This is a genomic window from Arthrobacter sp. PM3 (assembly GCF_003352915.1).
Taxonomy (GTDB): domain Bacteria; phylum Actinomycetota; class Actinomycetes; order Actinomycetales; family Micrococcaceae; genus Arthrobacter.
In genome coordinates, this window is sequence record NZ_CP022314.1 from 1,921,012 (window position 1) to 1,977,654 (window position 56,643).

Genomic DNA, 56,643 nt, shown 5'->3' on the forward strand with positions numbered 1-56,643 from the left:
CCAGTACCCCCGCATCCAGCTGGCCCTGGACGCGGGGGTGTACTTCTGCGATCCGCATTCACCCTGGCAGCGGGGTACGAACGAGAACACCAACCGGCTGCTGCGCCACTGGTTCGAGAAAGGCACCGACCTCTCGGTCTTCACCGCCGAGGACCTCGACACCATCGCCGACAAACTCAACAACCGGCCACGGCCCACCCTGAACCTCGAGACCCCAAAACAACGCATGCGCCAACTCATCGCCGCCGCAGCATGACATAAACCCGGCCCGTTGCAACGACCAGTTGACTTTGAGCCGCCGTGATGGGCTGTAGGTGACCCCGCGTTGCTTTTCGGGACCGGGTTCAGAGACGGATTCGGGCACGCGGACGTCGATCGCGCTGCCCACGCCGCCCATGTTCCGCACCTCGGCCGGGCGCGGGTTGGGGGTCGGGGGTCCGGGTGGCTCCGGGGTCGTCGGGGTCGCCTGGGTCCGTCGGGTGGGAGGGGCCAGGCGTGTTGTGGGGAAACCAGGGGCTCGCGGGGCCGGGTGTGGTGCGGTGAAGCCAGGGTCGCCGCGGGACATGCTCTCCGGGCCCGGCCAAGACTGGACATAGTGCTCAAATGTCCACCGGCCGAGCCGAAGACTGAGCATGTCCTCAAGAGACCGGAGTGAGGAATGAGCATGCTCTCCGGGTGTGGGCACCGCGGAGCATGTCCTTGCGTGCGCGGGCCCGGGAATGAGCAAGCTCACCAGCTGAGCCGAAGAATGAGCATGTCCTCAAGGGGCGGGAGTGAGGAATGGGCATGTCCTCCGGGAGTGGGCGCCGGACGCATGTCCACGGGGGCTCGGGGTGAACTGGTGCCACAAATGAGCATGTCCCGCAGCCGGCAGCCCCGAAACAGGCCCGGCGGCAGCACGACGGTCAGCTACCGCCCGTTGACACCCGGAACGGGCCGTAGCTGACCTCGTGTTGCCTGTTAAACGTGCCTCTTAGACGGCTTCAAGCACGCTGACGTAGTTGGCGATGCCGACGCCGCCCATGTTCTGCACGGCGGCACGGCGCGGTCCGGCCAGTTGCATGTCGCCCGCCGTCCCGGTGAGCTGCATCGCGGCGATCACATGCTGGGAGACGCCAGTGGCGCCGACCGGGTGCCCCTTGGCCTTGAGGCCGCCCGAGACGTTGACGGGAAGCTTGCCGTCCTTGAAAACCCAGCCTTCCGCCAGCGCGCGGGCCCCCTGGCCGCGTTCGGTCAGTCCCATGGCCTCGTACATCAGCAGTTCGGCGATGGTGAAGCAGTCATGGACCTCCGCGAAGTCCAGGTCCTCGACCCCGACGCCGGCCATCGCCAGGGCCCGCTGCCAGGACGTCCGGGTGGCGGCGAACTCGGTGGGGTCCCGGCGGTCGGCCGGGAAGAAATCGTTGGCCTGGCCGAACCCGGCCAGGCGCACCGGCGCAGTGGCGCCGCCGGTCGGGGCGACGCTGAGTACGACGGCGGCGGCGCCGTCGGACACGGGGGAGCAGTCGGTGCGGCGCAGCGGATCGGCGACCACGGGGTTCTTGTCCGAGACGGTGCGGCAGAACTCTTCGCCGAGGTCCTTGCGGAGCTGGGCATACGGGTTGTCGACTCCGTTGCGGTGGTTCTTGGCCGCGATGGTGCCCAGGACGTCGCCGAGGGTATCGGCGCCGTAACGCTTGCCGTAGTGCTTGGCCACTTCGGCGAACAGCCCGGTGAAGCCCGTGGTGGAGGCCTTGCCGGCCATGTCGTAGTCCGCGCCCAGCAGGGCAGCCCCGACGACGTCGGCCCCGGCCTGGGTCATCTTTTCGGCGCCGATGACCAGGACGGTCTTCGCGGTGCCGGCCAGCAAGGACTTGGTGCCCTGCTGGAATGCGGCGGAGCCGGACGCGCAGGCGTTCTCGACCCGGGTGGAGGGCACGTTGGCCAGCTGGTCCGAGACCTGCAGCGCCAGCGAGGACGGGAAGGCCAGGGGCATCATGCCGGAGTTGAACTGGCCGAGGTAGATTTCGTCGATTTGGCCGGGTTCGATCCCCGCGTTGCCGATCGCCTCGGTGGCGACCTGCACGATCAGGGACTCGAGGGTCTCCTCCGTGAGCTTGCCGAAGCGGGTGTGGCCCCAGCCGGTGAGCAGGACGTCCTTGCCAAACTGGTCTTTCAGGCTCATGCTGTGGCTCCTTCCAGGGTGGTGACCGTTGCGAGGGAGGGATCGACGACGAACTCCGCCTCCGTTTTCCCGCGGATCTCGTCGACGGTGACCCCCGGGGCGAGGCGGGTCAGCATGAGCTGCCGGACGCCGCCTGCTGCCGGGTCGTTCTTTACGAGGTCGAACACGGCGAGGTCGCTGATAATCCGGTCCACGCAGCTCAGGCCGGTCAGGGGCAGGGTGCATTCCTTGACAATCTTGGCACTGCCGTCCTTGGCGTTGTGCTCGGTGAGGACCACGACGCGCGGAGTGCCGGCCACCAGGTCCATGGCACCGCCCATGCCCTTGACCATCTTGCCGGGAATGGTCCAGTTGGCGAGATCGCCGGCGCCGGAAACCTGCATGGCGCCCAGGATGGCGACCTTCACGTGGCCGCCGCGGATCATGCCGAAGGACGTGGCGGAGTCGAAGATGCTGCCGCCGGGCAGGACGGTGACGGTCTGCTTGCCGGCGTTGATGAGGTCGGCATCCTCATCGCCTTCATAGGGGAACGGGCCCATGCCCAGCAGGCCGTTTTCGCTCTGCAGGACGACGCGGACGCCGTCGGGCAGGTTGTTGGCGACCAGCGTGGGGATGCCGATGCCAAGGTTGACGTAGTCGCCGTCGTTCAGTTCCTCGGCCGCGATCGCGGCCATTTCATCCCGGGTCCAAGCCATGGTGGGTCTCCTCGAAAAGTCTTTGTGTGCGGGGCGGGTGTGGTTCAGGCGGGTACGACGGCGGCGGCCGCCTCCGGCCGGGGGCGGACGGTGCGCTGTTCGATGTCCTTGAGCCGGTCGCTGGCCTGGACGAGGCGCTGGACGAACACGCCGGGAGTGACGATGTGGTTGGGGTCCAGCTGGCCGGGCTCCACGATCACTTCGGCTTCGGCGACGGTCACCACGCCGGCCGTGGCCACCACGGGGTTGAAGTTCTGCGCGGTGTAGCGGTAGATCAGGTTGCCGTCGGTGTCGGCCGTGTGGGCGTGCACCAGGGCGACGTCGGCCTTGATGGCGCGCTCCAGGACGAACGTTTCGCCGTCGAACTCGGCCAGCGGCTTGCCTTCGGCGACTAGGGTCCCCACCCCGGTCTTCGTGTAGAACGCCGGGATGCCGGCGCCGCCGGCGCGCAGGCGCTCGGCCAGGGTGCCCTGCGGGGTGAACTCGACCTCCAGTTGGCCGGCAAGGTATTGCTCCGCGAAGAGCTTGTTTTCGCCGACGTAGGACGCGATGACCTTGCGGACCTGGCCGCCTTCAATCAGGATGCCGAGGCCTTTGCCGTCCACGCCCATGTTGTTGGAGACGACCGTCAGGCCCTTCACGCCGGAGTCCCTCACCGCCTCGATCAGGTCTGCGGGGATCCCGCTGAGGCCGAAACCGCCGACGGCGAGCGTCATGCCGTCCTGCAGGACGTCCTGCAGCGCGGCGGCCGCCCCCGATTTCACCTTTGACATTGCATCTCCTCATTGAGCTTCGGGCCGCAATCCACTTTGTGGACTGCCTGTCTGAAGAAGGAGCTTATGGTGTGGTGCGGACCACTGTCAACGCGGAAAAGATCGTCAAATTTCCCCATTTTTACAGTGTGGACGCTAGGCTGAAGAGTGTCCACAATATGGATGAAAGACCGCCGATCTGAGGGGAAAATATGAACACCACTCCCGTCCAGGGCGCCCAGGTGGTCAGCCGGGCAGCTGCCCTGCTGCGCCTGGTCGGGCGGAAGCCGGAGGGCTGCCCGCTCGTGGAACTCGTTCGCGACTCGGGGCTGACGCGCCCCACGGTGCACCGCCTCCTGAGCTCCCTGGCGGCCGAGGGGCTCCTGGACCAGGAGCCTGGCAGCGGCAACTGGGTACTTGGCCCGGAGATCCTGCTGCTGGGCTCGGTGGCCTCGGCACGGTTCCCGCTGGAGGACATTGCGAGGCCAAGCCTCCGCCGCCTCGCCGAGGAGACCGGCGAGAGCGCCTTCTTCTCCATCCGCCGCGGGAACGAAACGGTGTGCCTGCTCCGGGAAGAAGGGAGCTTTCCGGTCCGGTCCTTTGTGCTGCACGAAGGAGTGCGGTTTCCCCTCGGCGTGGCGTCCGCCGGCACGGCCATCATGGCGTTTCTTCCGGCGGAGGAACAGGAGGAGCTGTTCGCGGACTGGGCCGCCCACGCGGGCGGTTTTGCGGCCGCGCACACGGAAGCGCGCGTGCGGGAGAATCTCGAGGAAACCCGGCGCGCGGGCTATGCAGTCAACCCCGGGCTGGTCCTGGAGGGCAGCTGGGGGATGGGTGCGGCGGTCTTCGACCAGCGCGGGCGTCCTGCGTGGGCGCTCTCCCTGACCGGCATCGAGCCGCGGTTCCGCGAGGATCGGCGCCCCCGGCTGGGGCGGCTGCTGATGGACGAGGCCCACCGCATCTCGACCCAGCTGCAGGGCGCCGGCTAGGCACAGGCGCCGGCGTGCCGGCACTTTGGCGGCCGTGCCGGCACTCTGGCGGCGTGCTGGCACTCTGGCGGCGTGCTGGCACGGGCGTGCCACAACGCGCCGGGGCGGATTCCGCCCCGCCAGGAGTTCGGGCCGCCCTCGACAAATCAGGGGCCGCGGAGCACGATGGAAACTGCATCCGGAGCCTTCAAAGAACGCCTTCCGGGCTGCTGAACCTCACACCGATCGCATCGCTAATGCCGGCCGGCGGACGTGCCCCCCGGCCGGCGCCGGCCGGCGCCGTGGTCGACGTCGGCCGTCAGAGAAGCACCATGACGGTCCCCGGCCGTATATCCGGGTTTACCCAAAGGAGTGAGTCGTATGGCTCCTCACCCCGCAATTCACTCGACGCTGCGCCCTGTGCACATCGTCCTGGCCGCCGTGATGGCGTTGCTGCTGCCCATGGCTGTCAGCGGCGCCGCCGTGGCGGACGGCGGCAAGTCGTCAAGGACGTGGACCGTCCAGGTCGGGTCCGAATCAGACGACCAGGCGATCCAGGGCATGGCCTTCCTGCCCGAGCACGTCTACATCAACGCCGGCGACAAAGTGACCTGGCGGGCCAACTCCGCCGAGATCCACACGGTCACGTTCCTCGCGGCCGGCCAATCGCTGGACTCCACGCAGCCGTTCAACCCCACGAACCCGCAACAACTCTTCAAGCAGGGCGGCGCCGTATATGACGGGCACTCTTATTTCAACTCCGGGGTCATGTCCAACGTGGCCAACAGCGGCTTCAAGGAGGCCAGGAAATACACGCTGACATTCCCGCACACGGGTGAATTCACGTACTACTGCCTCGTGCACGGAATGGCCATGATGGCCATGGTCCACGTCCGCGCCGCCGGAACCCACTATCCCTACACGCAGTCGCAGTATGACCGCCAGGGACAGAAGCAGGAACGGGCCATTCTGCGCGACGGACATAAGTCCTGGGACGCGGCCCGCGACCAGGCCGACAACCACACGGTCATCGCCGGCACGGACAACGGAACCTCGATGGTCATGCGGTTTGTGCACCAGGAGATCAAGATCAAGACCGGTGAAAGCGTGACATTCATCAACAACGGCATGGGTGCTCCGCATACGGTCACCTTCGGCAAAGAGCCGGCCGACATTTTCGCGCCGCTCGGCAATCCTGCCGCCTACGCCGGCGGGGACCTCAGCTCCGGGCTGATGCCTCCGGGCAGCCGTTACACCGTGACCTTCACGAAGGCCGGTGAGTTCGACTACATCTGCGCCCTGCACGACTTCATGGGCATGGTGGGAACGGTCGAAGTCCGCGACTAGCCGGCCGGCGCCGCATCAGCCCACAGCGGTGCGGGCTACTTCCACCAGGTGTCGAAAATCGTGACCGGAACCGTGCGCTTGTGGCGGGTCCTGAGGTACATCCCCTCGATCCGTTCAGCCACGGCCTCCGGCACGTCACGGCCCTCGAGGTAGTCGTCGATCTGGTCGTAGCCGACGCCGAGTTCGTCCTCGTCGGTCCGGCCGGGCTGGCCGTCCAGCAGATCGGCCGTGGGAACCTTTTCCCAGATGCGGGCCGGGGCGCCCAGCTCGGCGAGCAGGGCCCTGTTTTGGCGCTTATTCAGCCCGAACAAGGGCAGGATGTCCGCGCCGCCGTCACCGTACTTGGTGAAGAACCCGGTGACCGATTCGGCTCCGTGGTCGGTGCCGATGACAAGGTAGTTGTGTTCGCCGGCCAGGGCGTACTGGGCGATCATCCGGGTGCGGGCCTTGGTGTTGCCCTTGTGGAAATCGGAGATCCCGTTCCCGACGGTTTTCTCGAATTCGTCCTCGAAACCGTCCACGGCGGCCGAAATGTTGAACGTCCATTCGGTCTTGGCCCGGATGAAGTCCAGGGCCGCCTGGGCATCGTCCTCGTCGTGCTGGACGCCGTAGGGGAGCCGGACGGCCACGAAGTTCGCGTCGACGCCCTCGGCCTCGAGTTCCTCCACGGCCAGCTGGGCCAGCCGCCCGGCCAGGGACGAGTCAAGTCCGCCCGAGATGCCCAGCACAAAGCCCTTGGTGCGGGTGGCCGTCAGGTATTCCTTCAGGAACGTCACGCGCTTGCGCACCTCCCCGGCAGGGTCGATCCGGGGCTGCACGCCCATTTCCTCGATGATCTTCGCCTGGAGTTCACGCATGCTTCACAGCCTAGCCAGCGGTGTCAACCGCGCTCAACTATTGCGGCGCGGACTGCGGTGCCGGGCCGGTGGATCCGCGCACTTTCAGATGGGTGGGCATGACGGACCGGCTGCGGCGCCCTCCGCCGGCCAGCGGGTTGACCCGGCCCAGCAGCATGGACACGGCCACCCGGCCGGCCTGTTCGATCGGGGACGCCATGGTGGTCAGGGGCGGGTTGCAGAAATCGGCCCCGAAGATGTCGTCGCAGCCGACGATGCTGATGTCCTCAGGGACGCGGATCCCGCGTTCGCGCAGCCGCTGGAGCATGCCGATGGCGATGAGGTCGTTGAAGGCAATGCAGGCGCTGACCCGGCTGTGCACGGCGGCATCGGCGGCGGCCGCACCGGACTGGGTGGTCGGGGCGAAGGGGCCGATCCGGTAGACGTCCACCCCGCGGGCCTCAGCCGCCTCGGACAGGGCGGTCCACCGCCGTTCGCCGGACTGCGAGCTCGCGGGACCGGCCACATAGGCCACCCGGGTGTGTCCCAGCGAGATCAGGTGGTCCAGCGCCTGGCTGGTGGCGGACGGGGTGTCGATGATGACCGCCGGCACCCCGGCAACATCCCGGTTCACCGCCACGATCGGGATCGTCGCCGCCGCAGCCTGCAGGAGCTCGTCGCTGAGCCGGGACGCGGCTACGATGATGCCGTCGGCGCCCTTGCGCAGCTGCTCCATCGCGCTGGCTTCCACTTCGTCGGACTCCTCCGTGTCCACCAGCAGCTGGGTGTAGCCGGCCGCCTTGAGCTGGAGCTGGGTGCCGCGGATGAGGTCGAAATAGAAGGGGTTGGTGATGTCCGGCACCAGGACCCCGACTGCGCCGGTGCGGCCGGAGCTTAGTGCCTTGGCCTGGCTGTTGGGGGTGTAGTTGAGCCTGGCTGCCGCTTCCTCGATGCGCGTGCGGGTCCGGACATTCACCCGGTCGGGTGTTGAGAGCGCCCGGGAGACCGTTGAGGCCGCGACACCGCATAGCGCGGCAATGTCATGGATGGTGGCCGGCCGCTCGGCCTGGTCCGGTCGCATGGACACGGGGCTCCTCTCTGAGCAATGGTCGCGGTGCAATGGTCGCGGGTAAATGTCGCGGCGCAGATGTCACGGTGCAAATTTCACGCTGCCGGGTGTCGGCGTGAACAAAGAGTGACACAAATGCAACAGTTTGGCAATCGGTTGTCAATCGATGGCAGCCCGGCTAGACTCGCAGCAGGACCACCACTGTGAACTGACTCACGCCGCCCCCGGCGGCGGGATACCTGAAGCGGGAGCTTGCCTTGACAACAGCGTCAGCACCAACCACCTTTACCCTGTCCGGCTTCGGCGACGAAGTCGACCCGAGCCCCGAGGTGCAGGCGGCCGTGCTGTTGGCCGTCGGTGCCCGGCACATTGAGGTGCGAAGCGCCTGGGGGACCAACATCTCCGAGCTCTCAGCCGGTCAGCTGGCAGGCCTCAAAGAGATTCTGGCCGCCAAGGGCCTTGCGGTTTCCGCCATCGCCAGCCCCATCGGCAAGGTTGACGTGTCCCTCCCTGTCGAGCATGAAGAGCAGCGCCTGCGCCGCATTATCGACGCCGCCAACGTGCTCGGGACCAAATACATCCGCATCTTCTCCTTCTACCGGGCCGAAGGCCGGAGCCAGGAGGCGATCCGCGGCGACGTCATGACCCGCATGGCGGCGCTCACGGCACTCGCCGCGGAAGCCGGCGTCGTGCTCCTGCACGAAAACGAAAAGGGCATCTACGGCGATACGCCCGAGCGCGTGCTGGACATCATGAAGACCGTCGATTCCCCGTCCCTGCGGATTGCCTGGGACAACGCGAACTTCGTCCAGGTCGGGGTGAGGCCCTATACGGACGGCTATGCCATGCTGCGGCCCTACCTGGAGTACTTCCAGGTCAAGGATGCGCTGGCGGCCAGCGGCGAAGTGGTTCCCGCCGGGCAGGGCGACGGCGAATTGGACGAAACCATCGCCGCCCTGAAAGCCGACGGCTTCAACGGCTTCGCATCCCTGGAGCCGCACCTGGCCAGCGCCCATGAGCTGGGCGGGTTCTCCGGCCCGGCGGCGTTCGGCGCCGCGGCCCGCGCCTTCGCCGGGCTCGCGGCGAAGCACCGGATCGAACTCATCTAGCGCGAATCCGCCACCACCAAGGGAAGTAGGGAGCTCGGATGCCAAAGGCGGCAATCATCGGCTGCGGCGACGTGTCGGTCGTTCACTTTGAGGCACTTGACGGGATGGACGACGCCGATTTGGTGGCAGTCTGCGACACCGATCCGGGCCGCCGCGCCGCGGCGCAGGCGGCCCACGGCGTCCCCGCGTTCGAGGACTACCGGGACATGCTGGCGACGGCGGCCCCGGACGTCGTGCACATCACCACCCCGCACCACGAACACGCGGCGATGGCCATCGAATGCCTGCGCCGCGGCGTCCACGTGGTGCTCGAAAAACCCCTGGCGCACACCCTGGCCGAGGGGGAGCGGCTGCTGGCAGCGGCCGCTGCAAGCACGGCGCGGATTGGCGTGTGCTTCCAAAACCGCTACAACGCGCCGGTGCAGGCAACGCGCCGGCTGCTGGATTCGGGCGACCTGGGCCGCGTGCTGGGCGCCTCGGCCACAGTCATGTGGCACCGGGACGCCGACTACTACCTCAGCCGGCCCTGGCGCGGAAGCTGGGGCGGTGGCGGCGGCGGCCTCATGATGAACCAGGCCATCCACACGGTCGACCTGCTGCAATGGCTGCTCGGCGACGTCGTGGAGCTCTCCGGCAGCGCCTCGGCCCGCGCCCTGGCCGGCACCATCGAGGTCGAGGACACGGCGGAGTTCGCCGCCGTCCACAACAGCGGCGCGCGCAGCGTCTTCTACGCCACCCTCGCCAACACGCTCAACGCCCCCGTGACGGTGGACATCAGCACCGAGAAGGCAACCCTGAGCCTGCGCGGGGACCTCACGGTCACGTACGACGACGGGCGCAGCGACGTGGTGCGTGAACGTGCCGCGGGCTCGGGCGGGCGTTCCTACTGGGGTGTCTCGCACGCCCTGCTGATCGCCGATTTCTACGAAAGCCTGGCGCAGCCGGGCCCGTTCTGGATCGATGCCGCCGAAGCGGCGAAGTCGCTGCGGATCGTCAAGGAACTGTACCGGCAGTCCTACCCCGGCTCCGAGGCGAAAGTGTCCTGAACCCCGGTTGAAAACAGCCGGAAACGGCTAAAAACTGCCGCGCGGGCGGCACCGTCACGCCGTCGTAAATCCGCGGCCAAAAACGGACCAGGCAATAATCCAGAAAGTTTATGACAACCGGTTGCCAGATGTGGCAACCCAACGTACGCTGATCCCACAAGCGGCATTGTGGCCCAGGCCACAATGCCGCTGCCAACGTCCGCTGGATCGGACCTTCGTCAACCGATAGGAGCCAACAATGAAGTTTGGTCCCAAGGCGGCAGCAGCCGCCCTCATCCTCAGCGCGTCCCTCGCGCTCACCGCCTGCGGAGGCGGCGCCGGCGCCGGTGCCGCCGCAGGCTCCGCCGCCACCGCCCTGACGCTGGGCACCATCCAGGACGTCCGGTCCTGGGACCCGGCCCAGGCGCACGTGGGCCACCTGCTCCAGCCATACCAGGCCGTCTATGACACCCTGATCCTGCGGGAGCCGGACGGAAAGCTCAGCCCCATGCTGGCGACGGACTGGAAGTACAACGCCGGCAACACCAAGCTGACCCTGGACCTGCGCACGGATGTGACCTTCAGTGACGGCGCCAAGTTCGACGCTGCGGCCGCCAAAGCCAACATCGACCACTTCAAGACCGCCAACGGCCCGCAGATGGCCCAGCTTGCCTCCGTCAAGGACGTAACCGTGGTGGACGCCGACACCATTGACATCAACCTCACCACCCCGGACCCGGCCCTGGAGTACTTCCTCAGCCAGGCCGCCGGCCTCATGGGCAGCCCCAAGGCGCTGGGCACCGACGGCATCAAGACCGAGCCGGTCGGCTCCGGACCCTACGTGATGGACAAGGCAGCCTCCGTCAAGGACTCGCAGACGGTCTTCACGGCCCGCAAGGACTACTGGAACAAGGACCTGCAGAAGTACCAGAAGCTGACCTTCAAGATCCTGACGGACATCACGGCCCGCACCAATGCCCTGGTCTCCGGCCAGGTCGACGCCACCATCCTGGACCCGAAGACGGGCAAACAGGCCGAGGGCGCCAAGATGCAGCTGGCCGCCAACGAGGTCGACTGGCAGGGCCTGATCCTCATGGACCGCGACGGCACGAAGAACCCGGCGCTGCAGAACGTCAAGGTCCGCCAGGCCATCAACTACGCCTTCGACCGCAAGACCATCCTGGACCAGGTCATGCTGGGTCAGGGCACCCCGACCTCCCAGCCGTTCGGCAAGGCCAGCGGAGCATGGACCCCGGACCTGGAGAACTACTACAGCTACGATCCGGGCAAGGCCAAGCAGCTCCTCAAGGAGGCCGGCTACGAGAACGGTGTCACCCTGGAAATCCCGGGGATCCCCGACTTCCAGACCCAGATTTCCGTGGTCCAGCAGCAGCTGGCTGACGTGGGCATCACCCTCAAGGTCGGCGCCGCGCTGACCAACACCTTCACCTCCGATGTTGCCGCCCGGAAGTACACCACCATGTACTTCTCCCTCTTCCAGGGCCAGCCGACGGTTGCCATCAACCAGATCATCTCCACCAAGGCGCTCTACAACCCGTTCAAAAACGCGGCGCCGGAGCTGGACGCCAAGATCGACGCCGTACGCAACGGCGGTGCCGACGCCGGCAAGCTCGCCCAGGAGGTCAACAAATACGTCGTGGAGCAGGCATGGTTCGCCCCGCTGTTCCGCGTCAACCAGATGTACTACCACAACGCCAAGGTGAACGTGACCCCGCAGACCCAGCAGGCCGTTCCGTCCATCTACAACTACTCACCGGCCAAGTAGGACACCATGATCAGGTTCATTGCGAAAAGGCTGGGCAGCGGGCTGGTGGTGCTGCTGGTGGTCTCCGCGCTCACCTTCTTCCTGCTGTACATGTCCAGCGGCAGCATCGCCAGGAACATCCTGGGCGACCAGGCCACCGCTGAACAGGTGGCGATGAAAGAACACGAGCTGGGGCTGGACCAGCCCCTGCTGACCCGCTACTTCGCCTGGGTGGCTGATGCCCTCAGCGGAAACCTGGGGGCGTCCTGGTTCAGCTCGGAGCCGGTGGCCAACTCCCTGGCCAGCCGGATCCCGGTGACCATGACCATGGTTTTCGCCGCAATGATCCTGATCGCCATCTGTGCCGCACTCATCGGCGTTGCCGCGGCCGTGAAGCGCGGCTGGGTGGACAGGGTGGTCCAGGTCGGGGCGATCATCGGCGACTCCGTCCCGGGGTTCGTGATCGGCGTCGTCCTGGTGACCATCCTGGCCATCCAGCTGGGCCTCTTCCCGGCCACCAGCACCATTTCCCCGGAATCCGGGGCAGACGCGTGGGTCTACTCCATGTCGCTCCCGGTGATCGCCCTGCTGATCAACGGCGTCACCGGGGGCGCGCAGCAGATCCGCAGCGCCGTCATCAAGCAGCTCGAACGCGACTACGTCCGCACGCTGCGCAGCCGCGGGATCGGTGAGCGCGAGATCCTCTTCAGGCACGTCCTGCGCAGCGCGGCGCCCGCCGGCCTGACCGTGCTGAGCCTGCAGCTGATCGGCATGCTCGGCGGCGTGGTGATCATCGAGCAGATCTTCGCCCTCCCCGGCATGGGTCCGCTCGCGGTCACCGCCACCGGCCAGTCGGATCTTCCCGTGGTGATGGGCGTCGTGATGTACACGGTGGTCGTCGTGATCGTGGTGAACCTGCTGGTGGACATTCTCAATGGCTGGCTCAACCCGAAGGTACGTGTGTCATGAGCGATTCTGTAGAAACCGCGGCCGTCGCCGGCCCCGCGGCCCCGGTCACCGGCCAGTCCGGCACGGTGGTCCGTTCCAATGTCCTCAAGCGCCTGGCCAGGAACCCCCTCGGCGTCGTGGCCATCACGATCCTGGCGGTGATCTCGCTCCTGGCCATCCTGGCCCCGGTGCTGGCCCCCTTTGACCAGAACTACGCGAACATCGCCAAGACCCTCGCCGCTCCGGACTCCGTGAACATCCTGGGCACCGACAGCGCCGGGCGCGACGTCTGGAGCAGGCTCCTGTACGGCGCGCAGCTGACGCTGCTGTCCGCGCTGCTCTGCGCCGGGGTGGCCATCGTGATCGGCCTGCCGGCCGGGCTGATCGCCGGCTACTACGCCGGACGATTCGAAGCTGTCTCCAACTGGGCGGTCAGCATCCTCATGAGCCTCCCCGGGCTGATCGTGCTGCTCACCATCCGTGCGGTCTTCGGCCCCTCGGTCTGGATCTCCATGATCGCCTTCGGCATCCTCATCAGCCCCTCCTACTTCCGGCTGACCCGCACCGCCGTCCAGTCGGTGCGCAACGAACTTTACGTTGACGCCGCCCGCGTCTCCGGGCTGTCGGACCTGAGCATCATCGCCCGGCACATCTTCTCCGTGGTCCGGGCCCCCATCATCATCCAGACCGCGGCGATCGCCGGGGTGGCCATCGCCATCCAGTCCGGCCTGGAGTTCCTCGGCCTGGGCGACCCCACCAAGGCAACCTGGGGTGTCATGCTCTCCGAGGGTTTCAAGAACGTCTACCTGAACCCGACCCTGCTCTTCTGGCCGGCGCTGGCCATGGCGCTGACCATCGGCGGCCTGGTCCTGCTGGGCAACGCCATCCGCGACGCCCTCGAAGACGGGGAAAAGATCAAACACCGCAAGAAGGCAATCTCAGTGCAACGCACGACGCCGGCGCCCGGCACCGCGCGCACAGTACGTGCCGCTGGCGGGAGGCCGGCGGCCGCCGTCGACCCCGGAACCGAGCACCACCTGGTCAAGGTGACCCACCTCGGCGTCGGCTATCCGCAGGCGGACGGCTCCATCAAGAAAGTGGTCGACGACGTCTCCTTCCACGTGGACCGCGGCGAGATCCTGGGCATCGTGGGCGAGTCCGGCTCCGGCAAATCCCAGACCGCCTTCTCCATCCTGGGGCTGCTGCCGGACAACGCCCGGATCGTCGCCGGTTCCATCCAGTTCGACGGCAACTACACGGTCGCGCCGGGCGAGGACCGCGTCAGCCAGGAACGGCTGGCCAAGCTGCGCGGCAAGCGGATCTCCTACATTCCGCAGGAACCCATGAGCAACCTGGACCCGGCCTTCACCATCGGGTACCAGCTGGTGACGCCCATGGTCCGCGTCCTCGGGATCTCCAAAGCCGAGGCCACCAAAAGGGCCCTGAAACTGCTCACGGACGTCGGAATCGTCAACCCGGACCGGACCTTCAACGCCTACCCGCACGAGGTCTCCGGCGGCATGGCCCAGCGCGTGCTGATCGCCGGCGCCATCAGCTGCGAACCGGACCTGGTGATCGCCGACGAGCCCACCACGGCCCTGGACGTGACCGTGCAGGCGGACGTGCTGGACCTGCTGCGCGAACTCCAGCAGCGCCTGAACATCGGCGTCATCCTGGTGACCCACAACTTCGGTGTGGTGGCGGACCTCTGCGACCGGGTGGCCGTCATGCAGAACGGCCGCCTCGTGGAGGAAGGACTCGTGCGCGAGATCCTCCGCAACCCGCGGGAACCCTATACACAAACGCTTCTGGCTTCCATGCTCGAAGGCAAAGAACCCATGTCCATGCTTGTTTCCCGGCAGAAGGAGCCAGCCGCATGAGCCCCGCCGACACCGCACCGCTGCTCACCGTCGACCAGCTCGTGGTCGAGTACCCCGGCAAGAAGTTCCGGGCAAATCCCTTCCGCGCCCTGACGGACATCAACATCAGCATCGGCCGGGGCGAAACCCTGGGACTGGTGGGGGAGTCCGGCTCCGGCAAGACCACCCTGGGCCGCGCCATCCTGGGCCTGGCCCCCGTAACCGCCGGCAGGATCAGCTTCGACGGCAAGGACATCAGCCACGCCAGCCGCAAGGACCGGCGCGTCCTCAGCCGGGACCTGCAGGTGGTCTTCCAGGACCCGTACACCTCCCTGAACCCGGCCCTGGAGATCGGCGACATCCTCGCCGAGCCCCTCGGCGTGCAGGGCATGGACGCCGCAGCGGCCAGGAGGCGGGTGAAGGAACTGCTGGACCAGGTGGGCCTGCCCGCCGACGCCATCAACCGCCTCCCGCGCGAGTTCAGCGGCGGGCAGCGCCAGCGCGTCGCGATCGCCCGCGCCCTGGCGCTCTCGCCGAAGCTGATCGTCTGCGACGAACCCGTCAGCGCCCTGGACCTCTCAACCCAGGCCCGGGTCCTGGACCTCTTCCTGCAAATCCAGAAGGACACCGGGGTGTCCTACCTCTTCGTCTCGCACGACCTCGACGTCGTCCGGCACATCAGCCACCGCGTCGCCGTGATGTACCACGGCGAGATCGTCGAACAAGGGCCGGCCGGCGTCGTCACCACCGACCCCGACCACCCCTATACCCAGCGGCTGCTGCTGGCGTCCCCGGTCCCCGACCCTGACCGGCAGGAACAGCGCCGGGCGGACCGGCACCGGCTGCTGGAAATCCAGCGGCAGCAGCATGAGCAGGCCGGCGCCCTGACCTAGGCAGCGCACCCACAAGACCACCACCATGCAGGAGGACAATAACAATGGCAAAAATCGGCGTACAGGCGATGATGCTCAAAGACAGCTTCGCCGGACTTGGGGCCTTTGAAACGCTCCGCAAGGTCAACGCGATCGGCTACAACGCCGTCGAGATCTCCCAGATCCCGATGACACCGGACAACGTAGCAGAGCTGAACCGCTCCCGCAGCGAGCTCGGCATGGACATAGCCGCGCTGTCCGTGGCCATGGAAACACCGAAGGGCTTCCCTGGCGATTCGCTCCAGGAAAACTTCGACAAGGTCGTTGACGATGCCAAGAGCCTGGACTCGACGCTGCTGCGGATCGGCATGCTGCCGTTCGCGGCCATGAAGTCGATCGACGCCGTCATCGACTTCGCCAAGCAGGCCAACGACTACGCCGAACGCCTGCAGGAACACGGCATCGGACTGTACTACCACAACCACCACATCGAGTTCGCGAAGTTCGACGGCAAATACATGCTGGACATCATCGCCGAGAACTCCCCGGCCATGGGCATGGAACTGGACGTGCACTGGGTGCAGCGCGGCGGCCAGGACCCGGTCCGCACCATCGAAAAGTACGCCGGCCGCACCGCCATGGTGCACCTGAAGGACTACCGGATCGGCCAGCTGCCCGAAGAATCCTTCGGGCTCCTGGAAACGGGCGATTTCCGCGGCTTCATGGACCACTTCAAGAACGTGGTCCAGTTCGCCGAAGTGGGCGAAGGCAACCTCGACTTCCCGTCCATCATCCCCGCAGCCCGGGCCGCCGGCGCCCGGTACCTGTTGGTTGAGCAGGACGAACTCTACGGCCGCACGGTCTGGGACGCCCTGCAGACCTCCTACGACAACCTCGTGGCCATGGGCCACGCCGACCTCTTCTAGACCACACCCAATGACTATGGAGAATCACCACATGAGCAACAAAGTACGCCTAGGCATCATCGGCCTCGGCCAGCAGGGCGGCATGTATGCCAAGTTCATCGCCGAGGGCGCAGTCCCGAACATGGTGATCGGGGGCATCTGCGACACGGACCCCGCCAAGAAGGAACTGGCAGCTTCCCAGTACCCGGACGCGCCGTTCTACGAGGACTACCTCGCCATGCTCGAAAGCGGCGACGTCGATGCGATCGTCACCTGCGTGCCGCACTTCCTCCACCCGGAGATGGGCATCGAAACGCTGAAGCGCGGCATCCACGCCCTCGTGGAGAAGCCGGCCGGCGTCTACACGAAGCAGGTCAAGGAGCTGAACGACTTCGCGGCCACCAGGCCCGAGCTCTCCTTTGGCATCATGTTCAACCAGCGCAACAACCCGCTGTACAAGAAGCTCAAGGAGATCGTCGACAACGGCGAGATCGGCGCCATCCGCCGCACCAACTGGATCATCACCAACTGGTGGCGTCCGCAGGGTTACTACAACTCCAGTGAATGGCGGGCCACGTGGGGCGGCGAGGGCGGCGGCGTCCTGGTCAACCAGGCACCGCACCAGCTGGACCTGTGGCAGTGGATCTGCGGCGTTCCGCAGTCCGTCTACTCCAAGGTGGCCTACGGCTTCCGCCGCGACATCGCCGTCGAAGACGAGGTCACCGCCGTCGTCGATTATGGCAACGGCGCCACCGGCGTCTTTGTCACCGCCACGCACGACATCGTGGGAACGGACCGTTTCGAAATCCTGGGCGACCAGGGCAAGATCGTCGTCGAAAACTCCAAGACCGCCACCGTGACCCGGCTGAAGAAGCCCGAGCGCGAGCTCAGCGACGGCATGGGCATGGACGACGTCCGGAAGCTCTTCATGGGCGAGCTGAACCCGGAGGAGTACTACACCACCGAGGTCATCGAGTTCGAATCGGCCTGGGGCGCACAGCACGCAGGGGTCCTGGAGAACTTCGCGGCCAACATCCTGGACGGCACGCCGCTGCTGGCGCCGGGCTCGGACGGCATCAACGGCGTCCGGCTGGCCAACGCCATCCACCTCTCCAGCTGGACGGGCCGGGAAGTGGGCCTGGACTTCGATCCCGACGAGTTCCTTAGCCAGCTGAACAAACGGATCGCGGGGGAGGGCAAGTTCCCCGAGCGCTCCTAGTCCAGCCAACTGGCAGCAGGGGCCGTTCCGGACGCACACAGAACGGCCCCTGCTGCGAGCCAGTTGGGATGTTTCCTCGTTAGGATGGGGCCGTGACTGAACCCGCGAAGCCAGACGTTGCCGCACCAGCCGGACCCGCCGCAGCGCCGGCGAGGAAGCCTGCCCGGGAAGGGAAGTCCGGCGCCACGATCTACGACATCGCCCGGGCTGCCGGGGTGAACCCGTCCACGGTGTCGCGGGCGCTCAGCAAGCCGGGCCGGGTCAGCGCCAAGACGCAAAAACTCATCGAGGACGCGGCGGCCGAGCTCAACTACCAGGTGAACCCGTTCGCGCGGGCATTGCCCACGGGACGGACCAGTACCTTCGGCCTCATCGTCGCCGACATCACCAACCCCACGTTCTTCGACATCATCCGCGGGGCAGGCGCCACCGCCACGGCCCGGGACTACACCCTGGTCCTCGCCGACTCGGCCGAGTCCGCCGTCACCGAGCTGACCACCGCCCGACGGATGATGCCCACCGTCGATGGGCTGATCCTCGCCAGCCCGCGCATGGACGACGACGACATCCGAGCGCTCGCCCGCGACAAGCCCGTGGTGGTCATCAACCGCGAGGTCGACGGCGTCCCGTGCGTGGTGCCCGACGTCAACAAAGGCATCAGCGAGGCCGTCCGCAGCCTCGCCGCGAACGGGCACAGGAAAGTCGCCTACGTGGCAGGGCCGGCACAGTCCTGGATGTCCGCCCGGCGCTGGGAGGGCGTCCGGGCGGCGTGTGAATGGTCCCGGCTCGAGGCCGTGCGGCTGGAGTCCACCAAACCCACGGTCGACGGCGGCCGGCAGGCCGCCCGTGCGGTGCGGGCCAGCGGCGCCACCGCCGTCCTGACGTACAACGATCTCCTCGCCATCGGCCTGATGCAGGAGCTGCAGGCCGCCGGCGTGGTGGTCCCGGACCAGCTCAGCATTGTCGGCTTTGACGACATCTTCGGGGCGGATTTCACCACCCCGCCGCTGACCACCGTGCGATCCCCCCTGGGCGAATGCGGTTCCGGCGCGGCCGGACTCCTGCTGGACAGCCTGGCCGGCGGGGGCGGGGCGGCGGCCGGGACGCTGAGCGTGGAAACCGAACTCGTGCTGCGCGGTTCCAGCGGGCGGCTCCTGCCGTCGGCGTAGGAGCACCGAGGCAAACGCGCCGGGTTGGCAATATTTGGCAACCGGTTGACAAAATGGTTGCCGCAGCTGGACCATTGAGCTATGTCACAGTCGATTGCAGCCTCTCCGGACCGGCTCCTGCCCGCCGACCCAGGCACGCGGAGCATTGCCCGCAGCCTGCTCGCCCAGGTACAGGACCTGCCGATCATTTCCCCGCACGGCCACGTCGATGCCGCCGTGCTCGAGCAGAACACCCCCTTCCCCGACCCGGCAGCGCTGCTGGTCAGCCCGGACCACTACGTCACCCGCCTGATCCACGCCAGCGGCGTCCCGCTGGAACACCTGCGCCCGCAGGCCGGCGCTCAGGCGCACGGGTCCGCGGCGGCGCCGGAATCCCGGGCTGTGTGGCGGGCATTCTGCGAGGCGTGGCCGCTCTTCGACGGCACCGCCTCGGGCTACTGGCTCCGCGACCAGTTTCACAGCGTTTTCGGCCTGGAGCAGGAGATCAGCGGCGCCACCGCCGACGCCTCCTACGACGCCATCTCGGCCCGGCTCCAGGAAGCGGATTTCCGACCCCGCCAGCTGTTCAAGGACTTCAACATCGAGGTGCTGGCCACCACCGACGACCCGCTGGATGACCTGGCCGCCCACAAGGCCCTGGCCGCGGACCCCACGTTCCACGGCCGCGTCCTGCCGACGTTCCGGCCCGACGCCTACCTCAACCCGGCCAACCCGGCCTGGGGCGGCAACGTCGAACGGCTCATCGCGGCAGCGGGCGACGGCGGCAGCGGCTTTGCCGGCTACCTCACTGCGCTCGAGAACCGGCGTCGCTACTTTGTGGACCACGGCGCTGTGTCGGCCGACCACGGCGTCCGCACCCCGCGCACCCTGAAGCTGGACGCCGCTGATGCGGAGCGGCTCTTCGAGCGGGCCCGCGCCGGTGAGGCCACCGCCGCCGAGCGCGAAGACTTCGAAGCCCACATGATGTACCAGATGGCGCGGATGTCGGTCGAGGACGGCCTGGTCATGACCATCCACCCGGGCTCGTTCCGCAACCACCACACGGACACGTTCAACAAGTACGGTGCGGACACCGGGCACGACATCCCCTTCGCGATCGACTACACCGCGTCCATCCGGCCCGTGCTGCAGGACTTCGGCAACAACCAGGACTTCCACCTGGTGCTCTTCACCATGGACGAAACCGTCTATTCGCGCGAGCTCGCGCCCCTGGCCGGTTTCTACCCGTCGGTCTACCTCGGCGCCCCGTGGTGGTTCCTGGACGCGCCCGACGCCATGCTGCGCTTCCGCTCCGCGGTGACCGAGACGGCCGGATTCTCCCGGTCCTCGGGTTTCATCGACGACACCCGCGCCTTCTGCTCCATTCCGGCCCGGCATGACGCCTCCCGCCGGATCGAGGCCTCGTTCCTGGCCCGCCTCGTGGCCGAGCACCGGATCAGCGAGGACCGGGCCCGCGACATCATCGTCGACCTCGTCGACGGCTCCCCGAGAAGGGTCTTCAAGCTATGACCATCACAGAAAACGCCGGGACCCCCGGACCGGCTGCCGCGGCGGAACTGCCGCGGCTGAACCGCGGCCTCCGTCCCGCGGCCGCGGCCCCGGTGCGGATCGTCCACCTGGGCCTGGGTGCCTTCCACCGCTCGCACCAGGCGTGGTACACCCACCATGCCGGCGACGCCGCGGAGTGGGGGATCGCCGCGTTCACTGGCCGGCGCCCCGACGCGGCGCTGGCGCTGGCCGAACAGGACGGCCTCTTCACGCTGGTGGAACGCGGCGACGCCGGCGACGCCTTCGAAGTGATCGGCAGCATCGTCGACGCCGTGGACGGGGCCGACGTCGCGCGGCTCGCCGCGCTGGTCTCCGCTGCCGGGACCGCCGTCATCACGCTGACCATCACCGAGGCCGCCTACCGGCTCGGCGCCGACGGCCGGCTGGACCGCGGGGCTCCCGACGTGGTCGCGGACCTTGACGTGCTGGCGTCCGGCGAGGGTTTCCCGGCGACGCCGCTGGGCCGGCTGGTCTTTGCCCTCGCCGCCCGCCGGGCCGCCGGGGCCGGTCCCCTCGCGGTTGTCTGCTGCGACAACCTCGCCGACAACGGCACAGTGGCCCGCAACGCCGTCGTCGGCCTGGCCGGCTACTGGGACTCCGGGCTGGCCGGCTGGATCGAAGCGAACATCAGCTTCGTCAGCACGTCCGTGGACCGGATCACTCCGCGGACCACGGACGCCGACCTCGCCGCCGTCGAGGCCGCCTGCGGTTACCGCGACACCTCGCCGGTGGTGGCCGAGCCGTTCCGCAACTGGGTCCTCAGCGGCGCCTTCCCGGCCGGCCGGCCCCGCTGGGAGGACGCCGGAGCGGTGTTCGTCGATGACATCGGGCCGTACGAAAACCGCAAACTGTGGCTCCTGAACGGGGCGCACTCGCTCCTGGCCTACGCCGGGCAGCTGCGCGGCCACTCCACTGTGGCCGAGGCCCTGCAGGACGAGCCCTGCCGGCAGGCCGTCGAGGCGTTCTGGGACGAGGCGGAAAGCAACCTGCATGGCCCGGCCGGAGATGCAGCCGAGCTGCGGATCCCGGCGTACCGTGCCGCGCTGCTGGAGCGTTTTGGCAACGGCAGGATCGCTCACCACCTCGCCCAGATCGCCATGGACGGGAGCACCAAGCTGCGCATGCGCGCCGTTCCGGTGCTGCTGGCCGAACGCGCGCAGGGCAGGTCCGGCGCCGCGGCGGCCCTCATGATCGCCGCGTGGATGGACTTCACGGCCACCGCTGAGAGTCTCCAGGACCCGCTTGCGGCGGACGTGGCGGCAGCCAACACGCTGGCCGGTGCGGAGCGCATCCGTGCCCTGCTCAGCCTGCTGTCCCCGGACCTGCTGGATCCGGCGGCACCCTCCGGCGGCCCCGTCGTCGAACTCATCGAAAACCTCAGTGGAACCTTCTCCGGGCCGGCTGTCCCGGAGTAAGCGGACCTTCTGCAGGCATAACTGCCCGGCACCGGCAACCGCCGGTGCCGGGCAGTTTCGTGTCGCGGCGATCCAGCGGCGCATTGTGCCGCGGGCCGTCTCCGTTCTGCCAGAACGAAATTTATGGCAACCGCTTGCCAAATGATTGCCAAGTGACTAGGATTACATGCAGACACAGGGGCCACCAGGTGGCAACCGGCACCGCCGGCCGCGCCGGAAGGCCCGCCCCGCAACGACGCGTAAGGAGTTCCCGCGATGCTAAAGCCCCAGGCCAGCGAAACCCGCGAGCTCGTCAACCTCGACGGCCTGTACCGCTTCAAGGTGGACTTTGACCGCTCCGGCCACCGGGACGAATGGTTCAAGGCGCCACTGGCAACCGCACTGGAAATGGGCGTCCCTGCCAGCTACAACGACGTCTTCCCGGACAAGGCCATCAGGGACCACGTTGGTTACGTCTGGTACCAGCGGAACGTGCGCGTGCCCCGCGGCTGGGCGGGGGAGCGCATCCACATCCGGCTCGACTCGGCCACCCATGAGGGCATGGTGTGGGTCGACGACACCCTGGTGGCCCGGCATGCGGGCGGCTACATGCCGTTCAGCGCGGACATTACCGACCACGTGACGCCGGGGCAGGAATTCCGCCTCACCATCTCCGTCAACAACGAGCTCACGCAGGGCACGATCCCGCCGGGCACCATCACCGTCACCGGGGACGGCCGCCGCCAGCAGAGCTACCTCCACGACTTCTACAACTACGCCGGCCTGCACCGCAGCGTCTGGCTGTTCAGCACCCCCGCCGTGAGAGTCGATGACATCACCGTCGTCACCGGCTTCGACGGATCCACCGGCAGCGTCGACTACACGATCGCCACCGCCGGCGGGACCGGCAGCGAGACCGTCACCGTGATCCTCCGCGACGCCGACGGCGCCGAGGCGGCCCGCGCCGACGCCGCCGGCGGCACCCTGGCGATTGCCGACGTCGTGCTCTGGAAGCCCGGCGCCGCGTACCTGTACAGCCTCACGGCTGAAATCCGCGACGGCGGCCGGCTGCTGGACAGCTACACGCTCCCGGTCGGTGTCCGCACCGTGGAAGTGCGCGGCAAGGAATTCCTCATCAACGGCGAACCGTTCTACTTCACCGGCTTCGGGATGCACGAGGACCACGTGGGGATCGGCAAGGGCCACAGCGACGCCCAGATGGTCAACGATTTCCAGCTTCTGGACTGGGTGGGCGCCAATTCGTTCCGGACCTCGCACTACCCCTACGCCGAGGAAGTCATGGAGTTCGCCGACCGGCACGGGATCGTGGTGATCGACGAAACCGCCGCCGTCGGCCTGCACCTGGGCTTCGGCGCTGTTTTCGGCGGCATCGCGAAGAAGACCTATGTCGAGGGCGGGGTGGACGCCAACACCGCCGCCAGCCACCGGCAGGCCATCGCCGAGCTCGTCGCCCGCGACAAGAACCACCCCTCCGTGGTGATCTGGTCGATCGCCAACGAGCCCAACGGCTCCGAAGAGGGCGCCCGCGAGTACTTCGCACCCCTCGCGGAACTGACCCGCCAGCTGGACCCCACCCGCCCGGTCGGCTACGTCAACGTCATGTTCGACACCCCGGACAAGGAACTGCTCGGGGACCTGTTCGACGTCATCATGCTCAACCGCTACTACGGCTGGTACCTCAACAACGGCGACCTCGAAACAGCGGAGCAGGTCCTGGAGAAGGAACTGCGGGGGTGGGAAGCCAAATACGGCAAGCCCATGATCATGACCGAGTACGGACCCGACACCATGCCCGGCTTCCACTCCATCTACGAACAGCCCTGGAGCGAGGAATACCAGGCCGCCTTCCTGGCCATGTACCACCGCGTCTTTGACCGCGTGGACGCCATGGTCGGCGAGCAGGTCTGGAACTTCGCCGACTTCCAGACTTCCAACGGCATCATGCGCGTGGACGGCAACAAGAAGGGCGTCTTCACCCGGGACAGGCGGCCCAAGCCCGCCGCCTACGCCCTGCGCCAGCGGTGGACGGCACTGGCCGGCACCAAAACCATCACTACCGGGGCCTAGGCCCCACCACAAATTTTTCGCCGGACCCCGACCCTCGTCTGCGTCCGGCAACGGGTAAAGGAGCCCAATCATGAAAAAGCTGAGCAAGCTCAGCATCGTCGGCTACGGCGCCGGCGATGCTGCCAACAACCTCGCATTCACCACCGCCACCATGTTCCTGCTGGTGTACTACACAGACGTGGCCGGCATCTCCGCCGCGGCCGCCGGCACCCTGCTGCTCGTGGTTCGGGTCTTCGACGCCTTCGCCGACGTCTTCGCCGGCCGCGTGGTGGACCGGACCTACAGCAAGCGGTTCGGCAAGTTCCGCCCGTTCATCATGTTCGGCTCCATCCCGCTGCTGCTGCTGAGCGTGGCCACCTTCTCCATCCCCGCCCTGGGCGAATCCGGCACCCTGATCTACGCCTACGTCACGTACGCCGCCCTGGGCCTGGCCTACAGCCTGGTCAACATCCCCTACGGTTCACTGGCCGGCGCCATGACCCAGGACCCGGCCGAACGCGCCAAGCTGGGCTCCGCCCGGATGATCGGCGCCCTGCTGGTCGGCTCTGCCCTGGGCATCTTCGTGGCACCCCTGATCAAGCCCGGCGCGAACCTGCAGGCCACGTTCACCACCATCACCATCGCGTTCGTCGTGATCGGCGCGGCCCTGTACCTCTTCACCGTGTTGACGGCGAAGGAACGCGTCCACCGGGCTGTCCCGAACGTGACGTTCAAGCAGAGCATGGACACCCTCAAAGGCAACCGGCCGCTGCTGATGCTGTGCCTGAGCTCCTTCTTCTTCCTCACCGGCTACCTGGCCCTGACCTCGGTGCAGCTGTACTACCTCCGCGATGTCCTGGGACGGCTGGACCTGTACCCCGTGCTGTCCATCACCCAGCTCGTCCTCACTTTCGTGCTGGCCGGGTTCATGCCCCGGCTGGTCCGGACCGCCGGCAAGAAGCGCGTCTACATCGCCGCGTCGCTGATTTCCGCAGTTGGCGGCGCCATTGTGTTCTTCACCCCGGCCAGCCAGGTCTGGGTCGGATTCTCCGGCCTGCTCATCAGCCTCGTGGGTGTCCTCGCCGTCAGCATCGTGGTGTGGGCGCTCGAGGCCGACACCGTCGAGTACGGCGAATGGAAGACCGGGGTCCGGACCGAGGGCATCACCTACGCGCTGTTCTCCTTCACCCGCAAGACCGGCCAGGCCGTCGGCGGAGCCCTGGCGGCCTACGCCCTGGCCCTGGGCGGTTACAAGTCCGGCGCCGCCCAGACGCCGGAGGCCGTCTTCGGCATCCAGGTGGCCGCCGGCGCACTGCCGGCCGTCATGACCATCCTGGCCGTACTCGTCATGGCCAAGTACACGCTCACTGACGCCATGCACGCCCGGATCCTCAGCGAGATCCGCGCCCGCCGCACCGCTGGCGGCAGCGGAACGTCCGACGGCGACAGTGCGGCTGCCGCGGCCACCCCGGACACCGCACCCGCTACTGCCGCCCCTGTTTCCGCCGCCCCTGTTTCCGCTGACGCTGTACCCGCCGCGCCGCTGGCGTCCGGCAACTAAGCCACCCCCACCACCCCAGATAAGGACCTGTTGTGAAAATCATTGCCGCTGACGTCTTCGTGACCAGCCCTTCCCGGAACTTCGTGACCTTGCGGATCACCACCGAGGACGGCGTGACCGGGATCGGTGACGCGACCCTGAACGGCCGTGAGCTTGCCGTGGCCGCGTACCTGAAGGAGCACGTCGCGCAGCTGCTGATCGGCAAGGACCCGCACCGGATCGAGGACACCTGGCAGTTCCTGTACCGGTCCTCGTACTGGCGCCGCGGGCCGGTCACGATGGCCGCGATCGCCGCCGTCGACATGGCCCTGTGGGACATCAAGGGCAAGCTGGCCGGCATGCCGGTCTACCAGTTGCTGGGCGGGGCTTCCCGGAACGGGCTGCGCGCCTACGGCCACGCCTCCGGCGCGGACATCCCGTCCCTGTTCGACTCGGTCCGCGAGCACCTGGAACTCGGGTACAAGTCGATCCGGATTCAGACCGCCATCCCGGGCATCAAGGCCGTGTACGGCGTCGCCGCCCAGGCCCAGGCCTCGGGCGAGCGGTACGACTACGAGCCCGCCGGGCGCGGGGCGTTCCCGCAGGAAGAGGACTGGGACACCCGGGCCTACCTGCGCCACCTGCCCACAGTGTTCGAGGCCGTGCGCAACGAGTTCGGCCCGGAACTGCCGCTGCTGCACGACGGGCACCACCGGATGACCCCGATCCAGGCCGCGAAGCTGGGCAAGGCGCTGGAACCGTACGACCTCTTCTGGCTCGAGGACTGCACCCCGGCCGAAAACCAGGAGGCCCTGCGCCTGGTCCGCCAGCACACCACCACCCCGCTGGCCATCGGCGAAATCTTCAATACGGTCTACGACTACCAGACCATCATCAAGGAACAGCTGATCGACTACGTCCGGGCCGCCTCCACCCACTTCGGCGGCATCTCGCCGCTGAAGAAGGTCATGGACTTTGCCGCGCAGTACCAGATCAAGTCCGGCTTCCACGGCCCCACCGACATCTCGCCGGTCGGGTTCGCCGCGCAGCTGCACGTGGGCCTGGCAATCCACAACTACGGCATCCAGGAATACATGCAGCACTCGGACAAGACCAACGAGGTCTTTGAACAGTCCATGACCTTCGTGGACGGCTACCTGCACCCCGGCGACAAGCCCGGCATCGGCGTCGAATTCAACGAGGAAGCCGCCGCGGCCTACCCCTACCAGCAGGCCTACCTGCCGTACAACCGCCTCGTCGACGGCACCGTCCATGACTGGTGAGCCGGCCATGACTGATGACCTGCAGGCCGCCGGTCCCGCCCACGTGGTGGTGATGGGCGTGACCAGCTGCGGCAAGAGCACCGTGGGCGCGGCCATTGCCGAACGCCTCGGCGCGGATTTCCTCGACGGCGATTCGCTGCACCCGCAGTCGAACATCGACAAGATGTCCTCCGGCACTCCGCTGGACGACGACGACCGGGCACCGTGGCTGGCCGAAATCGGCAGGCGCTTCGCGGCGTCGGACGCCGGCCTGGTTATCGCGTGCAGCGCGCTCAAACGCGCCTACCGTGACATCATCCGCAGCGGTGACCCGTCCGTGGTGTTCGTGCACCTGCACGGGACCCGGGAACTGCTCAGCAGCCGCATGGCCGCCCGCCCCGGGCACTTCATGCCGCTCTCGCTGCTGGACTCGCAGCTGGGCACCCTCGAAGAACTCGAAGCCGACGAAAAGAGTGTTGTCGTGGACATCGCCCTGCCTGTGGAGCAGATCGCTGATGAAGCGGTGGCTGCCCTGCCCGCGCTGCACGGCGATGCCGCCCGGTTCGCCGTGGACCTCCAGGCCGCGCCGTTCAACCTCGACGACGACGCCATCGCCTGGGTGGAGTCCACCATCGGCGCGATGTCGCTCGAGGAGAAAATCGGCCAGCTGTTCATCAACCACAACAACGACTACTCCCCGGAGTACCTCGACGGCGTGCTGGAGAACTACCACGTGGGCGGCATGCGCTACCGGCCCGGACCGTCGGCCGAGGTGCAGGCGCACATCCGCTATGCCCAGTCCAAGACCTGGGTGCCGCTGCTGATCGCCTCGAATCCCGAAATGGGCGGCGCCGGGAGCTGCGACGACGGGACGTTCGTCTCCACCCACCTGCAGGCAGGCTCGCATCCGGACAAGGGCATCGCCCGCCGGATGGGGCAAGTGGCCGGGGTGGAGACCGCGGCGCTGGGCTGCAACTGGGCGTTCGCGCCGATCGTGGACATCCACTACAACTGGCGCAACACCGTCATCTCCACCCGGTCGTTCGGGAACACCCCGGAGATCGTCGTGGAACGGGCCAAGGAGTACTTCGACGGCATCAGCGAGTCGCCCACGGTGTGCGCCATGAAGCACTTCCCGGGCGACGGCGTGGACGAACGCGACCAGCACGTGGTCACGTCCTACAACACGTTCGGCTACGGGCAGTGGAACGAAACCTACGGGCACGTGTACCGGGAAATGATCGGCCACGGCGTGCAGTCCATCATGGCCGGCCACATCGGCGCGCCGGACCTTTCACGGCATTTCCGTCCCGGACTGGCGGATCAGGACATCCTGCCCGCCACCCTGGCGCCGGAACTCCTGCAGGACCTGCTCCGCGGCGAGCTCGGCTTCAACGGCCTGGTCCTGACCGATGCGTCCCAGATGATCGGACTGACCCAGGCCATGAAGCGCAGCGACCTGGTCCCGGCCACCATCGCGGCCGGGTGCGACATGTTCCTGTTCTTCCGGAACCCGGCCGAGGACTTCGGCTACATGCTGGAAGGCTACAAGTCCGGTGTCATCACCGAGGAACGGCTGCAGGACGCCCTGCGCCGGATCCTGGGCCTGAAGGCCTCGCTCGGGCTGCACCGGACGCCGCGGGAATCCCTCGTCCCGCCGGTCGAGGCCCTGGAACTGATCGGCAGCGAGGCCCACCGTGCCGTGGCGGCGGAGATTGCGGACAAGACCGTCACCCTGGTCAAGGACACCGCCGGGAACCTGCCCGTCACGCCGGAAACGCACAAACGGATCCGCCTCTACGGCATTTCCGGCGGCGCGGACTTCACCCGGGCGGACCCGCTGGCCTACCTGGATGTTGTCCGGGACGAGCTCGAAAAGGCCGGGTTCGAAGTCCACGTCTTCAGGACGGCCGATCAGCGCCAGGCCGCCGGCGAGGACGGGGTGAACTTCATGTCCGTCATCGCCGAGGAAGCCACGGCGGACTACGCGCAGAAGTACGACGCCGCGTTTGTGTTCGCCAATGTGAAGGGCTTCGCCCAGGAAGCGGCGATCCGGATCAAGTGGTCCACCCCGATGGCGGCGGAGATCCCCTGGTACGCCACCGAGGTCCCCACGGTCTTCGTCTCGCTCAACCAGCCCAACCACCTTATCGACGTGCCCGTGGTGAAAACCGCCATCCACGCCCACGCGGGGTCGCGCGAGGCCATCCGGGCCACCATCGACAAGATCCAGGGCAAGTCGGAGTTCCAGGGCACGTTCAACGAGAACGTCTTCTGCGACTCCTTCGACACCCGGCTCTGAGCCGGGCGGCGCTGCGGTTCCGGCCGGGCGCTGCGCAAAATACCCTGCGCTACGCGGATTTCGCTGCGCAGGGTATTTTGCGCAGCGCCGTTGAGGAACCGCCGCGAATACCCCTCCCGCGGCATCCCGCACAGGCGTACCGTGGGGGCCATGGAGAAGACGGGATGCGCGGTGGTGGGCGGGGGTCCTGCCGGGATGATGCTGGGACTGCTCCTGGCCCGGGCCGGGGTGCGGGTCACGGTGCTGGAGAAACACGCGGACTTCCTGCGCGACTTTCGCGGCGACACAGTGCACCCTTCCACGATCCGGCTGATTGACGAACTCGGCCTCGGCCAGGAATTCCGCCGGCTGCCGCAGAGCCGCCTGAAAAACGTGGTCTTCCCGGTCCCCGGCGGACCGCCCGTGACCATGGGCGACTTCGACGCCCTGCCACCGCCCTACAACTACGTCGCCATGATGCCGCAGTGGGATTTCCTGAACTTCCTCGCCGCCGCCGCGGCCGAGGAACCGAGCTTCACCCTGCTTATGAGCCACACCGCCACCGGGCTGGTCCGCAACGGAGGCCGTGTCCGGGGAGTCCGCTTCCGGGCCCCCGACGGCACGCAGGACGAGCTCCTCGCCGACCTGGTCGTGGCCACCGACGGCCGGCATTCCGTGCTGCGCACCGCGGCCGCGCTGGCGCCGAAGGAGTTCCCGGTCCCGTTCGATACCTGGTGGTTCCGGCTGCCCAGGCACCCCTCCGAATCCGGCGAGGTCGCCGGGCTGGTGCCGGCGTTCGGGCCCGGGGAGGCCCTGATTGCCCTGTTCCGCACCGACTACTACCAGATGGGCTACCTCGCGCCGAAAGGTACCGATGCCCGGATCCGTGCGGAAGGCGTTGAAGGATTCCGACGGCGGATCGCAGCGCTCCGCCCGGACCTTGCCGACCGCGTGGACGCCATCGGCTCACTCGAGGACCTGCACTGGCTGGATGTGCGGCTGGACCGGCTGCACCCGTGGCACATCAACGGGCTGCTGTGCATCGGGGACGCCGCGCATGCCATGTCCCCGGCCGGCGGCGTGGGCATCAACCTGGCCATCCAGGACGCGGCGGCCACGGCGGCACTCCTCGCCCCCGCACTGCTCCGCGGCCGGGTGACCACGGCAGATCTGAAGAAGGTGGAACGCCGACGGCGGCTGCCCACCGTGATCGTGCAGAGCGTCCAGCGGATCATGCAGCGCGCCGTCTTCGGCCCGATCATGGCGGGCAGGCGGACCAAGGTTCCGGCCGCGGTCCTCTTCGTGGCCCGGCGCGTCCCGGCGGTCCGCACCATCATTCCGCGCTTCATCGCCTTTGGACCCCGCCCGGAGCACGCCCCGGACTTCGCCCGGCGCGCCGAACCGCGGACCTTCCCATCCGCTGCTCCGTAGCCGCCCTTTTGAGGCCCCAAAAGGGCGGCTACGGAGCAATCGACGGGGGTTAGCCGTGGGCCGTGAGGTAGCCGATCAGTCCTTTGACGGTCGCGACCGCAGGGTAATCGCGTTCGGGGATGTCCACGCCGGTGGCTTTGTCGATGGTTTCCACGAGCCGCAGGAAATCCAGCGAATCCAGTTCCAGGTCCTGGCGCAGCCTGGCGGCCTCGTCGACGTCGTCGAGGTCGACGTCGGGGGCCACCGCGCCGATCGCGGCGTGCACCGCCGCCCGGGCGTCCTGTTCGTTCATGGTTCCTCCGGTTTCCTGGCGTCGGGTGTCACAGCTGTTCCGGTTCCTGCAGCAGTTCGTTGATCCGGGCGAGGTAGCGGGCGCCGCGGAGCCCGTCGCTGACCCGGTGGTCCGCCGAGAGGGTGGCTACGGCGGCGTGCCGGACGCCGAGGAGGCCGTCCCGCGCCCAGGGCTGTTCCGTCACCCGGCCGAAACCGACCATGGCGACCTGCGGCGGGTAGATCACGCCGTAGACGCTGTCCACGCCGAGGTCGCCGAGGTTGGTCACCGTGAGGGTCGGATCCGCCATTTCCGCGCGCTGCAGGCGTCCGGCACGGGCCCGGCTGACAAGATCGCGCAATTGCTCCATCAGCTCATCCAGCGGCAGGGTGTCGGCGTCGTGGATGGCGGGGGCCACCAGGCCGCCCTGGCGCAGGGCCACCGCGACGCCCAGGTGCACCGCCGGGCTGGGCCGGAACCCGCCGTCCCCATAGAAGCCGTTGACCTCGGGGACGTCCCTGGCCGCGAGCGCCGCGGCCTTGAGCAGGAGTGCCGAGGGGACCAACCGGCCGGCGACCGGGCGGTGAGCGTTGACGGACTGCATCCAGGCGACGGCGGCGGCCAGATCCAGGGTGGTGCTCAGATAATAGTGCGGGATGGTCTGCTTCGAGCGCGCCATCAGGGCACCGATGGCGCGGCGCAGGCTGGCCACGCGCTCGCGGACCTCCGACGGCGGCCTGCCCTGGGCCCGCGCTTCCGCCACCGCGGGCGGCTTCGCTTCCGGCACCGCCGCTCCTGTCACCGCGGGCGGCTCCCCTTCCGCCGCTTCAGGGCCGGCTTCGGGGAGGCCGGCTTCGGGCGGGCCCGGGGCGGCGGCCGCAGCGTCCTGCACGTCGGCCACCGTCACGGCCCCGTCCGGTCCCGTGCCGGTCACGGCGGAAAGCTCCACCCCGAGCTCGGCCGCGAGGCGCCGGGCCCGCGGGGCGGACCGCACCCTGCCCGCACTGCCGGGGCGGGCGGCGACCGCGTGCTCCACGTCCGCCCGGGTGACGGCACCGCCCTTGCCCGTGCCGTGGATCCGGCCGGGGTCCACGCCCAGCCGGTGCGCCAGATGCCGGACCGGCGGCGCGATCGGAGGACCCGGCGTCGCCCCTGGCACTTCCGGGACCCGCGGCGGGACCGCACGGGCTTTCGACGGGACCCGCGGCGGGGGCTTTACGCGGGGCGGCGGTCCCGGTTCCGGTGCCCCCAGGTCCGCAGGGGTCTGAGTGATCCTGGCCAGCGGCGTTCCCACGGGAACGGTTTCGCCGATGCCGACCAGCAGGTCCGCCACGACGCCTTCCTGGAAGGACTCCACGTCCATGACCGTCTTGTCCGTGTCCACGACCGCCACGAGGTCGCCGCGGCGGACGTAGTCGCCGGGCTTGACGAGCCACTCGACGAGCTTGCCGTGCTCCATGTCGGCCCCCAGCGAGGGCATCAGGAAGTCACCCACCGGCGGCCGCCGTCGCCTTGGCCGCGGCCACGATCCGCGCCGCGGACGGCAGGGCGGCCAGCTCGAGGTGCTTGGCATAGGGGATGGGCACCTCCGCGCTGCAGACCCGGGCCACCGGCGCGTCGAGGTCGAAGAACGCCTGTTCGGTGATCCGCGCGCTCACCTCGGCAGACAGGCTGCCGCTGCGCCAGCCCTCGTCAACCACCACCGCGCGGTGCGTCCGGGTCACGGAGGCGATGATGGCGGCGTCGTCAAGCGGCCGGAGCGTGCGCAGGTCCAGCACTTCGGCGTCGATCCCCTCCGACGCGAGCTGCTCCGCGGCGTCGAACACGGCGGGGAGCGTCCCGCCGTAAGTGATGAGTGAAATGTCCGTACCCGGGCGCCGGATGGCGGCGCTGCCGATGTCCACTGGCCCGGCGTCGTCGGCGAGTTCCCCGGGGACGTTGTACAGCGAGCCGTGCTCGAAAATCAGCACCGGATCCGGGTCTTCCAGCGCCGTCCACAGCATGCCGCGGGCGTCTTCGAGGGTGGCCGGGGCGAGGATCCGCAGGCCCGGGATGTGCGCGTACCAGCCTTCGAGGCTGTGCGAGTGCTGGGCGCCGAGCTGGCGGCCGGCGCCGGTGGTCATCCGGATCACGAGCGGGACGTGGAGCTGCCCGCCGGACATGTGCAGCAGCGTGGCGGCGTTGTTCACGATCTGGTCGAGGGCCAGGAGGCTGAAGTTGACGGTCATGATTTCCACGATCGGGCGCATGCCGCCCAGTGCCGCCCCGATCCCGGCGCCGACAAATCCGGACTCCGACAGCGGGGTGTCACGGATCCGTTCCGGCCCGAATTCCTCCAGCAGGCCCAGGCTGACCGCGAATGATCCGCCGTAGGCGCCTACATCCTCGCCCATCAGGAACACGCGGTCGTCGCGGATCAGGGCGTCGCGGATGCCCGCCCGGAGCGCTTCACGGTAGCTGGATTTCATGGCGCGCCGGTGCCCTTCCCGGCGCCGGGCTCGCTGTAGACGAAACGGGTCAGTTCCTCCACCGGCTCCAGGGTCCCGGCCTCGGCGAAGTCGACGGCGGCCGCGATCTCCGCCTGCGCGTCCGCCTGCAGCTGCTCCCACTCCGCGGCGGAAAGCCGGCCCGCAGTCTCCAGGGCGGTCCGCAGCAGCGTGATCGGGTCCCGCTCCATCCACCGGGCCACCTCGTCCTTGCTCCGGTAGCGTTCGGGGTCGAACATGGAGTGCGCCCGGAAACGGTAGGTCCGCAGCTCCAGGAAATGCGGGCCGCCGCCGGCGCGCACGGCATCCACGGCGCGGCGTGCGCCCTCCTCGACGGCCAGGACGTCCATGCCGTCCACCGCCCAGGCGGGGATCTCGTAGGCGGCGGCCTTCAGGGCGATGTCCGTCTGCGATTCGGAACGGGCCAGCGCGGTTCCCATGGCGTAGAGGTTGTTCTCGCAGCAGAACAGCACGGGCAGCTGCCAGAGCGCCGCGAGGTTCAGGCTCTCGTGGAATTCGCCTTCGGCCACCGCACCTTCGCCGAAGAAGCACGCCGTGACGTTTGCCCGTCCCGCCATCTTGTCGGCGAGCGCCAGTCCGACGGCGAGTGGCAGGCCCCCGGCGACGATCGCGTTGCCGCCGAAGAAGCGGGTGGCGGCGTCGAAGAGGTGCATCGACCCGCCGCGACCCCGGCAGCACCCTTCCACGTTGCCGTACATCTCGGCCAGAATCGCCCCGGCCGGGACGCCCCGCAGCAGCGCGTGGCCGTGCTCCCGGTAGGTTGCGACGACGGCGTCCTCCGGTCCCAGGGCGGACAGGACGCCGGCGGCCACGGCTTCCTCCCCGATGTAGACGTGCAGGAAGCCCCGGATTTTGGCGGCGCTGTAGAGCTCGACGCATTTCTCCTCCAGCTGGCGGATGCGCAGCATCTGCAGCAGCAAGTCCCGGCCGTGGGCCGCGTCCACCGGGCCTCCCCGCGGGCCGGCGGTGCCGGTCATGCCGGCGCTCCGGAGGCCGGGGGAGCGGGCGGCGGGGGCGTCTCGATCGTGGAGGTGTCGCCCTCGGGCAGGCCGAGCTCGCGGGCCTTGAGCAGGCGCCGGAGGATCTTCCCGCTTCGGGTCTTGGGCAGTGCGGCCGTGAAGTCGAGCAGCCGCGGCGCGACGGCCGGACCCAGGCGCTTGCGGGCGAAACCGATGATGTCCAGCGCCAGCTCGCCGGACGGTTCCCAACCGGTCCGAAGCTCCACGAAGGCCTTGACCACCTCGCCGGCCACCGGGTCCGGGACGCCGATCACGCCGGCCTCGGCCACGGCCGGGTGCTCCATGAGGGAACTCTCCACCTCGAACGGCCCGATCAGGTGTCCCGAGGACTTGATGACGTCGTCGCCCCGGCCGACAAACCAGTAGTAGCCGTCGGCGTCGCGTTTAGCGAGGTCTCCGGTGAGGTACCAGCCGCCGGCGAAGCAGCGGCGGTAGCGCTCCTCCTCGTGCAGGTAGCCGCGGAACATGGACGGCCAGCCGGGGCGGAGGGCCAGTTCCCCCATGGTGTCCGGCTCGGTGACCAGTTCCGCTTCGCCGTCGCGGATCACGGGCCTGCCGTCCTGGTCCCGTAGCACCAGGGCCGCCTCGACGCCGGGGAGCGGCCGGCCCATGGACCCGGGCCGGATCTCGGTGGCGGCGTAGTTGGAGATCATGATGCCGCCCGTCTCGGTCTGCCACCAGTTGTCATGCACCGGCTGGCCGAAGGCCTCCTGCCCCCACACCACCACCTCCGGGTTCAGCGGCTCGCCCACGCTGGCCACGAAGCGCAGGGCGGAGAGATCGTGTCCGGCGGCCCGCCCGGCCCCGGCCTTCATGAGCATGCGCAACGCCGTCGGGGCGGTGTACCAGACTGTGACCCCCTGCTCGGCGAGGATCCGGTACCACCGGTCCGCGTCCATTTCCTCCTCGTCGACGACGGCCGTGACTCCGTGACTCAGTGGCGCGATCACCCCGTACGAGGTGCCGGTGACCCAGCCGGGGTCCGCCGTGCACCAGTAGACGTCGCCGGGGTGCAGGTCCAGGGCGAAGGTGCCGGTCGCATGGTGGGCGGTCACGGCGTCGTGCACGTGAATGGCGCCCTTCGGGGTGCCGGTGGTGCCGGATGTGAAGTGCAGCAGGGCCATGTCCTCGGGGCCGGTGGCCGCGATCTCCGCCTCCGGCGGCGCTTCCCGCATCAGGGCGGCCAGGTCCAGGGTGCCGGGCTCGGGCTCGCCATCGGCGTCGATCAGCAGGACGTGGCGCAGCTCCGGGAGCTCCCCGCGGAGCCGGGCGATCTTCCGGCGGTACAGCATCCGTGTGGTGACGAGCACACGGCCCGAGCCCAGAGCGAGGCGCTGCCGCACGGGTTCCGGGCCGAACGCGGAAAACAGGGGACAGAACACGCTCGCGTTCTTGAAGGTGCCGAGCACCGCGGTGTACAGGGCGGGGCCGCGGCCGGCGAGGGAGAACACCCGCTCCCCGCGGCCGACGCCGAGGCTGCGCAGGACCCCGGCGAACCGGTTGGTCTGTTCGGCCAGGTCGGCGTAAGTCAGCGACCGGGTGCTGCCGTCGGCCCGCACGAACCGCAGCGCCTCGCGGCTCCCGCCGTCGCCGGCCGCATGCCGGTCCACCGCCTCGTACGCAATGTTCAGGCCACGCCCGCCGGGGAGCCCGGACAAGGCCCGCCGGGCCTCATCCCAGGTGAAGGCCGCGCACGCCGCGTCATAATCCACCAGGTTGGGCCGGACCCGGAAACTGCCGGCGTCTTTGGTAATCGCAGGCCAGCGCAGGGATGGTTCGATTCCTGCCGTCATGGTTCCATCGGACTCCCGTGCGCGGGTGCCGCCAAGAGTAAAAGGTCCCGGGACGGTCCGCGGCGGACCAGACACTAAACTGGGACCCATGACTGCCACCCGTGACTTCGCCGCCGACGCTGCCGCTGCCCGTGCCCGCCTCCTGGAACTAATCAAGGAACTGGCCGTCGTCCGCGGCAAGGTCATCCTCTCGTCCGGCGCCGAGGCCGACTACTACATCGACCTGCGCCGCATCACCCTGCACCACGAGGCATCCAAACTGGTGGGCCAGGTCATGCTCTCCCTGATGGACGACGCCGGGATCGACTTCGAGTGCGCCGGCGGCCTCACCATGGGGGCGGACCCCGTGGGCACCGCCGTCATGCACGCCGCGGTCGACGCCGGCCGGCCGGTGGACGCGTTCGTGGTCCGCAAGGCGCAGAAGTCCTACGGCATGGGCCGGCAGGTCGAAGGCCCCTCCGTGGAAGGCCGCAAAGTCCTGGTCCTGGAAGACACCTCCACCACCGGCGGCTCCGCGCTGACCGCCGTCGAAGGCATCCGCAAGGCCGGCGGCAACGTGGTGGCCGTCGCCGTGATCGTGGACCGCGACACCGGAGCCAAGGAAAAGATCGAGGCCGAAGCCGGGGTGCCCTACCTCTTCGCGTTCGGCAAGGACGAGCTCGGCCTGGCCTAGTTTCTCCCTCGGCTGACGCGGTGGACGGCGCATAGGGGGTGACTTATCATCGACTTGAATACCCCCGTCCGTACCCGCTCCTGGAGAACGCGCCATGCTCCCGATCCCTGAAAGCCAGAGCGCTGACCCGCTCAGCAGTGTCGACCAGATCCAAAACCTGATCCTCGACAGCGCGGACTTCGAAGAATTCCTCAACGAACTCGCACGGTTTTCCGCACACCAGGTGGCGGGCTCCGGTGACGATGCCCTGTGCGGCATCACGCTGCTCCGGGACCGCAAGGCCGCCACGATCGGGTGGAGCAGCGACTCCGCACGGCAGGTCGACGAGATCCAGTACAAGCTGTCCCAAGGGCCGTGCCTGACGGCGGCCAAGGAGGAACGGGAAGTCTACGTCCCAGATCTCTTCGACGAGGACCGCTGGGGTCCGGACTACGCGGCCGCCGTCGCCTCGCACGGGCTCCGCTCGGTGTTGTCCGTGCCGTTCCACCTCCAGGGCGAGGCGCAGGCAGCCCTGAACCTCTACTCTGATGTCCCGCACAAGTTCGACGGCGACGTCGCGGACCGGGCCCGCGGATACACCCGCGAAATCTCCCAGGCGCTGCGCCTGGCCGTCCGGTTCTCCCTGCACACGGACAGCGCCGCCAACCTGCGGGCCACACTCGAGTCCCGGACCGTCATCGACATGGCGATCGGCATTGTCATGGCGCAGAACCGCTGCGACCAGGAGACCGCGGTCCGGATCCTCACCGACGCCTCCAGCCACGGCAACATGAAACTCCGCGATATCGCCACCTCGCTGGTGAAATCGGTGGGCGGAACCGGCACCAAGACCCACTACGAGGAGCCGGACCGGCGCCAGACGGGCTGAACCGGCAGCGGCCGATGACTTGTGCGCAGTCACCGCGGCGGATACGCTGGGGGCGGTTGAGCCGTCGGCCATAGACATCCTTCTTTGGAGTACCTATGGACCAGTCTCTGCACGCCCTTGTAAAGATCGATGTCATTTCAGACGTCGTCCGGATTGATATCCGGGGCAGCCTCACCCAAGCCTCCCGCTCCGCCCTGATGCAGATTATCCAGCGTGTCCGGCGCATGGGCATCACCGCGCACATCAGCGTGGATCTCGGCCGGGCCACCTTCATCGAGTCGTCGGCGCTGGCCGGCCTGCGCAATGACCTCAACGCAATCGACCGCGGAGCCGCCGGACAAGAGTTCGGCCGCCCGTCCGCTCCCGGCGGCGTTTCACTGGAACTGTCCCCGCGCGCCGACGATTCCGCGACCTTGCAGACCCTGGACATGTCCGGGAATGCGACGGCTTCGGCGGCCCCGGCCGGGACGCGGCGGCTGACCCGGTTCTCCGACGACGAACTCCTCGCCGCGAGCGACTCCGTTTTCGGGCTGCTCGACGACCCGGCCGGCATGGCCCGCTCGGAACTGCTGGCGACCTACGACGAAATCGGCCTGGAGATCAGCCGCCGCGAAGCCGAACCCGAACCCGTGTAGCCCGCGCAGCGGTCCGGGCGCCGCCCGGGCCGCGCGCCGTCCCGGTTTCTCGTCGCCGCCGGAGCGTGGATACGGTAGTCATGTGCCGGCCGAGATGGAACCGAACCATCCGCGAGGCCCCGGTCCTGCCGAGGCCCGCCTGCTCCGCCACGCCGTCGAACTCAAGCGCTTTTCGCGACGCACGTTCCTGGTCGGCGCGGGATCGGCGTCCCTGCTGGCGGCGGACATGCTGTTCACCCGCCGCGTCCAGGCCGAGCGGCGCGTCAACCGGATCCTCGAAGTCAGGGACGACGTCGCCGAGCGGTATTTTCCCCGCGCCAGCTGGATCCTATTTCCCGGCTACAAGACCAGTTGGGAAGAAGCCATATGGATCCTCAACGCCCTGCGCGGCTCGCTGAACAAGCGGGGCCAGCTCGCCGCCGTCGGCTATTCCAACGACGGCCTCGACATCGACGAGGTGGTGATCGCGGTGATCGAGCACGTCCGCGCCCATCAGCTCACCACCCTCTATTTCTACGGCCACAGCTTCGGCGGCATGGTGGCCACCCAGGTGGCCGCCCGGCTGCGGGAGCTGCACGGCGTCGAGGTCGCATTCATCCTGCTCGACTCCAGCCCGGCGAGCCGGCACGACGTGCTGGACCAGAGCTGGTTCGAAGGCGTGGTGTTCCTCTACGAGAGCGGATTCCGGTTCCCCACGGTGCTGCGCGGCGGGTACGAGCTCGGTGAGAGGATGCTGCACAAGGATGAGCGCAGCTGGGGCCAGGTGATCGACCAGACGCTGGAGCAGCTCTCGCCGATCGCCCCGTCCAGCGTGCTGATCCAGTCCGAGTCGGCCTACATCTACCACTTTGACGCCAGCCGCTACGTCGGCAAGCTCGGCGGGACGAAGATGGCGTTCATCGGCAACCCCGGTGACAAAACGGTGGACTACGAGACCGCACGGGATTCGTGGTCGCTGATGTTCAAAGCCAACATGGCCTCGGCTGACCTGCGCACCGACGGAGCCCGGCCGGCGCACGCGAGCCCCGGCTGGAGCCCGTTCGTGTACCGGCCCATCATCGACAAACTCCAGGACGACCTCTTCCCGCTGCCCATCGGAGGCGGGAAGAAGACCGCCTTCTGACGCACCGCGCCGGCAGGCGGCAGCCCTGCCGGCCGGTGCAGGCTGCCGGGTCAGATCTGGTTCTTGAGGTCCGCCACGGAATTGAGGATCTGGTTGGGCCGGAACGGGTACGCGGCGATGTCGTCCCGGTGCGTGATGCCGCTGAGCACCAGCACCGTGTGCAGGCCCGCTTCCATGCCGGCAATGATGTCGGTGTCCATACGGTCCCCGATCATGGCCGTGGTTTCCGAGTGGGCGTCGATCTGGTTCATGGCCGACCGGAACATCATCGGGTTCGGCTTGCCCACAATGTAGGGCTCACGGCCGGTCGCCTTGGTGATGAGCGCGGCGATGGCGCCGGTGGCCGGCATGGGGCCGTCCTTCGACGGGCCGGTGGCATCCGGGTTCGTGGCAATGAAGCGGGCGCCGGCCAGGATCAGCCGGATCGCCATGGTGATGGCCTCGAAAGAGTAGGTGCGGGTCTCGCCGAGCACCACGAAGTCCGGGTTCTGGTCGGTGAGAATGAAGCCGGCCTCGTGGAGCGCCGTCGTGAGCCCTGCCTCGCCGATCGTGTAGGCGCGGTTCCCCGACTCGGAGCCGCGGATCTGGTCCTTGAGGAACTGGGCGGTGGCCAGGGCCGAGGTCCAGATGTTCTCCTCGGGGATTTCCAGGCCGGAGGAGCTCAGCCGGGCCGCGAGGTCCCGGGGCGTGAAGATCGAATTGTTGGTCAGCACGAGGAAGCGCTTGGAGGTGTCCACCCAGCGCTGGATCAGCTCCGCCGCGCCCGGGATCGGCTGGTTCTCGTGGACGAGCACGCCGTCCATGTCCGTCAGCCAGCATTCGATTTCCTGGCCGCTGCGGTACACGGACGCAGAGGTGCGTACCTGGTCTGCCTCTGTCCGCTGGTCTTCGCGCTCTTCTGCCATAGTGTCCTCCGCCGTAAGTGTGCCGCTTGCTCGTCCTAAGTCTAGTGTTGAGGCGTGACTGAACCCGAGATCCCCGGCACCCCCGCGCCCGCAGCAGACCCCTCAACCGGGAGTCCGGCAGACGCTGAGGCGGGGACGGAGCCCAAGGCGGAGGTCGGCGTCGGCCCCTGGGAAGGTGAACTGCCGCACGGGGACCACTGGGATCCTGACCTTCTGGCGGACGGTGACCGGCGCAACGTGGTGGACAAATACCGCTACTGGAAGCACGAGGCGATCGTCGCGGACCTGGACGCCCGGCGGCACAACTTCCACATCGCCATCGAGAACTGGCAGCACGACCTCAACATCGGCACCGTGGTCCGGACCGCCAACGCGTTCCTCGCCAAGGAAGTCCACATCATCGGACGACGCCGGTGGAACCGCCGCGGGGCCATGGTCACCGACCGCTACCAGCACGTCCGCCACCACCCCACAGTGGCCGACTTCGTCACGTGGGCGCAGGGTGAGGGGCTCGCGATCATCGGAATCGACATCTTCCCGGACTCCGTCCCGCTGGAGACGTACGAGCTGCCCAGGGACTGTGTCCTGGTGTTCGGCCAGGAAGGCCCCGGCCTGACTCCGGAAGTCCACGACGCCGCCCTCGCCACGCTGTCGATCGAGCAGTTCGGCTCCACCCGCTCCATCAACGCCGCCTCCGCCGCCGCGATCGCGATGCACGCCTGGATCCGCCGGCACGTGTTCGGCCAGCTCCCGGGGTAGCTGCGCGGCACGGTAGGGAACATGACAGGACATGAAGCCCGCCTGTCCGCTCCTTGGCCTAAAGACTGGACATGTTCCGCGCGCCCTGCGCTAACGACTGGACATGCCCCACGGTATGGAGCATCACAGGACATGAAGCCCACCTGTCCACTCATCGGCCCTAAGACTGGACATGTCCCCCCAGGGGTGCACAAGCCCGCCGGGAGTGTTACAGCGGGCGAGTGACCGGAGACACTGCCGCGGCAAGGTAATGGCTAGGATGGTTCGTAGCCGACGAGGTTCCCTCCAGGGTCACCACCCGTAGACGACATTCACTTTAGGAGTCAGCATGCCCATTGCAACCCCAGAGATCTACTCCGAGATGATCGACCGCGCAAAGTCGGGCGGCTTCGCGTTCCCGGCGGTCAACGTCACGTCCTCCCAGACCCTGAACGCAGCCCTGCGCGGCTTCGCCGAGGCCGAGTCCGACGGCATTGTCCAGGTCTCCACCGGCGGTGCGGCATACTGGTCCGGCGCCTCCACGAAGGACATGGTTGCCGGCTCCCTGGGCTTCGCGGCGTTCGCCCGCGAGGTCGCCAAGAACTACGGCGTCAACATCGCCCTGCACACGGACCACTGCCCCAAGGACAAGCTGGACGGCTTCGTGCTCCCGTTGCTGGCCGCCTCCGAGGCCGAGGTCAAGGCCGGCCGCAACCCCCTTTTCAACTCCCACATGTGGGACGGCTCCGCCGAGACCCTGCAGGAGAACCTGCGGATCGCCCGTGAACTGCTCGAGCGCACCGCGGCCGCCAAGATGATCCTCGAGGTCGAGATCGGCACGGTCGGCGGCGAGGAAGACGGCGTCGAGAACGAGATCAACGAGAAGCTCTACACCACGGTCGAGGACGCCTTGGCCACGGTCGACGCGCTCGGCTCCGGCGAGAACGGCCGCTACATCACGGCCCTGACCTTCGGCAACGTGCACGGCGTGTACAAGCCCGGCGGCGTGAAGCTGCGCCCGGAGATCCTCAAGGACATCCAGGAACAGGTCGGCGCGAAGATCGGCAAGGCCAACCCGTTCGACCTCGTCTTCCACGGCGGCTCCGGCTCCTCCGAGAAGGAAATCGCCGACGCCGTCTCCTACGGCGTCATCAAGATGAACATCGACACCGACACCCAGTACGCCTACACCCGCCCGGTCGCGGACCACATGTTCCGCAACTACGACGGTGTCCTGAAGGTCGACGGCGAGGTCGGCAACAAGAAGATGTACGATCCCCGCGTCTGGGGCGCCTCCGCCGAGGCCGGCCTGGCCGCCCGTGTTGTCGAGGCAGCCCAGCAGCTCGGCTCCGTCGGCAAGACGTTCTAGTAATGTCCGACGAGTTCCGCAAGAACCTGATGGGCCCCGAGCCCACACTCCTGCCTGCCGAGACCGAGGTGTACCAGCACCTCGCGCTCGGCCAGGAGGCCGTGGACCTCGTGGCGAAGCATCCCACGTCCTCGCTCCTGTGGGCCATCCTGGCCGAGGAAGCATGGACCGAGGGCCGGACCATCGACTCCTACGCGTATTCACGGGTCGGCTACCACCGCGGCCTGGACGCGCTGCGCCGCAATGGTTGGCGCGGCGTGGGGCCGATCCCGTGGGAGCACGAGCCCAACCGCGGCTTCCTGCGCGCCCTCTACTCGCTGGGCCGTGCGTCCGCCGCGATCGGCGAGGCCGAGGAACCGGAACGGATCGAGAAGTTCCTCAACGATTCCGATCCCGGCGCTAAGGCGGCCATTGAGGCCAAAGGCTAAAGCGCCCGCAGGCAAAGCAGCAGGACAAAGCAACGCGGGGTCACTTGCCGTCCATTCCCGGGACCGGGACGGACGGCAAGTGACCCCGCGTTGCGGTTTAAGCGTTAGTTGGCTTTGGCCAGGCCCGTGCGCGCCATGGCGTCGGCGTAGGCGGTGCGCATGTCCGTGAGGTATTCCTCCTGGCGGGCCGGGGTGCCGGCGAAGGCGCGGCCGCTGAGGGAACGTACCTTGTAGGTCTTCAGGCCCCGGCGCCAGATCATGGGAACCTCGGTCTTCAGCAGCAGGTTGGCCAGGCGGTTGGCCTCGGTGCCGTGGGCCACGATCACGGACGCGCGGGGCACGAGGGCGAGGAACTTCAGCAGCGGCTTGAGGCCGGAGGAAATCTGGTCCGGCGTGAACTTGCCGTTGGGCTCGCCGGGGACGTGCCACGGGTGGACGTTCCACGGCATGACGAATTCCGGGCGCAGGCCCAGCTTCCACTGGATGCCCAGCATGCGGGTGGCAGCCTCGTCGTCGCCGGCGGTGATGAAGCCTGATCCGTCCGCGGTGCCGATGTTGGAGTACAGGCTGACGATGCGGCACTCTTCGACGTCGTGCATGGGGTCCACGTAGGGGACAACAGTGCCCGCCCGGGTTGCCTGGAGAGCGTCACAAAGCTCATTGACGGGGGCGACGTTGGGTTCGTACCGGCGGCTCAGGAGCTCTTCGCGGAAATTTTCAGTGGCCAGGGCTGTCATATGGTGCTGGGTCTCCTGCGGGATTGGCAAAGCTGCCACACCGGATGCGGGCACGCCAAAGGCAGGGCACGCTGCGGCCGGTGTGGTGTGAAAATGTGATGTGGACCGATTCCTGATCGATCCTTACCAGTCTACCAAGCCCCGCCGCACCCGTCGCCGGTTCCGCCGTCGTCCCGGGACCCTGGCGGATCGGCCGGCACCCGAACCCTGCTACCAGAGACGGGCCGTGGCGCGGCGTGCGCCCTCGCCGAGGGCCTCGAGTTTGGCGTACGCAATCTGCGGATGCACCCGGCCGCCCAGCCCGCAGTCGGTGGACGCAACCACGTTTTCGCGGCCCACGAGCTCCGCAAAGCGCACGATCCTGTCCGCCACGAGGTCCGGATGCTCCACGACGTTGGTGGCGTGGGAGACGACGCCGGGAATAATCACCTTGCCGTCGGGCAGCGCGGTGTCCTGCCATACCCGCCACTCATGTTCGTGCCGGACGTTGGCCGCCTCGAAGGAATAGCCCCCGGCGTTGACCTGCAGCACCGCTCCGACGATGTCCGCGAACGGGATGTCCGTGGTGTGCGGGCCGTGCCAGGACCCCCAGCAGACATGCAGCCGGATCTGCTCCGGCGGGAGGCCGCGCAGCGCCCAGTTCGTGGCCTCGACCCGGAGCTGGATGAACTTCAGGTAATCCTCGAGGCTCGGCTCGGGGTTGATCTGGTCCCAGCTCTCGGCCAGCGACGGGTCATCGAGCTGGACCGTCAGGCCGGCGTCGATGATCGCCTTGTACTCCTCCCGCATGGCGTCCGCGCAGGCATAGACGAGTTCCTCGTCGCTGCGGTAGTACTCGTTGGCCACGCGGGCGCACGAGCCGGGGGAGAGGGACGCGACGAATCCCTCGCTGAGTCCGGCCGCGGCCAGGCCGGTCTTGAGGTTGGCGACGTCCGAGGCCACGAGCGCGTGGCCGGTGTACGTCAGCGGCCCGGCGATCTTGGGCTGCGTGACGGCGCGGCGGTGGGCCAGGATCCCCGAGGCGGGGTCGCTGTAGGCGTCATTGAACTTCAGCCGGTCCCGGCGGTCCGGGAAGGACGTCAAGACGATGTGGCCCGGCGAGGACCGGTGCACCTTGGCGTCGGCCCAGCGGTCGACGTCGGTCGGTTCCAGGCCGCCGAGCCGGGAAAAGGAGTAGTTCCACCAGGCGCCGTAGTCCACGGAGCTGGACATCGCGTGCCCGTACTCGCCGTCGTTGGGGATGTCGACGCCGAGGTCCTTCTGGCGCTGGACCACGTCCACCACTGAGGTTTCCAACAGGTCCAGGAATTCGGCAGTGATGCCGTCGGCTTCCTTGGCCTCGTTCGCGGCGATCAGTTCGGGCGTCCGGGGCAATGAGCCGGCATGCGTGACGCGGATGTGTTCGGTGTTCCGGGACGGCATCGTGGGGGACATGGCGCGGGGGTCCTTTCCGAGGGGCACTCTCACTTAATTCGACTCCGGACCGTCCTGCAAGTCACGCCCGGCATGTGGCGGGCTCTGCGACGGGCGGGGACCCAAAGCGATGCCGGTCACCGTTTTCGGCTAAACTTGGGTGGTAAGAGCCCCGGAACTCTGGCGTTGGGAAAGAGCACAGCGGTAGATTCGGGGCATTCTCATGAACGGCGCTGAGCTGCGGTGGCCACCTGGTCAAACACCCGCGGTGCGGCCCGAACGAATGGGGGAGGATCCCATGCCAGCAATCGTGATCGTCGGAGCCCAATGGGGCGACGAAGGCAAAGGAAAGGCCACCGACCTGCTCGGCGGCCGCGTTGACTACGTCGTCAAGCCCAACGGCGGCAACAACGCAGGGCACACCGTCGTCGTAGGCGGTGAGAAGTATGAGCTCAAGCTCCTTCCGGCCGGCATCCTGAGCCCGAACGCGATTCCGATCATCGGAAACGGCTGCGTGGTGAACTTGGAAGCACTGTTCCAGGAAATCGACGGCCTCGAAGCCCGCGGCGCGGACACGTCCAAGCTGCGCGTCTCCGCCAACGCCCACCTTGTCGCCCCGTACCACCAGGTCCTGGACAAGGTCACCGAGCGGTTCCTGGGCAGCCGCGCCATCGGCACCACCGGCCGCGGCATCGGCCCGGCCTACATGGACAAGGTGGCCCGCCTCGGCATCCGTGTCCAGGACGTCTTCGACGCCTCGATCCTTCGCCAGAAGGTCGAAGGCTCGCTGCGCCAGAAGAATGAACTCCTGGTCAAGGTCTACAACCGCCGCGACATCGAGGTGGACGAGATCGTGGAGTACTTCCTGTCCTTCGCCGAACGCCTCCGCCCCCTGGTCATCGACAGCACGTTTGTCCTGAACACGGCGCTGGACGAGGGCAAGGTGGTCCTCATGGAAGGCGGCCAGGCCACGTTCCTGGACGTGGACCACGGCACCTACCCGTTCGTCACGTCCTCGAACCCGACCGCCGGCGGCGCCTCCGTGGGCTCGGGCATCGGGCCCACCCGCATCTCGCGCTCCATTGGCATCATCAAGGCCTACACCACCCGTGTGGGTGCCGGGCCGTTCCCCACGGAACTGTTCGACGAGATGGGCATGTACCTGCAGAAGACCGGCGGCGAATTCGGTGTCAACACCGGCCGCCCCCGCCGCTGCGGCTGGTACGACGCCGTCCTGGCCCGCCACGCCTCCCGCGTCAACGGCTTCACGGACTACTTCGTCACCAAGCTGGACGTGCTGACCGGCATCGAGCAGATCCCGGTGTGCGTGGCCTACGATGTCGACGGCGTCCGGCACGACGAAATGCCCATGACCCAGACCGAGTTCCACCACGCCAAGCCGATCTTCGAGTACTTCGACGGCTGGACCGAGGACATCACCGGCGCCCGGACCCTCGAGGACCTCCCGGAGAACGCCCGGAACTATGTCCTGGCCCTGGAGAAGCTCTCCGGCACGCGGTTCTCCGCGATCGGCGTCGGCCCGGACCGCGACCAGACGATTGTGGTCAACGACCTGATCCTTGACTGATCACTGACGGGCGCAAGATGCGCACGCACGACGGCGGCGGGTCACCCGGGAGGGTGAGACCGCCGCCGTCGGCGTTAAGGCCGCTACTGGCCGGCCGCGAGGCCCAGCGAGAGCCAGTTGTCCCGGGCTGCCCTGGCCGCGGCGTCGGCATCGCCCAAGCGGGCGAGCCGGATGATTTCCGCGTGCTGGGCGGCCGATTCGCGGGCCGCGAAAGAGCCGAAGCGCATCCGCTCCACCCGGCGCAGGACGGGGGTGGTCTGTTCCAGCAGCTCCTGCAGCACGGGGTTGCCGCTTGCCGTGACAAAGACGGCGTGGAAATCGTCGTCGGCCGCCAGCGCGGACTCGACGTCCGCCGCCTGCAGGGCACGCTCAAAACGCGCGTTGGCCTCGGCCATGGCGGCGAGGTGGTCCTCGGTCAGGGCCGGGACGGCCAGCCGGGCGGCCAGCTCATGCAGGCCGGCGACCACCTGCTGGGTGCTGACCGTTGACGCCTGATCGAAGGGCGCGACGATAGTGGCTTTGCCCGGCAGCGCGATGACCAGGCCCGCGCGTTCCAGCCGCAGCAGCGCCTCCCGGATGGGGGTCCGGCTGACGCCCAGCCATGCCTCCAGTTCCGTGTCCTTGAGCCGTTCGCCGGGCTCGAATGTGCCGTCGACGATCGCATTGCGGATCGACTCGAAGACGTGGTCCCGGAGCAGCGGCCGCCGGTGGACTCCGGAAAGCGGGGGAACGGGCATGCAACATATCGTATATCGCCCTTGCCGGGAGGCGGATCCTGGCGGAAGATGGTGGTGTCAGCACCGCAATATATTGCATTTTGCGGTGCAGTCACCGGCACCAGTGACGCCGCGCCAACCCGCTACCGGAGGACTCCCCATGGCCATCACCGATTTTGAGCGCTACCCCCTGATGTTCGGGCCCAGCCCCATCCACCCGCTGCCCCGGCTCACCAAGCACCTCGGCGGAGCCCGGATCTGGGCCAAGCGCGAAGACGTCAACAGCGGGCTGGCGTTCGGCGGCAACAAGACCCGCAAGCTCGAATACTTCGTCCCGGATGCCCTGGCCCAGGGGGCGGACACCCTCGTCTCGATCGGCGGCTACCAGTCCAACCACACCCGCCAGGTCGCCGCCGTGGCCGCGAAACTCGGCCTGAAGGCCCGGCTGGTGCAGGAGAACTGGGTCGACTGGCCCGATCCGCTGTCCGACCGCGTGGGCAACATCCTGCTCTCGCGCCTGATGGGGGCCGACGTTCGGCTGGACAGTGCGGGCTTTGACATCGGCATCCGCAGCAGTTGGGAAAACGCCATCGAAGAGGTCCGTGCCGCCGGCGGCAAGCCCTACGCCATCCCGGCCGGCGGTTCCGACCACCGGCTCGGCGGGCTGGGCTTCGCCAACTGGGCCTACGAGGTGGAACAGCAGGAGCGCGAACTCGGCGTCTTCTTCGACACCATCGTCGTCTGCACCGTCACCGGGTCCACCCACGCCGGTATGATCGCGGGCTTCGCCGGGCAGGACAAGCCGCGCCGGGTGATCGGCATCGACGCGTCCGCCACCCTGCAGAAGACCCGGGACCAGGTGGAGCGCATTGCCCGGAACACCGCCGAGCTGATCGGCGTCGGCCGGGAGCTCCGGGACGACGAAATCACCGTCATGGACGGCTGGGCCGGGGACCTTTACGGCATTCCCGTCGATTCCACCCTCGAAGCCATCCGCCTTGGCGCCTCGCTCGAGGCCATGATCACCGACCCCGTCTATGAGGGGAAGTCCCTGGCCGGGCTGATCGATCTCGTCACGAGCCGCGAGATCCCGGCAGGCAGCAATGTCCTGTATGCCCATCTGGGTGGCCAGATCGCGCTCAACGCCTACAGCGGGCTGTTCCGGTCGTAGGGCCGGAACAGGCTTCCATCCGGGCCGCCCGAAAAAGAAAAAAAGAATTTCTGATCAGGGCGTAACCTTTCGGGCCGTCCCATCGATTACTCCTTTGTAAGCGCCGCCGGAGCTTGGACCCCCCATCGGGCCCGGCCGGCCTTCCACCGTAAGTGCCGGCCGGCGCCTGCCCCCATCGGGCGCCGGCCAGCCTTCCACGGCGAGAGCGGGCTGTCGACTGCCCCCCATTGAGGCCGCAGCCTGTCTTCCAACAAAAAACAAAGGATGTATTTCTGTGATGAAGAGTGTTAGCAAGACCACCAAGATTGCCGTCGGCGCCGCCATCCTGGCAGTCGGAGGCTTCTCCGGCATCGGGCTGGCCAATGCGGCCCAGATGTCCAGCACCGAACAGTCTTCAGTGACCCACGCTACCCCCGCCACCCCGGCTACCCCGGCCGTTCCGGCAACCCCGACCCTCCCCGCCAAGCCGGCCGTCCCGGCCGTCCCGGCAACCCCCGCAGCGCCGTCGACTGACGGCTCGGCCACGGGCTCCGTCAAGGGTGACGCCGACGTCGAAGGTGCTGAGGGCGCAGCAGAAGGCTCCGTCGATGCCGACCAGGACGGCGCCACGGTCAAGGGCGGCGCTGCCGTCAAGGGTGCGGCCGGCGAGGCCCGCGCCAACGCCAACGTCAAGGCCGCCGTACCGGCCACCCCGGCCGTCCCGGCTGTCCCCGGTTCCGACGGCGTCCCGGCCACCCCGGCCGTCCCGGCTGTTCCGGCCAAGCCGTCCGTCGAGCTGCCCGAGCACGACAAGTAAAATCCCGGACGCTTGTCCCGGGCCCGGCACGGGTCCGCAAGCAAGGAAGAGCCCTCGCTTTGAAGGGCTCGGGGGTGCGGCCGCTAGACTTACGGGGGCCGCACCCCAGCAGGAACGGAAGGACAGCCTCTTGGCAGAGCAGCTAAGCGACGACGAATTGTCAGCCGCTCTAGCTGGTGACCCATCAGGTTTCAGTGCGGTGTACACCGCCATTTCCCCGGCCGTCCTGGGCTACTTCCGGGCCCGGGGCGTGGACGACGCCGAGGCCCTGACCCAGGACGTCTTCGTGGACGTCCTGCCGAAGCTGCCCGGCGTCACCGGCGGCCACACGGGCCTGCGGACCTTTATCTTCTCCGTCGCCCACGCCCGGCTCGTCGATTACCGGCGGCGGGTCGAACGCACGCCGCACCTGGCCGAATACGACCCCCTGGACGACGCGCGGTTCTCGGCATCCGCCGAGGACGAGGCGCTGGGGTCCTTGGGCGGCATCTCTGACACTCTCGCAAAGCTCAATGACGACCAGCGCGAAGTCCTGGTTCTGCGCATCGTCGCAGACCTGTCCATCGAACAGGTGGCCGGCATCATGGACAAGACGCCGGGCGCCATCAAACAGCTTCAGCGGCGCGGGCTCAGTGCCCTGCGCGAACTCGTAACCGAAAAGGACCACGCAGCATCATGACGGGCACCCGCGAACCCCAGCAGGATGGCAGCATCCAGGCGATGCTGAGCGACTCCGGCCTCGACGCTGCCGCCGAGCTCCGCAGCTCGCTGGAACAGCTCCGTGCACTGGTCCCGGAGACGGCACCGGCCCCCCGCGCCGACCTCGCGGCGCTTCTGGCTGCAGGCACCGCGGCGCCGGCGGCCACAGAGCCGGTGGCCACAGTTCCGGCGGCCACCGTCACAGCGGCTACGGCCCTGTTGCCGACAGTTCCGTCGGCAAACGTGGCCGCGCCCCAAAGCGCCGCCGACGACGGGCCGCCGGCCGGCGTCGTGACTCTCGCTTCCCGGAATCGGAGCAGGAGCCGGAACAAGAGCCGGAATCGCCGCCTCGCGATCGTGGGCGGTGCCGTGATCGGGGCGATGAGCCTCGGAGCCGGTGCCGTGGCCGCCTCCAGCGAGGACTTCCGGCACAGCGTCGGCCGGACGGTCGGCAGCATTTTCCAGCCGCCGGCCCAGCCCGCTCCTGCCACTGAGCATGTCCAGCCGTCACCGGCGTCCATCCCGACCCTTCCCGTGCCCGGCGCCACGTCCACAGCCGCGGCTCCCGGCGCTACTCCCACCGGCGCGCCGACGCCGGGCAGCTCAATGCGCACGCCCGGCTCCGCGGCGCCCGGCCATACGGCCCCCGCCGTCCCGCCCGCCGTCGGCCGGGACGGCATCCTGCCGACTCCCGGACAGCGGCCGGTGACACCGGGGATTCCCGCCGTACCCGGCATGCCTGACCACGGCGACCGCAAGGACCTGCCCCACGGCCCGGGCGACGCCACGCCCACCCTGCCGGGAACCCTGCCGACCAAGCTCCCCGACGAGCCTTAACCCACGTGCGCTACCACGTATGGTCCTTATCCGGCACGGATAACAACCCCAAATGATGGCGCGACGGCGGGGCCGCTGGGGCCGCCGGAGTAGGGTGGGGGCATGTCCCACGTTAACGATCCCGCCGTCATTGACCGGCTCATGCGAACCAAAGGCACCTGGGCCGTCGTCGGCCTCACAACGAATGAATGGCGCTCCGCTTACGACGTCTCGCTCTACATCCGGGACCGCATGGGCATGAAGATCATTCCGGTCAATCTGCCAGGAGACGACGTCCACGGCGAGACGGGATACCGCTCCCTGGCGGACATTCCGGCCGGGGAGCATCCGATCGACGTCGTGGACTGCTTCGTGAACTCCCACAAAGTGGGGGCCGTCATCGACGAAGCCATCGCGGTCGGTGCCAAGGCCGTCTGGCTGCAGCTGGGGGTGTTCGATGACGCTGCCGTGGAGCGTGCCAAGGCCGCCGGGCTCGACGTCGTGGTCAACGCATGCCCGGCCCGTGAAGGCTGGCGTGTGGGCATCTAGCCGTGGCCGACCGCATCCGGCCTGCGCGTAGGCTGGGGGCATGGACGTTGCCACCCTCCGCAGGATCTGCCTGAGTTTCCCCGGCGCGTTTGAGGATTTCCCGTTCGGCCCGGAAACGTCCGTCTTCAAGGTGCGGGCCGCCGTGGCGGGCGGGGCACGGCACGAGGCCAAAATGTTCGCCCTGTCCGCCATGAACCCCGCCGACTGGGCCGTGAGCCTGAAATGCGAGCCCGTCCTGGCGCAGCAGCTGCGGTCCGCCCACCCCGAGATCACCGGCGCCTGGCACCTGAACAAGACGCACTGGAACGGAGTCCGGCTGGACGGCTCCCTGCCCGATGACATGATCCGGGACATGGTGGAGGACTCCTACGACCTCGTGGTGGCCTCGCTGAGCCGGAAACAGCGGGACCAGCTGGGCTGGGCCGGGCTTGCCCGGGGCGACGGCGTATGAGCAGCAGTCCCGCCCGCGGCCGCCTCGGCCGCGGCGCGCTGAACTATCCGGGCATCGGCGGCACCGAGCACGGACAGCGGCCGGCAGGATTCGCCTGGGTGGTCAACCGGGCCTATCTCGGGGAAGGCCCGGAACTCTACCGGCGGGTGGCGCAGGGAATCCTCGCGTGGGAGCTGCAGAAACGCTCCGGCCTGCGCGTCCGCACCGATTCCGACGCCGTCGTGCCGGGCGCGCGGGTGCTGAGCGGATTCGGCGTCGGTCCTTTCCGGATCAGCGCGCCGTGTGAGGTGGTGTGGGTGCGGACGCCGGTGCCCGGCGACGGGCCGCAGAGCGCCGGGTTCGGGTACGGAACCCTGCCGGGCCATCCGGTGCGCGGCGAGGAGGCCTTCGAAGTGGAGATCGACGGCGAGGGGCGGGTGCAGTTGAAAGTCAGCGCCTTCAGCCGGCCGTCCAACTGGATTTACGCTGCCGGCGCCGCCCTTGGCCGGCGCGCGCAAAGCCACGTCACTTCCCGCTACATTGGGAGTGCACGTGAACTGGCCGCAGGTGAAAGCTGATCAGGAGCAGGTGAATGCTGGAGCAGACAATCCTTGACCAATTGTGGGACTTCGACGACCCCGCAGGTTCGGAAGCGCGCTTCCGGGCCGCGGTGGCCGATGCCGGCTACGACGTCGACGAACGCGCCGAACTCACCACGCAGCTGGGCCGGGCCATCGGGCTGCAGGGCCGCTTCGAGGAAGCCGACGCCCTCCTGGACTCCGTGGACGGCGACGAACCCACCGTCGCGGTCCGGGTCCTGCTGGAGCGCGGCCGGGTGCTCAACACCAGCGGCCACCCGGAGATGGCCGTGCCGCTCTTTGAACAGGCCGCCGAACTCGCGGACCACCTCGGTGAGGAATTCCTCGCCGTGGACGCGCTGCACATGCTCGCCATTGCCGATTCCGGGCATGCCGAAACGTGGACGCGGAGCGCCCTGGAGTACGCCTCCACGGTCCACGACGAGCGGACCAAGCGGTGGATCGTGGCGCTGCACAACAACCTCGGCTGGACCCTGCACGGCGCCGGCCGCTGCACCGAGGCCATGGTGGAGTTCCACCTCGCCCAACAGTGGGCCGACCGGATCGGCACACCGCGGCAGCAGGAACTGGCCCGCGAGGCCATCAAGGCCTGCTGACGCCTCCACCCTGGGACCGGGACAACCGGGCACCGCAAATTTGTGAACCGCATCGAAAGGACTCTTCCGTGATTTTCATCGTCGTCAAATTCAAGGTCAAGCCCGACTGGTCCGAGCGCTGGCTCGGCCTCGTGGACGACTTCACCCGGGCCACCCGCCAGGAGCCGGGCAACCTCTGGTTCGACTGGTCCCGCAGCGTGGAGGACCCGAACGAGTTCGTCCTGGTCGAGGCCTTCAAGGACGACGCCGCCGGGGACCACGTCAACAGCGCGCACTTCAAGCAGGCCATGGCGGACATGCCGCAGGCCCTCGTGGAGACGCCGCGCATCATCAGCCGTCAGTTCGACGGCGACGGCTGGGACCGGATGGGCGAACTCACCATCTGATGTGAAAATTGGGGCATGTGGATCGGCTGGATTGAATTCGACCTCCTCCTCGGCGACGTCCACAGTCTCAAGGAGAAACGCTCCGTGGTCCGGCCGGTGCTGGCCGAACTGAAACGGCGCTTTGACGTCTCCGTCACCGAAGCCGGGCTGCAGGACCAGTACCGGCGCACCGTGATCGGCGTCGGGCTGGTTGCCGCGGACCGGGCCCACCTCGTGGAGGTGCTCGCCGCCGTCGAACGCTTCATGGCCGCCCGGCCGGAACTCGAACTGCTCAGCGCCCGGCAGCGCGAACTCCGCAGCGACGACTGAACGGGTCCGGCGCTCCGACCCCATCCGCTGCTCTATAAGTGCCCTTTTCAGCCCCCAAGAGGGCACTTATGGAGCAGCGGAGGGGTGGTGTGGATAACTTCTGCGGCGACCCCGCGGTTCTGATCTCATGGAGCCATGAAAACCCCACGCCCGCTGCCGAACGAGCTCCAGGGACGGCCGTTCACCGTTTCGGAGGCCGCAGCGGCAGGGGTATCGCCCAAACGGCTCCGCCACCGCTCCCTCGCGGCGGTGGGCAGGGGTATTCGTTCCCTGGATCCGACGCCGGAGCTTCCGTTGCGCGTGAGAGTGCGGCCTTTTATCGAGGTCAATGAGCGATGCGCGGCGTCGCACCTCACCGCGGCTGCGCTTGGTTCGCTTCCGGCACGGCAACCAAAGGAGGGACCGCAGATGTACCACGTGATCAGACCCGAGGGTGCAGCCCATCTCGACCGGCCACATGTCATCGTTCACCGGATGAAGCTCTACGACGACGAGATCACGGTCTTGGACGGGATTCCCATCACCACGCCGGAGCGAACCTGGCTGGATCTGGCCGAAATGCTGACCGTGGACGAACTCGTTGTGGCCGGCGACAGCTGCGTCCGCGTGCCCCGGCGCGAACTTGAGGGCAGGGACACCCCCTGGTGCAGCCTCGGCGATCTTCAACGGATGATCGATCGCCACAAAGGCAAACGCGGCATCCGCAAGGCACGGGAGGCCCTCAAACTCATCCGGGTCGGCTCGGATTCTCCGCAGGAGTCCTTGCTGAGGCTTGCCGTGGTCCGGGCGGGCCTGCCTGAACCGGAGTTGAACGTGCCGATCGTCGACGACGCCGGAACGCGGCACCACGAACCTGACATGTCCTACCGGAAGTACAGGATCGGCATCGAATACGAGGGCGAGCACCACGGCGACGAGGCACAGGTGGTTCGGGACATCGCCCGGTCGGAGCGGTACGCGGCGCTCGGCTGGACCGAAGTCCGGATTTCCAAGCGGCACATGCACAATGACGCCAAGGCCGCCGTCGCCAAGATCCGGGCGGCACTCGTCCAGGCCGGCTGGCGTCCGGGGCCTTAACGAACGATTGCTCCGCAACTGCCGTTTTGAGGGTTCAAAAGGGCAGTTACGGAGCAGCCGTTGGAGTGGGGCCTAGAGGGGCTAACCGAAGTACTTCGGCAGGGTGGCCTCGTGCGCTTCGCGGAGCGCGTCCAGGCTCATGGTGTCGACGCCGTTGATCTCCAGCGTGCCGCTCTCGGCGTCCACCACACCGATGCGGGTGTGGGCGAAGCCGCGGGCGGTGCACATGTCGGTGAACCGGATTTCCTCCGAGCGGGGCACCGAGACGATGGCACGGCCCTGGGACTCGGAGAACAGCGCCGTGAACAGGTCCACGCCGTCGCGGTCCAGGACGTCCTGCAGCGCGATCCGGGCTCCGGCGCCGTAGCGCAGGGAGGACTCCACGAGGGCTGCCGCGAGGCCGCCTTCGGAGAGGTCGTGCGCGGAGTCCACCATGCCGTCGCGGGAGGCGTTGATCAGGATCTGTCCCAGTTCGCGTTCGGCGGCGAGGTCGACCTTCGGCGGCAGCCCGCCGAGGTGTCCGCGCAGGTTGGACCATTCCGAACCGTCCAGCTCGGCCGCTGTCGTGCCCAGCAGGTAGATGGCCTGGCCGTCTTCCTTCCATCCCGACGGCGTGCGGCGCGCGACGTCGTCGAGCTTGCCGAGCACCGCCACCACGGGGGAGGGGTGGATCGGGGTGGTGCCGGTCTGGTTGTACAGCGAGACGTTGCCGCCGGTGACCGGGATGCCCAGTTCCATGCAGGCGTCGGACAGGCCGCGGATGGCCTCGGCCAGCTGCCACATGACATCCGGGTCCTCCGGGGAGCCGAAGTTCAGGCAGTCGCTGACGGCCATCGGCACGGCGCCGGCGGTGGCCACGTTGCGGTAGGCCTCGGCCAGTGCCAGCTGGGCGCCGTGGTAGGGATCGAGGTAGGTGTAGCGGCCGTTGGCGTCGGTGGCCAGGGCTACGCCCAGGCCGGATTCCTCGTCCACCCGGACCACGCCGGCGTCGTCCGGGAAAGCCATGGCAGTGTTGCCGCCGACGTAGCGGTCGTACTGCTTGGTGATCCAGGACTTGTCGCACATGTTCGGCGAGGCCACGAGTTCGGTGACGGCGGCGGCCAGCTCCGCGGGGGCGGAGGGCCGGCCGGCATCCTGCACGGACCCGGTGAAGGAGTCCGCCTGGACGGCGTCCTGCCAGGCCGGACGGGCGAACGGGCGGTCGTAGACCGGCCCGTCGTGCGCCACGGTGCGCGGGTCGACGTCGACGATGACCTCGCCTTCCCACGTGATGATCAGCCGGCCGGTGTCCGTCACCTCGCCCAGCCACGAGTACTCCACGGCCCACTTGTCCATCACGGCTTCAAACGCGGCGATGTTCTCCGGCGTCACGACGGCCATCATGCGTTCCTGCGACTCGGACATGAGGATCTCGCCCGGGGTCAGGGTGGGGTCACGCAGCAGGACGGAGGTCAGTTCGACCTCCATGCCGCCGTCACCGTTGGAGGCGAGCTCGGACGTGGCGCAGGAAATGCCGGCGGCGCCGAGGTCCTGGATGCCCTCCACCAGGGAGCCCTTGAAGAGCTCCAGGCAGCACTCGATCAGGACCTTCTCCGCGAAGGGGTCGCCGACCTGGACGGCCGGGCGCTTGGAGGGCTTGGTGTCGTCGAAGGACTCGGACGCCAGCACCGAGGCGCCGCCGATCCCGTCGCCGCCGGTGCGGGCACCGAACAGCACCACCTTGTTGCCCTTGCCGGAGGCGTTGGCGAGGCGGATGTCCTCGTGGCGCATGACGCCGACGGCCAGCGCGTTGACCAGCGGGTTGCCCTGGTACACGGAGTCGAAGACCATTTCGCCGCCGATATTCGGCAGGCCCAGGGAGTTGCCGTACCCGCCGATGCCGGCCACGGCGCCGTGCATGACGCGGGCGGTGTCCGGGTGGTCGATGGCGCCGAACCGCAGCGGATCCATCACGGCCACCGGGCGGGCGCCCATGGAGATGATGTCGCGGACAATGCCGCCGATGCCGGTGGCGGCACCCTGGTAGGGCTCCACGAACGACGGCGAGTTGTGCGACTCGATCTTGAACGTCACGGCCCAGCCGTCGCCCAGGTTGGTCACACCGGCGTTCTCACCGATGCCGACAAGCATGTCCTTCTTCATTTCCTCGGTCACCTTCTCGCCGAACTGGCGCAGGTGGTTCTTCGAGGACTTGTAGGAGCAGTGCT

53 protein-coding genes (1 of these 53 only partly in view) are annotated in these 56,643 nt (G+C 68.1%); 38 read left to right on the plus strand and 15 right to left on the minus strand.

Annotation, left to right across the window (positions count from 1 at the left end):
- The coding region (locus CFN17_RS08935) for an IS30 family transposase (protein WP_208748236.1) at positions 1–256 on the plus strand (256 nt) is incomplete at its 5' end.
- Positions 257–973: 717 nt separating this feature from the next.
- Here the strand turns inward: CFN17_RS08935 and CFN17_RS08940 are convergent.
- The 3 genes from CFN17_RS08940 to CFN17_RS08950 are packed head-to-tail and all read right to left on the minus strand — an operon-like array spanning position 974 to position 3,632.
- The gene (locus CFN17_RS08940) at positions 974–2,164 is read right to left on the minus strand and encodes an acetyl-CoA acetyltransferase (RefSeq protein WP_208751050.1); all 1,191 of its coding nucleotides are present in this window, start codon (positions 2,162–2,164) and stop codon (positions 974–976) included.
- Positions 2,161–2,859: a 3-oxoacid CoA-transferase subunit B gene (locus CFN17_RS08945; protein WP_208751051.1), complete on the minus strand. Its 699-nt coding sequence runs from the start codon at positions 2,857–2,859 to the stop codon at positions 2,161–2,163. The genes CFN17_RS08940 and CFN17_RS08945 overlap by 4 nt, the downstream gene beginning before the upstream one ends.
- Before the next feature lie 44 nt (positions 2,860–2,903).
- On the minus strand, positions 2,904–3,632 hold the full coding sequence (locus CFN17_RS08950) for a CoA transferase subunit A (protein ID WP_208751052.1): 729 nt from the start codon (positions 3,630–3,632) through the stop codon (positions 2,904–2,906).
- 191 nt (positions 3,633–3,823) lie between these two features.
- Here CFN17_RS08950 and CFN17_RS08955 point away from each other — a divergent pair, with 191 nt between their 5' ends.
- Both CFN17_RS08955 and CFN17_RS08960 read left to right on the plus strand, forming a co-directional pair.
- Positions 3,824–4,600, plus strand: coding sequence for an IclR family transcriptional regulator (locus tag CFN17_RS08955; protein WP_208751053.1), 777 nt, complete (start codon positions 3,824–3,826; stop codon positions 4,598–4,600).
- A 360-nt stretch (positions 4,601–4,960) separates the two neighbouring features.
- Positions 4,961–5,926, plus strand: coding sequence for a plastocyanin/azurin family copper-binding protein (locus CFN17_RS08960; RefSeq protein ID WP_208751054.1), 966 nt, complete (start codon positions 4,961–4,963; stop codon positions 5,924–5,926).
- Between the two features lie 35 nt (positions 5,927–5,961).
- On the opposite strand, the gene nadE is transcribed toward CFN17_RS08960, so the two are convergent.
- Entirely contained in the window at positions 5,962–6,783 is an 822-nt protein-coding gene (nadE, locus tag CFN17_RS08965) for an ammonia-dependent NAD(+) synthetase (protein ID WP_208751055.1), read from the minus strand.
- Positions 6,784–6,820: 37 nt separating this feature from the next.
- Entirely contained in the window at positions 6,821–7,843 is a 1,023-nt protein-coding gene (locus tag CFN17_RS08970; RefSeq protein ID WP_208751407.1) for a LacI family DNA-binding transcriptional regulator, read from the minus strand.
- A 245-nt stretch (positions 7,844–8,088) separates the two neighbouring features.
- On the opposite strand from CFN17_RS08970, the gene CFN17_RS08975 reads away from it, so the two are divergent.
- The 16 genes from CFN17_RS08975 (at position 8,089) to CFN17_RS09050 (ending at position 30,225) form a co-directional block, all read left to right on the plus strand.
- The gene (locus CFN17_RS08975; protein ID WP_208751056.1) at positions 8,089–8,940 is read left to right on the plus strand and encodes a sugar phosphate isomerase/epimerase; all 852 of its coding nucleotides are present in this window, start codon (positions 8,089–8,091) and stop codon (positions 8,938–8,940) included.
- A 38-nt stretch (positions 8,941–8,978) separates the two neighbouring features.
- Complete coding sequence (locus tag CFN17_RS08980; RefSeq protein WP_208751057.1) at positions 8,979–9,986, plus strand: Gfo/Idh/MocA family protein; 1,008 nt, start codon at positions 8,979–8,981, stop codon at positions 9,984–9,986.
- 238 nt (positions 9,987–10,224) lie between these two features.
- Positions 10,225–11,751, plus strand: coding sequence for an ABC transporter substrate-binding protein (locus tag CFN17_RS08985; protein ID WP_208751058.1), 1,527 nt, complete (start codon positions 10,225–10,227; stop codon positions 11,749–11,751).
- A gap of 6 nt (positions 11,752–11,757) precedes the next feature.
- The gene (locus CFN17_RS08990) at positions 11,758–12,699 is read left to right on the plus strand and encodes an ABC transporter permease (RefSeq protein WP_208751059.1); all 942 of its coding nucleotides are present in this window, start codon (positions 11,758–11,760) and stop codon (positions 12,697–12,699) included.
- Entirely contained in the window at positions 12,696–14,558 is a 1,863-nt protein-coding gene (locus CFN17_RS08995; protein ID WP_208751060.1) for a dipeptide/oligopeptide/nickel ABC transporter permease/ATP-binding protein, read from the plus strand. The genes CFN17_RS08990 and CFN17_RS08995 overlap by 4 nt, the downstream gene beginning before the upstream one ends.
- Positions 14,555–15,430, plus strand: coding sequence for an ATP-binding cassette domain-containing protein (locus CFN17_RS09000; RefSeq protein ID WP_208751061.1), 876 nt, complete (start codon positions 14,555–14,557; stop codon positions 15,428–15,430). Before CFN17_RS08995 ends, CFN17_RS09000 begins: the two co-directional genes overlap by 4 nt.
- 44 nt (positions 15,431–15,474) lie before the next feature.
- The gene (locus tag CFN17_RS09005) at positions 15,475–16,335 is read left to right on the plus strand and encodes a sugar phosphate isomerase/epimerase (RefSeq protein WP_261792420.1); all 861 of its coding nucleotides are present in this window, start codon (positions 15,475–15,477) and stop codon (positions 16,333–16,335) included.
- Between the two features lie 31 nt (positions 16,336–16,366).
- The gene (locus CFN17_RS09010; protein ID WP_208751062.1) at positions 16,367–17,533 is read left to right on the plus strand and encodes a Gfo/Idh/MocA family protein; all 1,167 of its coding nucleotides are present in this window, start codon (positions 16,367–16,369) and stop codon (positions 17,531–17,533) included.
- Between the two features lie 92 nt (positions 17,534–17,625).
- Positions 17,626–18,702, plus strand: a complete 1,077-nt coding sequence (locus CFN17_RS09015; RefSeq protein ID WP_208751063.1) for a LacI family DNA-binding transcriptional regulator — start codon at positions 17,626–17,628, stop codon at positions 18,700–18,702.
- A gap of 81 nt (positions 18,703–18,783) precedes the next feature.
- The gene (gene uxaC / locus CFN17_RS09020) at positions 18,784–20,211 is read left to right on the plus strand and encodes a glucuronate isomerase (RefSeq protein WP_208751064.1); all 1,428 of its coding nucleotides are present in this window, start codon (positions 18,784–18,786) and stop codon (positions 20,209–20,211) included.
- Positions 20,208–21,665 (plus strand): mannitol dehydrogenase family protein, encoded by a 1,458-nt coding sequence (locus CFN17_RS09025; protein WP_208751065.1) that lies wholly within the window; start codon positions 20,208–20,210, stop codon positions 21,663–21,665. The genes uxaC and CFN17_RS09025 overlap by 4 nt, the downstream gene beginning before the upstream one ends.
- 255 nt (positions 21,666–21,920) lie before the next feature.
- On the plus strand, positions 21,921–23,732 hold the full coding sequence (gene uidA / locus CFN17_RS09030) for a beta-glucuronidase (RefSeq protein ID WP_208751066.1): 1,812 nt from the start codon (positions 21,921–21,923) through the stop codon (positions 23,730–23,732).
- A gap of 70 nt (positions 23,733–23,802) precedes the next feature.
- Complete coding sequence (gene uidB, locus CFN17_RS09035; RefSeq protein WP_261792421.1) at positions 23,803–25,272, plus strand: glucuronide transporter; 1,470 nt, start codon at positions 23,803–23,805, stop codon at positions 25,270–25,272.
- Between the two features lie 32 nt (positions 25,273–25,304).
- Positions 25,305–26,534 carry a D-mannonate dehydratase ManD gene (gene manD, locus CFN17_RS09040; RefSeq protein WP_208751067.1) on the plus strand — a complete coding sequence of 410 codons (1,230 nt, stop codon included), beginning with the start codon at positions 25,305–25,307 and terminating at the stop codon, positions 26,532–26,534.
- A 7-nt stretch (positions 26,535–26,541) separates the two neighbouring features.
- Entirely contained in the window at positions 26,542–28,815 is a 2,274-nt protein-coding gene (locus CFN17_RS09045; protein ID WP_208751068.1) for a gluconokinase, GntK/IdnK-type, read from the plus strand.
- Between the two features lie 150 nt (positions 28,816–28,965).
- Complete coding sequence (locus CFN17_RS09050; RefSeq protein WP_208751069.1) at positions 28,966–30,225, plus strand: FAD-dependent oxidoreductase; 1,260 nt, start codon at positions 28,966–28,968, stop codon at positions 30,223–30,225.
- A gap of 49 nt (positions 30,226–30,274) precedes the next feature.
- On the opposite strand, the gene CFN17_RS09055 is transcribed toward CFN17_RS09050, so the two are convergent.
- The 5 genes from CFN17_RS09055 to acsA are packed head-to-tail and all read right to left on the minus strand — an operon-like array spanning position 30,275 to position 35,815.
- Positions 30,275–30,517: an acyl carrier protein gene (locus tag CFN17_RS09055; protein WP_208751070.1), complete on the minus strand. Its 243-nt coding sequence runs from the start codon at positions 30,515–30,517 to the stop codon at positions 30,275–30,277.
- 28 nt (positions 30,518–30,545) lie between these two features.
- A complete protein-coding gene (locus CFN17_RS09060) occupies positions 30,546–31,991 on the minus strand; it encodes a 2-oxo acid dehydrogenase subunit E2 (protein WP_208751071.1) in 1,446 nt (481 codons plus the stop codon).
- Entirely contained in the window at positions 31,984–32,964 is a 981-nt protein-coding gene (locus CFN17_RS09065; RefSeq protein ID WP_208751072.1) for an alpha-ketoacid dehydrogenase subunit beta, read from the minus strand. The genes CFN17_RS09060 and CFN17_RS09065 overlap by 8 nt, the downstream gene beginning before the upstream one ends.
- Positions 32,961–33,980, minus strand: coding sequence for a pyruvate dehydrogenase (acetyl-transferring) E1 component subunit alpha (gene pdhA, locus CFN17_RS09070; protein WP_208751073.1), 1,020 nt, complete (start codon positions 33,978–33,980; stop codon positions 32,961–32,963). Before pdhA ends, CFN17_RS09065 begins: the two co-directional genes overlap by 4 nt.
- Positions 33,977–35,815, minus strand: coding sequence for an acetate--CoA ligase (gene acsA, locus CFN17_RS09075; RefSeq protein ID WP_208751074.1), 1,839 nt, complete (start codon positions 35,813–35,815; stop codon positions 33,977–33,979). The genes pdhA and acsA overlap by 4 nt, the downstream gene beginning before the upstream one ends.
- Before the next feature lie 88 nt (positions 35,816–35,903).
- Between acsA and pyrE the strand changes: the two genes are divergently transcribed.
- From pyrE to CFN17_RS09095, 4 genes are all read left to right on the plus strand, one after another.
- Positions 35,904–36,488 carry an orotate phosphoribosyltransferase gene (gene pyrE / locus CFN17_RS09080; RefSeq protein ID WP_208751075.1) on the plus strand — a complete coding sequence of 195 codons (585 nt, stop codon included), beginning with the start codon at positions 35,904–35,906 and terminating at the stop codon, positions 36,486–36,488.
- 94 nt (positions 36,489–36,582) lie between these two features.
- On the plus strand, positions 36,583–37,356 hold the full coding sequence (locus CFN17_RS09085; RefSeq protein WP_208751076.1) for a GAF and ANTAR domain-containing protein: 774 nt from the start codon (positions 36,583–36,585) through the stop codon (positions 37,354–37,356).
- A gap of 95 nt (positions 37,357–37,451) precedes the next feature.
- Complete coding sequence (locus CFN17_RS09090; protein WP_208751077.1) at positions 37,452–37,991, plus strand: hypothetical protein; 540 nt, start codon at positions 37,452–37,454, stop codon at positions 37,989–37,991.
- Positions 37,992–38,085: 94 nt separating this feature from the next.
- Complete coding sequence (locus CFN17_RS09095) at positions 38,086–39,114, plus strand: thioesterase domain-containing protein (protein ID WP_208751409.1); 1,029 nt, start codon at positions 38,086–38,088, stop codon at positions 39,112–39,114.
- A 50-nt stretch (positions 39,115–39,164) separates the two neighbouring features.
- Here the strand turns inward: CFN17_RS09095 and CFN17_RS09100 are convergent, their stop codons facing one another.
- Positions 39,165–40,019: an HAD-IIA family hydrolase gene (locus CFN17_RS09100; protein WP_208751078.1), complete on the minus strand. Its 855-nt coding sequence runs from the start codon at positions 40,017–40,019 to the stop codon at positions 39,165–39,167.
- A 54-nt stretch (positions 40,020–40,073) separates the two neighbouring features.
- Here CFN17_RS09100 and CFN17_RS09105 point away from each other — a divergent pair, with 54 nt between their 5' ends.
- From CFN17_RS09105 to CFN17_RS09115, 3 genes are all read left to right on the plus strand, one after another.
- Positions 40,074–40,778, plus strand: a complete 705-nt coding sequence (locus CFN17_RS09105; RefSeq protein WP_395926717.1) for a TrmH family RNA methyltransferase — start codon at positions 40,074–40,076, stop codon at positions 40,776–40,778.
- A gap of 328 nt (positions 40,779–41,106) precedes the next feature.
- The gene (gene fbaA / locus CFN17_RS09110) at positions 41,107–42,126 is read left to right on the plus strand and encodes a class II fructose-bisphosphate aldolase (protein ID WP_208751079.1); all 1,020 of its coding nucleotides are present in this window, start codon (positions 41,107–41,109) and stop codon (positions 42,124–42,126) included.
- Positions 42,127–42,128: 2 nt separating this feature from the next.
- Entirely contained in the window at positions 42,129–42,554 is a 426-nt protein-coding gene (locus tag CFN17_RS09115; protein WP_208751080.1) for a DUF3151 domain-containing protein, read from the plus strand.
- A 104-nt stretch (positions 42,555–42,658) separates the two neighbouring features.
- On the opposite strand, the gene CFN17_RS09120 is transcribed toward CFN17_RS09115, so the two are convergent.
- Together CFN17_RS09120 and CFN17_RS09125 are read right to left on the minus strand one after the other, a co-directional pair.
- Complete coding sequence (locus CFN17_RS09120) at positions 42,659–43,291, minus strand: uracil-DNA glycosylase (protein ID WP_208751081.1); 633 nt, start codon at positions 43,289–43,291, stop codon at positions 42,659–42,661.
- Positions 43,292–43,501: 210 nt separating this feature from the next.
- On the minus strand, positions 43,502–44,725 hold the full coding sequence (locus CFN17_RS09125) for a cobalamin-independent methionine synthase II family protein (RefSeq protein WP_395926722.1): 1,224 nt from the start codon (positions 44,723–44,725) through the stop codon (positions 43,502–43,504).
- A 277-nt stretch (positions 44,726–45,002) separates the two neighbouring features.
- On the opposite strand from CFN17_RS09125, the gene CFN17_RS09130 reads away from it, so the two are divergent.
- Positions 45,003–46,292 (plus strand): adenylosuccinate synthase, encoded by a 1,290-nt coding sequence (locus CFN17_RS09130; protein ID WP_208751082.1) that lies wholly within the window; start codon positions 45,003–45,005, stop codon positions 46,290–46,292.
- Between the two features lie 83 nt (positions 46,293–46,375).
- Here the strand turns inward: CFN17_RS09130 and CFN17_RS09135 are convergent, their stop codons facing one another.
- Positions 46,376–47,029: a GntR family transcriptional regulator gene (locus CFN17_RS09135; protein WP_208751083.1), complete on the minus strand. Its 654-nt coding sequence runs from the start codon at positions 47,027–47,029 to the stop codon at positions 46,376–46,378.
- Positions 47,030–47,168: 139 nt separating this feature from the next.
- Between CFN17_RS09135 and CFN17_RS09140 the strand changes: the two genes are divergently transcribed.
- The 11 genes from CFN17_RS09140 (at position 47,169) to CFN17_RS09190 (ending at position 54,436) form a co-directional block, all read left to right on the plus strand.
- A complete protein-coding gene (locus CFN17_RS09140; protein ID WP_208751084.1) occupies positions 47,169–48,179 on the plus strand; it encodes a 1-aminocyclopropane-1-carboxylate deaminase in 1,011 nt (336 codons plus the stop codon).
- A 277-nt stretch (positions 48,180–48,456) separates the two neighbouring features.
- Complete coding sequence (locus tag CFN17_RS09145) at positions 48,457–48,975, plus strand: hypothetical protein (protein ID WP_208751085.1); 519 nt, start codon at positions 48,457–48,459, stop codon at positions 48,973–48,975.
- Between the two features lie 130 nt (positions 48,976–49,105).
- Entirely contained in the window at positions 49,106–49,654 is a 549-nt protein-coding gene (locus CFN17_RS09150; RefSeq protein ID WP_208751086.1) for an RNA polymerase sigma factor, read from the plus strand.
- Positions 49,651–50,511, plus strand: a complete 861-nt coding sequence (locus CFN17_RS09155; protein ID WP_208751087.1) for a hypothetical protein — start codon at positions 49,651–49,653, stop codon at positions 50,509–50,511. Before CFN17_RS09150 ends, CFN17_RS09155 begins: the two co-directional genes overlap by 4 nt.
- Before the next feature lie 102 nt (positions 50,512–50,613).
- On the plus strand, positions 50,614–51,039 hold the full coding sequence (locus CFN17_RS09160) for a CoA-binding protein (RefSeq protein WP_208751088.1): 426 nt from the start codon (positions 50,614–50,616) through the stop codon (positions 51,037–51,039).
- Positions 51,040–51,079: 40 nt separating this feature from the next.
- A complete protein-coding gene (locus CFN17_RS09165) occupies positions 51,080–51,490 on the plus strand; it encodes an MmcQ/YjbR family DNA-binding protein (protein WP_208751089.1) in 411 nt (136 codons plus the stop codon).
- A complete protein-coding gene (locus tag CFN17_RS09170; protein WP_208751090.1) occupies positions 51,487–52,047 on the plus strand; it encodes a DUF1990 family protein in 561 nt (186 codons plus the stop codon). Before CFN17_RS09165 ends, CFN17_RS09170 begins: the two co-directional genes overlap by 4 nt.
- A gap of 14 nt (positions 52,048–52,061) precedes the next feature.
- Positions 52,062–52,664, plus strand: coding sequence for a hypothetical protein (locus tag CFN17_RS09175; protein WP_208751091.1), 603 nt, complete (start codon positions 52,062–52,064; stop codon positions 52,662–52,664).
- Positions 52,665–52,732: 68 nt separating this feature from the next.
- Positions 52,733–53,050 (plus strand): putative quinol monooxygenase, encoded by a 318-nt coding sequence (locus CFN17_RS09180; RefSeq protein WP_208751092.1) that lies wholly within the window; start codon positions 52,733–52,735, stop codon positions 53,048–53,050.
- Between the two features lie 15 nt (positions 53,051–53,065).
- Positions 53,066–53,359 carry a DUF503 domain-containing protein gene (locus CFN17_RS09185; protein ID WP_208751093.1) on the plus strand — a complete coding sequence of 98 codons (294 nt, stop codon included), beginning with the start codon at positions 53,066–53,068 and terminating at the stop codon, positions 53,357–53,359.
- Between the two features lie 408 nt (positions 53,360–53,767).
- Complete coding sequence (locus CFN17_RS09190) at positions 53,768–54,436, plus strand: endonuclease domain-containing protein (protein ID WP_208751094.1); 669 nt, start codon at positions 53,768–53,770, stop codon at positions 54,434–54,436.
- 81 nt (positions 54,437–54,517) lie between these two features.
- Here the strand turns inward: CFN17_RS09190 and purL are convergent, their stop codons facing one another.
- A protein-coding gene (purL, locus tag CFN17_RS09195) for a phosphoribosylformylglycinamidine synthase subunit PurL (RefSeq protein WP_208751095.1) crosses the window boundary here: on the minus strand, positions 54,518–56,643 show its 3' portion. 202 nt of this gene lie beyond the right edge of the window; only the last 2,126 of its 2,328 coding nucleotides appear in the window; its start codon lies off the right edge, out of view; its stop codon occupies positions 54,518–54,520.

Excerpts from the sequence above, each read along its gene's own strand:
- CFN17_RS09090 (WP_208751077.1), top strand. The coding sequence starts at position 37,452 with ATGGACCAGTCTCTGCACGCCCTTGTAAAGATCGATGTCATTTCAGAC.
- CFN17_RS08980 (WP_208751057.1), top strand. The coding sequence starts at position 8,979 with ATGCCAAAGGCGGCAATCATCGGCTGCGGCGACGTGTCGGTCGTTCAC.
- CFN17_RS09155 (WP_208751087.1), top strand. The coding sequence starts at position 49,651 with ATGACGGGCACCCGCGAACCCCAGCAGGATGGCAGCATCCAGGCGATG.
- CFN17_RS09145 (WP_208751085.1), top strand. The coding sequence starts at position 48,457 with ATGAAGAGTGTTAGCAAGACCACCAAGATTGCCGTCGGCGCCGCCATC.
- CFN17_RS08985 (WP_208751058.1), top strand. The coding sequence starts at position 10,225 with ATGAAGTTTGGTCCCAAGGCGGCAGCAGCCGCCCTCATCCTCAGCGCG.
- uxaC (WP_208751064.1), top strand. The coding sequence starts at position 18,784 with ATGTCACAGTCGATTGCAGCCTCTCCGGACCGGCTCCTGCCCGCCGAC.
- CFN17_RS09185 (WP_208751093.1), top strand. The coding sequence starts at position 53,066 with ATGTGGATCGGCTGGATTGAATTCGACCTCCTCCTCGGCGACGTCCAC.
- pyrE (WP_208751075.1), top strand. The coding sequence starts at position 35,904 with ATGACTGCCACCCGTGACTTCGCCGCCGACGCTGCCGCTGCCCGTGCC.
- CFN17_RS09065 (WP_208751072.1), bottom strand. The coding sequence starts at position 32,964 with ATGAAATCCAGCTACCGTGAAGCGCTCCGGGCGGGCATCCGCGACGCC.
- CFN17_RS08940 (WP_208751050.1), bottom strand. The coding sequence starts at position 2,164 with ATGAGCCTGAAAGACCAGTTTGGCAAGGACGTCCTGCTCACCGGCTGG.
- CFN17_RS09055 (WP_208751070.1), bottom strand. The coding sequence starts at position 30,517 with ATGAACGAACAGGACGCCCGGGCGGCGGTGCACGCCGCGATCGGCGCG.
- CFN17_RS09005 (WP_261792420.1), top strand. The coding sequence starts at position 15,475 with ATGGCAAAAATCGGCGTACAGGCGATGATGCTCAAAGACAGCTTCGCC.
- CFN17_RS09130 (WP_208751082.1), top strand. The coding sequence starts at position 45,003 with ATGCCAGCAATCGTGATCGTCGGAGCCCAATGGGGCGACGAAGGCAAA.
- CFN17_RS09170 (WP_208751090.1), top strand. The coding sequence starts at position 51,487 with ATGAGCAGCAGTCCCGCCCGCGGCCGCCTCGGCCGCGGCGCGCTGAAC.
- CFN17_RS09175 (WP_208751091.1), top strand. The coding sequence starts at position 52,062 with ATGCTGGAGCAGACAATCCTTGACCAATTGTGGGACTTCGACGACCCC.
- CFN17_RS09095 (WP_208751409.1), top strand. The coding sequence starts at position 38,086 with ATGGAACCGAACCATCCGCGAGGCCCCGGTCCTGCCGAGGCCCGCCTG.
- CFN17_RS09025 (WP_208751065.1), top strand. The coding sequence starts at position 20,208 with ATGACCATCACAGAAAACGCCGGGACCCCCGGACCGGCTGCCGCGGCG.
- pdhA (WP_208751073.1), bottom strand. The coding sequence starts at position 33,980 with ATGACCGGCACCGCCGGCCCGCGGGGAGGCCCGGTGGACGCGGCCCAC.
- CFN17_RS08970 (WP_208751407.1), bottom strand. The coding sequence starts at position 7,843 with ATGCGACCGGACCAGGCCGAGCGGCCGGCCACCATCCATGACATTGCC.
- CFN17_RS09165 (WP_208751089.1), top strand. The coding sequence starts at position 51,080 with ATGGACGTTGCCACCCTCCGCAGGATCTGCCTGAGTTTCCCCGGCGCG.
- CFN17_RS08955 (WP_208751053.1), top strand. The coding sequence starts at position 3,824 with ATGAACACCACTCCCGTCCAGGGCGCCCAGGTGGTCAGCCGGGCAGCT.
- CFN17_RS09140 (WP_208751084.1), top strand. The coding sequence starts at position 47,169 with ATGGCCATCACCGATTTTGAGCGCTACCCCCTGATGTTCGGGCCCAGC.
- CFN17_RS09045 (WP_208751068.1), top strand. The coding sequence starts at position 26,542 with ATGACTGATGACCTGCAGGCCGCCGGTCCCGCCCACGTGGTGGTGATG.
- CFN17_RS09160 (WP_208751088.1), top strand. The coding sequence starts at position 50,614 with ATGTCCCACGTTAACGATCCCGCCGTCATTGACCGGCTCATGCGAACC.
- uidA (WP_208751066.1), top strand. The coding sequence starts at position 21,921 with ATGCTAAAGCCCCAGGCCAGCGAAACCCGCGAGCTCGTCAACCTCGAC.
- CFN17_RS09085 (WP_208751076.1), top strand. The coding sequence starts at position 36,583 with ATGCTCCCGATCCCTGAAAGCCAGAGCGCTGACCCGCTCAGCAGTGTC.
- CFN17_RS08960 (WP_208751054.1), top strand. The coding sequence starts at position 4,961 with ATGGCTCCTCACCCCGCAATTCACTCGACGCTGCGCCCTGTGCACATC.
- fbaA (WP_208751079.1), top strand. The coding sequence starts at position 41,107 with ATGCCCATTGCAACCCCAGAGATCTACTCCGAGATGATCGACCGCGCA.
- CFN17_RS09010 (WP_208751062.1), top strand. The coding sequence starts at position 16,367 with ATGAGCAACAAAGTACGCCTAGGCATCATCGGCCTCGGCCAGCAGGGC.
- CFN17_RS09125 (WP_395926722.1), bottom strand. The coding sequence starts at position 44,725 with ATGTCCCCCACGATGCCGTCCCGGAACACCGAACACATCCGCGTCACG.
- CFN17_RS09115 (WP_208751080.1), top strand. The coding sequence starts at position 42,129 with ATGTCCGACGAGTTCCGCAAGAACCTGATGGGCCCCGAGCCCACACTC.
- CFN17_RS08945 (WP_208751051.1), bottom strand. The coding sequence starts at position 2,859 with ATGGCTTGGACCCGGGATGAAATGGCCGCGATCGCGGCCGAGGAACTG.
- CFN17_RS09190 (WP_208751094.1), top strand. The coding sequence starts at position 53,768 with ATGTACCACGTGATCAGACCCGAGGGTGCAGCCCATCTCGACCGGCCA.
- nadE (WP_208751055.1), bottom strand. The coding sequence starts at position 6,783 with ATGCGTGAACTCCAGGCGAAGATCATCGAGGAAATGGGCGTGCAGCCC.
- CFN17_RS09135 (WP_208751083.1), bottom strand. The coding sequence starts at position 47,029 with ATGCCCGTTCCCCCGCTTTCCGGAGTCCACCGGCGGCCGCTGCTCCGG.
- CFN17_RS09120 (WP_208751081.1), bottom strand. The coding sequence starts at position 43,291 with ATGACAGCCCTGGCCACTGAAAATTTCCGCGAAGAGCTCCTGAGCCGC.
- CFN17_RS08950 (WP_208751052.1), bottom strand. The coding sequence starts at position 3,632 with ATGTCAAAGGTGAAATCGGGGGCGGCCGCCGCGCTGCAGGACGTCCTG.
- acsA (WP_208751074.1), bottom strand. The coding sequence starts at position 35,815 with ATGACGGCAGGAATCGAACCATCCCTGCGCTGGCCTGCGATTACCAAA.
- uidB (WP_261792421.1), top strand. The coding sequence starts at position 23,803 with ATGAAAAAGCTGAGCAAGCTCAGCATCGTCGGCTACGGCGCCGGCGAT.
- CFN17_RS09000 (WP_208751061.1), top strand. The coding sequence starts at position 14,555 with ATGAGCCCCGCCGACACCGCACCGCTGCTCACCGTCGACCAGCTCGTG.
- CFN17_RS08995 (WP_208751060.1), top strand. The coding sequence starts at position 12,696 with ATGAGCGATTCTGTAGAAACCGCGGCCGTCGCCGGCCCCGCGGCCCCG.
- CFN17_RS09050 (WP_208751069.1), top strand. The coding sequence starts at position 28,966 with ATGGAGAAGACGGGATGCGCGGTGGTGGGCGGGGGTCCTGCCGGGATG.
- CFN17_RS09100 (WP_208751078.1), bottom strand. The coding sequence starts at position 40,019 with ATGGCAGAAGAGCGCGAAGACCAGCGGACAGAGGCAGACCAGGTACGC.
- CFN17_RS08990 (WP_208751059.1), top strand. The coding sequence starts at position 11,758 with ATGATCAGGTTCATTGCGAAAAGGCTGGGCAGCGGGCTGGTGGTGCTG.